The sequence below is a fragment of the Geodermatophilus sabuli genome (assembly GCF_010686765.1).
Taxonomy (GTDB): domain Bacteria; phylum Actinomycetota; class Actinomycetes; order Mycobacteriales; family Geodermatophilaceae; genus Geodermatophilus; species Geodermatophilus sabuli_A.
Window position 1 is genome coordinate 113,388 of record NZ_JAAGWF010000015.1, and the last position, 56,439, is coordinate 169,826.

Consider the following 56,439-nt stretch of genomic DNA (forward strand, 5'->3'; position numbering starts at 1 on the left):
GCCGACACCTGGTCGAGGTAGACGACACTCGCCGCCCCCTCCGTGCCGGTGCCGAGGACCGGGGCGGTGAAGAAGTCGAGGGTCTCCAGCGACAGGCCGCGCAGCGAGTAGGCCAGTGCGAGCATGTCGGCGTTCCCCAGCCCGTCGTCCACGGCGACCGCGCTCGTGACGGCGAGCAGGGCGGCGTCCATCCGGCCAGGGTTGGTGAAGGTGTCCGAACTCAGCATCTTGCCGAACATCGCCTGCAGGTACTGCTGCTGCCGGCGCACCCGGTCGAAGTCCCCGCCGGGGAGGCCGTAGCGCTGTCCGAGGTACCAGCGGGCCTGGTCGCCGTTGAGGTGGTTGACGCCGGCCGGAAAGGTGTACGGCCCGTTGCTGGTCGTGTCGGCGACGACGACGTCGACGCCGCCCAGGTCGTCGGTGACCTGGATGATCCCCTGGAAGTCGATGGCCACGTAGTGGTCGATGCGGACCTCGGTCAGCTGCTCGATGGTCTGGATGAGCAGCGTCGGACCGCCGAATGCGTACGCCGCATTGATCTTGTTCTTCCCGTGGCCGGGGATGTCCACCCACGAGTCGCGGGGGATCGAGATCAGCTGGGCGTGCCGCCGGTCGGCCGAGAACCGAGCGACCATGATCGCGTCGGAGCGTCCGCCCACGGCCACCCCCTCGTCAGCGGTCGCCCGGGTGTCCGAGCCCACGAGGAGGAACGTGAGCGGCTTCTCGCCGGCCTCCTCCGCCGGCGTCACTGCAGCAGGGCGCGCCTCCTCGTCCAGGTCGTCGAACACGGCGGAGACCCGCTCGACGTTGCCGGCGTACCGCTCGGAGAGGAACCACAGACCGCCGCCGACGAGCAGAGCGAGCACGACGCCCAGGACGCTCACGCTGATGAGCACGCGGCGTAGCACCCGCCGGTGACCGGCTGGTACCGGATCGGCTTCCTCGTCAGCGACGTGCCCAACCGGCGTGGCGGTCGTGTCGGCGCCCATCGGAACCCCCGTCTGCAGGCAAGCGGGACCGACGCTAGGGGCGTGTGCAGGCGAAGGGGATGCCCCACCACTCGTCAGGGTGAGTCGAGACGGGTCGGTCAGGGGGCAGGTCGGACCACTCCGCATCGGCAGGCGTCAGGGCGGCGCGAGGCTCACGACCGCTGACCTCCCCGGCGGGTTCACGCCGGTCGCGGCCCGGCGCGGACCCGCCGTCTCCACTCCGACGTGTGACCGCCGGTCATGAACGGCGGTGGACCTGCCGATGACTCCCGCGTGTGGTGGTGGATCGTCGGGGGACTGACCATGTGGGTGCTCGCCGCCCTCCTCGTGGCCATGGTCATCGGCCGCGGCGTGGCGCTGGCTGATCGGCGGTCGCCGGGTGCCGACGTGCAGCGCGGCGCCGTCCTCGCCCGCACCCCGCGCCGCCGCATCCCCCTCCCGCCGGTCGGTGTCGGTCTGGCCGCGACCGCCGTCCTCCTGGAGACGATCGGATACGTCGGCAGGCTCACCGGAGCCACCGGGCCGACGGCCCGAGCCCTCTCCATGGACGCCCCCTACTCGGCGCCGCGGCTGTTCGTCGCCGCGCTGTTCGCGGTCGCCGCCATCGCTGCGGTCGCCGGTGCCGCCCGCAACCCCGGTCGCCGGACGTGGTGGTCCGCCGTCGGTCTCGTCGCCGCGTTCATCGCATCGGTCAAGGCGGGCAGCACCGTGCACGCCGACGTCGTGGGCGGACTCGAGGACGCCCTCGGGTCGTCCGGCGCCTTCGTGGTCAGTGTCGCCATCGTCGCCGGCGTGCTCGCCGTCCTCGGTTTCATCAGCCGGGCCGAACGCCGCGACCGGCGGCGGGTCCTCAGCTCCCTCGCCGGCTACGCCGTCGCCGCGGTCGGGCTGTCGGCTCTCTCGGCGCTGGCCACGGGTCGCTGGGCGATCACGGCCACGTTCCTCGAGGAGTCCGGGGAGGCGCTGGCGGGGGTCGCCGTCCTCGTCGCCGTCCTCGTCGGGGTGGCGCCACGCCTGGTCCTGCCCGCCTCCTGGGTGCTGCGCCGGGACGACGACACAGCCGCGATGGAGCCGGCCGCGGAAGGCTTCCGTGGCAGCATGCCGTGACGCCCGCGGCACGCTCGGCCACGAGAGCGTGAGCTGAGTCACAACCGTCGGTGATGGCGTCTGCAACCTCCGTTGCCGCGCTATGGATCACGTGGCCGCACGATGCTCTCCATGGTCGACTTGTCACCGTCCGTGACAAAGCGCCGATGGCGGTCCAGGTCACAGTGCGTCGAGTTGACGCTCCGCAGCGGAGCGACGAAAAGTCGCCCGCGGTGCCCGCCGGTCCGATGACGGTCACCCGCCTCGTCGCCGCCCGAGCGGACGTGGCCACGGGAGTGCGTCGTGCAGAGCAGCGGCACAGCGGAGAGGGGAGCCGGACTCGCCGGCTCGCCCCGCTCCGTGGGTGCTGCCCGCCGTCGCTCGTGGCCGCGTCGCCTCCTGCTCGCGGTGCTCTTCCTGATCGGCATCTGGACCCTCATGGCCGCCGCAGCGGGGGACGCCGAAGCCGGCTCGTCCTCCTCCGGCGGTGCGGTCGCCGACCTCGTCGGCGGGGTCGTCAGCGGGTCGCCCGACGGCGATCCCGTCGGGCCGCCGCCCGCCGGCGCTCCCGAGCCGGACGGCGTCGACGAGCCCGAGTCGCCCCCAGGAGCCGAGGGGGACCACCCGGGCGGTGACCCGTCGTCCGAGCCTGTCCCGGACGACGCCGGCGACCTCCCCGGCGAGGCCGCCGACCAGGGGGAGGACGTCCCCGGCGATCCGGCCGACCAGCCGGCCGACCGGCCGGCGGGCCACGAACCCACCGGGACATCGGCCGACCCGGACCCGGCGGACGAGCTCCCGGACGTCGACGAGCCGTCGGCTCCTGCCCCGGTCGTGCCCGAGCCGGCTCCGGCTCCGGTGCCGGTGCCCGCCCCCACGTGCCCCGTCCCGCCCGTCGTGACCGGCGCCGGCGGAGCAGGCGCCGCGGCGACCGCCGCTCGCCCGGTCGCCGCGACGACGACCGTCGCGACGACGACGACCGTCGCGACCACGGCCCCGGCCGTCGTGCCGGTCGTCGACCCCTGCGCCCTCCCGGTTCCCGTCGACACGGCGGCCGCACCGAGCGCCCCCGCACCGACGAAGCCGGCGGTCGCGACGACCACGACCACGGCGGACGACGCGCTCCGGCCGTGGCTGCCCCAGCGACCGTGCCCGCCGACCCGGCGGCCGAGGTCCTCGCGGAGCAGCCCGCCGTCGCGGTGACCCCGCCGCTGTCCCTCGACGCCTCGGAGTGGCTCTCGCTGCGGGGGATGCACGCCACGGGCACCGCCGCCGTCGGCTCGTCGGTCGAGGCCGGCGCACCCCGCGGCGTCGTGCCCGCGACGGCCACCGACTCCGACGACCGCCCCGTGTCGCCGCCCCACCAGGCTCCCCCGCCGGTGCCCTCGGCACCGCCGGCCCCGGCCTCGCCGTCCGCACCCTCGGCCGGCAGTCACGCCAGTTCCTCGTCGTCCGGCTCCGGGAGCAACGGGGCGTACGGACTCCCGGCGGCAGTGCTGCCGGGCTCGTGGACGGCGCCCCCGCTGGGGTACGCCGTCCTCCTGCGGTCCGGCAGCGCCGGATCCGTCGTCGGTGGCCCCGACGACACGGGCTCCAGCCCCGGCTGACCAGCGAACGAACCGGCTGACCCGCCGCGTCCGAAGACCGGACGCGCGCTTCTGGGCAGCCCCCTGCGCCGCGCTCGCCTCCTCCGGCGCCGCACCTCGCCTGGGTCCCACCCATGCGGTGCTGTCCATCCGCCCGCACGCTCGCACGCAAGGACTCACCTCCATGAGCCGATCTCCGCGCTCTGGCCTGCCCACCGGCAGCCCGCCGACGACCCCCGTGTTCGCCAACCCCTCCGGACGGCGCTGGCGCTACCTGCGCGCCGTCCTGCTGACCCTGCTCGTCCTGGCTGTCGCCGGCGCGGTCGTCGCGGTGCCCAAGGTCCTGGCCTCACCCGCACTGGGCGGCGCCGCCACCCCCGACGGGCCGACGCCCGAGGAGGTCGGCGAGGACGCCCCCGTCATCGGTGAGGGCCCGCTCGTGCGCGTGGTCCGCCTCCTGCAGGTCGACGGCGCCACCTACGGCCAGGAGCCCTTCACCGGCCAGGTCGTCAGCGAGCTGCCCGACTTCGAGGTCGCCCGCATCGGCGACGCCGACTACGCCCTCCAGCGCTACGGCTACGGCCCGGACGTGCACCGGACCATCACGCTGACCTTCGACGACGGACCCGACCCGGTGTGGACGCCGCGGCTGCTCGACCTGCTCAGCGCGAACGGCGTCCCCGCCACCTTCTTCGTCACCGGCGCCCAGGTGACCAGGCACCCGGAGATCATGGACCGGATCGTCCGGGAGGGGCACGCGGTCGGTAACCACTCGCTGACCCACATCGACGTCAGTGAGACCACCGCCTTCCGGCAGCAGCTCGAGCTCTCGTTGTCCGACCGGATCATGCGAGCCGAGGTCGGGCACGCGGCCCCGTACTTCCGGCTGCCCTACGAGGGCGACGACGAGGACTCGACGCGGGCGGCCGCCACCGGCATCCTGCGCGCCCAGCAGCTGGGCTACGTGGTGGCCTCGCACGACTTCGACACCCTCGACTGGGCGCACGCCTCGGGCGAGATCGACGGGCCCATCGAGCTGCCCCCGCTCGGCGAGCAGGACAACATCACGATGCTGCTGCACGACAGCGGCGGTGACCGGTCGATGACGCTGGCCTACGTCGAGCGGCTGGTGACCGAGGCCCGCGATGCCGGCTACTCCTTCACCACGATGCCCCAGTCGCAGCCGGAGATCCGCGGCGACATCGGCGCGGTCCAGTCCACGATCTACGACCGGCTGGCGCTGTGGCTGGCCACCGGCCTGTTCGAGCTCCCGCCGGACCTGCTGTACGTGCTCTTCATCCTGGCGCTGGTCACCATGCTCGGCTACGGGCTGTTCAACGCGGTGCTGGCGGTCGCCCGGGCCCGGCGGCGGGTGCGGCCGATCAACACCGCCACCCCACCGGTCACCGTGCTCATCGCCGCGTACAACGAGGAACGGGTCATCGCCCGCACGCTCGAGTACCTGCTCGCCTCGCACTACCCGATCGGCGAGATCGTGGTCATCGACGACGGCAGCACCGACGGGACGGCGGCGGCGGTCACGGCGGTCGCCGAGCGCGACGACCGGGTGCGGCTGTTCCGGCAGAACAACGCCGGCAAGTGGGCCGCGCTCAACAACGGCTTCGCCCGCGCCCGCCACGACTTCGTGGTGACCTTGGACGCGGACACGCTGTTCACCCCCGACACCGTCGGCCGGCTCATGGAGCAGTTCCACTCGCCGCGGGTCGGGGCGGTGGCCGGGGTGATCAAGGTGGGCAACTTCTCCACCAACGTGATCACCCGGTGGCAGGCGCTGGAGTACATCACCCAGATCGGGCTGGAGCGGGCCGCAGCCGCGCTGCTCGACGCCGTCATGATCGTCCCGGGCGCCTGCGCGGCGTGGCGGAAGGCCGCCGTCCTCGAGGCCGGCGGCTACACCGACGCCACGCTCGCCGAGGACTGCGACCTGACCCTCGGCCTGCACCAGGCCGGCTGGCGGGTCGAGCAGGCCGACCGGGCGATCGCCTGGACCGAGGCACCGGAGACCCTCGACTCCCTGCTGCGTCAGCGGGTGCGGTGGATGTACGGCACCATCCAGGCGGTCTGGCGGCACCGCGGCATGCTGCTGCGCCCGCGGTTCGGCTGGCTGGGCATGCTGGTCATGCCCATGACGGTGCTCACCCTCGTCGTCCCGCTGGTGTTCACCCCGCTGATCATCCTGGGCATCGTCCAGACCCTGGCGAGTCAGGGCCCGCTCGCGCTGGTGCTGTACTTCGCGTTGTTCGCCGCGGTGTACGGCGTCCTGGCGGCCATCGCCGTCCGGCTGCTCCACGAGCGCGCCGAGCACCTGCTGATGGTCCCGGTGTACCGGCTGATCTACGAGCCGCTGCGGGTGTACCTGCTCTACGCGTCGCTGGGGACGGCGTTGCGCGGGGTGCGGCTGGGCTGGGGCAAGCTGACCCGGACCGCCCGCATGGACGACGTCGCCACCGCGACCCTCCCCGCGGTGGTGACCCCGTGACGCGGCACCGCCGGGACCCGCTGCTCTGGGCGGGCGTGGCCGTCGCCGTGGTGCTGCTGGTGGTCGGGGCGGTCGCGCTCCGGCCGCGACTGTTCCCCTCCGCCCAACCCCTGGTGGCCGCGGCCTGGCTCCCGGCGTGGGACGACCGCGCCGCGACGTCCCTGGACCGCGCGCTCACCGAGGGCGGGCTCACCGAGGTGAGCCCCACCTGGGCGACCGTCTCGCCCGACGGCACCTTCGCGGTCACCCCGCCGACGCCGGCGGTGCTCGACACCATCGAGGCCGCCGGCGCCGAGCTCATCCCGACCGTGCAGAACTTCGCCGACGGCGAGTGGCAGGGCGAGCTGATCGCGGACCTGCTCGCCGACCGGACCCGGGCGCAGGCCCACCGGGCGGCTCTGGTCGACCTGGCGCTGGCCAACGACTGGGACGGCGTCGACGTCGACTACGAGAGCCTGCCGCCGACCGCCGGCCCGCAGTTCACCGACTTCCTGCGCGCGCTGGCCGACGACCTGCACGGGCACGACATGGTGCTCACCGTCGCCGTGCCCGCCCGCGACAGCGACGAGGACCGGAACGGCCTGGCGTACAGCTACCAGGTCATCGGGCAGATCGCCGACCAGGTGCGGGTCATGACCTACGACCACTCGTGGGACTCCAGCGACGCCGGCCCGGTGGCCCCGGCCGACTGGGTCGAGGACGTCGTGGCACATGCCGTCGACGAGGTGCCGGCGGAGAAGTTGATGCTCGGCCTGGCCACCTACGGCTACGACTGGGTCGGCCAGGAGGGCCGCAACCTGGGCGCCGCCGATGCGGTGGCACTGGCCGAGCAGGTGGGTGCACGACCGCGGTGGGACGACGAGGCCGCCGCGTGGACCTTCGACTACGACCGGGACGGCGAGCAGCACACCGTCTGGTACGAGGACGCGCGCTCGCTGGAGCGCAAGCAGGAGATCGCCGTCGCGCACGACCTGCGGGGCGTGGCGATCTGGAGCCTCGGCGGAGAGGACCCGCAGGTGTGGCCGACAGTGGCAACCGCAACGAGCACGAGGGTGCAGTCATGAGACAGCGGGACCGGTACATCGACTTCCTCAGGGCCTTCGCGCTGATCCGCGTGATGACCTACCACACGTTCGGCTGGGCGTGGCTGCCCCTGGCGTTCCCGTCGATGGGCATCATGTTCGCCCTGGGTGGTGGCCTGGTCGCCGCGTCCCTCGACCGGGCCGGTTCCGCCCGTGCCTTCCTGCGCAAGCGGGTGCGGCGGCTGCTCCCACCGTTCTGGGTGTTCGGCGCGGTGATGGTGGCCGTCATGGTCGCGCTGGGCTGGCAGGTCGACAGCGACCTGGGTCAGCCGTTCAGCTGGAGCACGATCTGGCTGTGGCTGCTGCCGCTGTCGGACCCGCCCAGCTCGGCGCAGGGCTTCGAGTGGGTCGTCGCGGTCTGGTACATCCGCATCTACCTGTGGTTCCTGCTGCTCAGCCCGGCAATGCTCTGGCTGTTCCGCCGCTGGCCGCTGCGGATGATGGCGCTGCCGCCGGTCGTCCTGATCGTGACCGTGCTCGGCCTGGTCGAGCTCGGCGGCCGGACGTACGACAACGTCGTCCTGCTCGCGGCCTACGCCTGCTGCTGGATGCTCGGCTTCGCCCACCACGACGGCAAGCTGCGTGAGTTGCCGCTCAAGCGGACGCTGCTGGCCGGCGTCGCGCTGCTCGGCATCGGCCTCTGGTACGCCCTGACGCACCAGGAGCAGTACGGCACCTACAACATCGACGACATCCCGCTCGCGAACATGCCCTACTGCCTGGGCGCGGTGCTGATCCTGCTGCGGATCTACCCCCGCTTCACCTGGCTGGAGCGGCTGCCGACCCTGGGTGCGGTCATCTCGCTGTTCAACAGCCGGGCGATGACCATCTACCTGTGGGGCAACTTCGCCATCGCGATGTCGCCGATCGTGCTGGGCTACTCGCCCCTGGCCCAGTACGACACCGACGACGCCCGCGGCATGGTGGTGGAGTACGCCACCGCGTGGACGCTGGTCTTCGTCGCCGTCCTCGCCGTCGGCTGGGTCGAGGACGTCGGGGCCGGGCGCAGGCCGCGGCTGCTCCCGTGGGACCGGGTGCGGCCGGTGCCGGCCTCCCGCCCGGCTCCCGAGCTGGCGCCGGTCCGGCAGGTCGTCTTCCAGGACAACGTCGTCCAGGACCGGCCCGCCGTCGAGCAGCCGGTCGCCGAGCCGCAGCCGCAGCCGCTGCCGCGGCCGGCCGCCAAGGCGCAGCCGCAGCCGCAGCCGGCCGCCAAGCCGGCGCCGCAGCCGGTGCCGCAGGCCGTGGGGGAGGTGCCCCTGCCCAGCCTCGTCCGCGCCTTCGGGCGGCGTGTGGTGCTGTCGGAGGGGGTGCCCGGCCGGGGCCGCCCCGGAGGGTGAGTGCCCTGGCCGGCCGGTCGCAGAGCCGGCCGGCCGGGTGCCCACCACCTCGCACGGCGCGGACACCGGGTACCCGGCAGCTGACCCCCGTCAGGCGGTGAGCGACCGCTGGTCCCTCACCGCCTGCCGGCCGGCCGCGACGACCCGGCGTGCGCCGCGGCCGAGCCGCCACTGGGTCGCGCGGTGCAGGCCGTAGCGGAGCGACGGCGGTGGCGCGCCGGAGTGGTCGACCGCCGTGGGATCCCGACGCATCCGCAGCGCGTAGCCGAACTCCAGCGGTGGACGACGGATGTGGCGGTCCACCTCCTCGAACCACCGGGCGCTGCGGTCGGCGTCCGCCTGCAGATCGAGCACCGCCGGGCGCCGCTCGTCCTCGTAGCGTCGCAGGACGGCCGGCAGCTCGGCCGGGCCGCGTCCGGCGACGGCGCGGCTCAGGGCCGAGGCGTCCTCCACCGCCATGCGGGTGCCCGACCCGATCGAGAAGTGCGCGGTGTGGGCGCAGTCCCCGAGCAGGGTCACGTTGCCGGCGCTCCACCGCTCGTTGCCGACCGTGGTGAAGGTCGACCACTGGCTGGCGCCGCTGACGTCGGGCCGCAGCCGGAGGGGGTGGCCGGCCAACTGCCGGGCGAAGATGCGGCTGAGCTCGGCGACGCTCGCCGCGTCGCCCATGGCGTCGAAGCCCAGGCGCCGCCACGTCGGCTCCGTGCACTCGACGATCACCGTGCTCGCCTCGCCCGCGAAGCCGTACGCGTGGAACCAGATCCACCCGGCCGCGGTCTCCACGAACGCGAAGGTGAAGTCGGGGAACGGGCAGGACGACCCCAGCCAGATGTGCTTGTCCCCTCCGGCGCGCTCGGTCGTGCCGAACGCGTCCGCACGGCTGCGCCGCAGTCGGCTCCGGGCGCCGTCCGCCAGGACCACGAGGTCGGCACCGGCGAGCTCGCCCAGGTCGCGGACGTCGTGCTCGTACGCGATGCGCACGCCGAGTTCGCGCGCCCGGCGGGCGAGGACGTCGAGCAGGAGCTGTCGGCCCATCCCGAACCCGGTGCCGCCGAGGTGCACCGGACCGGCGTCCTCCACGAACAGGCGCTGCCCGCGCCACCGGACCGAGCCGGCCCTGATCGCCTGCGCGGTCGGGGGGTCGATCCGCCGGATCCCCTGGAGGAGGTCGTCCCAGTAGACGATCCCCCAGCCGTCGGTGCTGCCCGCCGTCCGGCGTTCCAGGACGGTGACCTCGTGCGCCGGGTCGAGCACCCGGGTCGCGATGGCCAGCCAGAGGCCGGCGGGGCCCGCCCCGACGCAGGTGACCTTCACCGTCGCCCCTCTCGTTCCTGGGGGCGGGCCGTCGGTCGCGGGGGTGGCGGCTGCCGGCGGCTGCGCAGCTGGACCTGGGCGCGGCGCAGTTGTGCGCGCCCCCATGCGCATCCGTTCGCCGCGTCGTAGACCTGACGCAGGAGGCGGGGCCGGATCAGCTCCACCGGGCCCGGATACCGGAAGGGGACGCCGCCGTACCGGAGCTTGGCCTGGTCGGGGCCGGGCCAGTCCTTGCTGCTGGTCACGCCGGCGTCGACCGCGTCGGCCAGCACCTGCTCGGAGAGGCCACCGAAGTCGAACCACCTGTAGCCGGTCCGCTTGGCCCACCGGATGATCTCCCACCGGGTCGCCGCGGGGACCAGCAGTTTCCCCCCGTCGCCGCTGCGGTCGAAACCGCAGAGCCGTCCCCGCACCGTCGTGCCGCACATGGTGACGAGGTCGGCGGTGGTGGGGACGCCGCGCACCTCGCCGATGAAGAGCGCCACGTTCCCCGTACGCGAGAGCTCGTCGTACAGGTGCCGGAGGTACTCCGGGCGTGGCGGCCGGGCGTAACCGCGCGCGTCCGCGGCCGCGGCCATCAGCTGCGCCAGCAGGTCGATGTCGCGCTCGTCCCCCTGGCGGACCGTGACTCCCTCGCGGGCCCACCGACGGGTCCACGCGCGCTGCCGGGCGGGCCAGCGGCTCAGGATGTCCTCCTCGGAGGCGGTCAGGTCCAGACGCACGGAGCCGGTCGGTGCGATACCGGCGGACGACGGTCGGAAGCCGTGCTCGAGGAGGGCCCGCCGTGCGTCGTGGCCACCCTCGGGTGGCTGGACGAACAACACCCGGACCCCCGTCAAGGTGGCGAGAGCCCTCGCCAGTGCCGGGGCGGCGGCCGTGTCGTCGCTGTCGACGATCGGCCCGTAGGCCACGTAACCGATTTCGCCGAGACCGCGGACGTGCCGGAGCAGCACCTGGGCTCCCCCGACGAGGTGGCACCCGCGGTGGGCGAACAGATACGTCGAGCGGAACCCCTCGAGCGCCCGGACGCGCGCCCAGACCGAGAGCTGGGTGACGTCGGTGCCGGTCGCGCTCGTCACGAGCCGGTCCCATCGGGCGAGCAGGTCCGGAGCCGGCTCGACGTGCAGCTGCACCTCCACGTGCGCCGGGTCCGTGGGCACCGGACGGGACGTCATCGGTCCGCTTCCCCGCCCCAGCGCTCCGCGGAGGGCGACGTGCGCCGGCCGGTTCATCGGACCGTCGTCCCACGGACGGCGGTCACGAGCACCCAGGGGCTGAGCGCCGGGAGCCGGCACAGACCCAGCCGTCGTTCGACGGCGACACAGAACGGGACCAGCCGCGAGTCGCTGGCCCGGCCGAACGGGAACCAGCAGAGTCCCCGCTCCGCCTCGATCCGGAAGCCGGCCTCCACCAGACGACGACGCCAGGGCCGGTACGACGTCTGGTAGTGCTCGTGCTGCCTGCCCTCCCGCAGGCGCCTGCGGGCGCCGGCGGCCCGTCCCCGCAACGACGAACGGTTCCAGGCGACGGTGACCAACCGTCCCCCCGGCACGAGGACGCGGGAGGCCTCCCGGCAGAACCAGTCGGAGTGCGTCACCGGCAGCACCTCGATGCAGACGACGACCGCCACCGAGTGGTCCGCGGCCGCCAAGGTCTCGTCGTGCGGGTCCACGAGCACGGGCTCGGCGGCCGGGTTCCGCCCCGCGCACGTGGCCAGGGCCTCCGGGTCGACGTCGACGGCCGTGACCGACCACCCGTGCTCCAGCAGCAGATCGGTCCAGCGGCCTCCGCCGCAGCCGACGTCGAGTGCGTGCTTCGGCGGCGGCGCAGCTGCCTGTGCCTCGGTGATGGCGTCGGTCTCCGCTGCGACGATGTACCTGCCCCAGGTGCGGTCGGCCACGTCCTCCCAGTACTGGACGGACCCCAGCGCCGCTGCGGTCACAGCCGGTCCACCGCCTCGGCCCGCACCCGGTTGCGGGTGTCCAGGACGTGGTCGGCGTGCCGCTCCAGCACGTCCCACGGCAGGTCGTCGTGGTCGGTGAGGACGATCACCAGGTCGGCCGCGGCGATCTGGTCGGCCGTCCCCTCGACCAGGTCCACGCCGGCCGGCACGAGGGCCGGGTCGACCAGCGGGTCGATGGCGGAGAGCCGGGCACCGAGCAGCTGCAGTCGCCGGGCGACGACCAGGGCGGGGGACTGCCGGGCGTCGCCGGAGTTGCGCTTGTACGCCAGGCCGGCGAGCAGCACCGCGCTGTCCTTGACCGCCTTGCTGCGGTTGTTCAGGTGCTCGGCCGCCCGGGCCACGACGTAGTCGGGCATGTGGTCGTTAATGTCGTTCGCGGTCTCGATGAACCGGAAGGCCTGGCCCAGCGACCGGCGGACCTGCCAGGACAGGTACGACGGGTCGATGGGGAGGCAGTGCCCTCCCACGCCTGGTCCGGGGGTGAACGGCATGAAGCCGAACGGCTTGGTGCTCGCGGCCTCGATGACCGACCACACGTCGACGCCGAGCCCGTGGCAGAAGATCGCCAGCTCGTTGACCAGCGCGATGTTCACGTGCCGGAACGTGTTCTCCAGCAGCTTCGCGAGCTCCGCCTCGCGGATGCCCTTCACCGGGACCACCCGGTCGACCAGCGTGCTGTAGAACTCGGCCACCGCCTTGGCCGACACGTCGTCCACACCCGCGACGATCTTGGGCGTGTTGCGGAAGTTCCACGTCGGGTTGGACGGATCGATCCGCTCCGGGCTGTACCCCACCTGGTAGTCCAGACCGGCACGCAGCGGTCCGCCGCGTTCCAGCAACGGGACGAACACGTCGTCCGTCGTGCCGGGATAGGTCGTCGACTCGAGGACCACCAGGCAGCCGGGGGAGACGTGGGGGGCCAGCGCGGTGGCCGCCGACTCCACGTAGGCGAGGTCCGGCGCGCCGTCCCGCAGGGGCGTCGGCACCGTCACGACGGCGACGTCGAAGCCGGCGAGGTCCCCCGCCTCCGTCGTGGGCCGGAACCGGCCGGTGGCCAGCGCCGCCGCCACGTCGCCGTCGGTGACGTCGTCGATGTAGGTACGGCCGGACGTCAGCCGGTCGACCCGGGACCGGTCGACGTCGAACCCGACGACGTCGAAGCCCACCTCGACGGCTCGCATGGAGAGGGGCAGGCCCACGTAGCCCTGCCCCACCACCGCCAGGCGGCGGCGCTCGGAGTTGGTCATGGGGACCTCCTTGTGGGGGACTGGATGAACGTTCACCGAGGTCACGGCTGTGATCGCCGCTACCATCGGTCGACGAACCGGTATCGGGAGGGGTGGCTGTCCTGGCACAGCAGCGGAGAGCACCGGTGTCGGTCGTCCTCGCGCTCGCCGCCCTGCTGGTCACCGGGTGCACGGCCGAGGCGGGAGGGCCGGGTCCGACCCCCTCGGCGCCGGCCACCGGCGGCTCCGCCGACTGCACGATGACCGTGGCGACGCCGGACCAGGCGCGCGGTGTCCTCGCCAGCGCCCGGCCCGGGTCCGTCGTCTGCGTCACGGCCGACCTGCCGGACACCGACCTGGTCCTGCGCCGGTCCGGCGAGGACGGGCAGCCGATCGTGCTCACCGCTGAGGGAGCCACCGTGCGGTCGGTCACGGTCGAGGGCCGCGACGTCGTCGTCCAGGGCCTCACCGTCGTGGGCGGGGAGGGCATCGACCTGCGTGGCGCGAGCCTCGTCGCCCGGGACAACCGGGTGGTCCGCGCCTCGCAGGACGGGATCTCCTGCGAGGAGGAGTGCGCCGACGTGCTGATCGAGCGCAACACCGTCGAGGAGACCGACGGTTCCGGCATCATCGTCGAGGGCCAGCGGATAGCGATCCGGGGCAACGACGTGAGCGGCTCCGTGCGCCGCGAGGCCGGGGACGCCGACGGCCTGCGGTTCTTCGGCAGCGACATCGAGATCAGCGGGAACACCGTCCACGACATCAAGGACGACGGGTACGTCGGCGAGCCGCCGCACACCGACTGCTTCCAGACCTTCGACAACAGCCGGATCCCCACCGTCCGCGCCGTCATCACCGACAACGTCTGTCGCAACGTCGATGCGCAGTGCCTCATCGCGACGGCCGAGGAGTCGGGGGACGACGGGGAGATCGGCCGTTCCAGCGACATCCGGTTCACCGGGAACCAGTGCCAGGTCGAGGGTTCCCAGGCGTTGCTGATCCAGTGGTTCCCGCAGGTCGTGGTCCGGGGCAACAGCTTCGACGGCCCCTTCCTCGACCGCGCCGCGATCTTCCTGGACGGGTCGACCGGCGGGGAGTTCACCGGCAACACCGTCGTGGACGGAGTGGAGCCCTACGAGGTGGACGCCTCGTCCCGGGAGGGTTTCCGGGCAGAGGGGCAGGACTGACCCCGGTCCGCTGACCCGCCGCTGCGCCGCCATCAGCAGAAGTACCGGTAGAGGGCCGCGCCGGCCCGTGCGGTGACGTCGTCCGGGACGGACGGGTCGGTCATGAGGTCGGTGACCACGCGGAGCGTGTGCTCCACGTCGGCCGACCGGCCGACCGGGGGACCGCCGGCGTTCAGGGTCCGGATCCGCCCCTCCGTGCTGGCCCACTTCCGCTTGTAGGCGACCAGTCCGGGCTGGTCCAGGTCGGACAGGCCCCAGTCCAGTGCGCGCAGCCCGCGCTCGGACGCCCACTGGATGAGCGCCCAGTGGATCGCGTCGTTGGGCCGCAGGGCGAGGTGCTCGGCGCGCGAGGCGCCGAACTTGTAGTAGACGGTGTCCTGCCAGACCAGGTAGAGGGCGCCGGCGACCGGCCGGCCGTCGACGAGGGCCAGGGCCGTCCGGACGCCGTCGGCGGGGGCGAACGCCTTCCAGATGCGCTCGAACAGCTCGGCGGGCTGGGCGAGCAGCCGGTACTTCCGCTTGCGCAGTTCCACGTGCAGGCGGTGCAGCTCCTGCACCGCCTCCGACCCGGCGCTGAGGACCACCTCCACGCCCGACCGCTCGGCGGTCGCGATGTTGCGTCGGGTCTGCGACCGGAACGACCGGTGCACCGCGTCGAGGGGCCGGTCCAGGCGTGTCTCGTGCCAGGCGGCCTCACCGACCACGGTGAACCGGGCGTCGCCGTCCGGTGCGGCACCGGCCAGGCTCCGGACGGTCACCGGCAGGTCGCCGGCGAGGAGGCGCCCGGAGACGGCCGACCAGGCCTGCGCGTCGGCGGCCACGGGCTCCGCCCGGTCGCAGAACGGCAGCACCGACCGCCGCTGGCCCCGGAGGTCGCGCACGTCGACCCACGCGACCCCCGCGACCGGACGTCCCGCCGGCGCCACGACGACGTCCGCCGTCGGCTCGAACCCGTAGGTGTCGCAGACCGCGCCGATCCAGGGCGGCGAGGTGAACAGGCTGCCGCCGGGCCCGCTGACCAGGGCCTCCCACCGGGGATCGGTCCGCGGGTCGACGCGCAGGGGGCCGGTCACGACGCCAGCCCGAACGCCGGTGGGCTGTCGGTGCGCAGCACCCCGCACCCCACGGCGTCGAGGAGGTCCTCGACCGTGAGCTGCGCCGGGTCGCGGTGGACGGCGAGGCCGCGGCGCTGCAGCTCGTCGGCCAGCTGGGGCTGGTGGTCGTCGCCCGCCTCGCCGAGCGCGGCCGAGCGGGCGGCGAGGACCGGACGACGGCCGGCCGCCAGGGCCGTCAGCGCCGAGCCGACACCCGCGTGGGCCACCACCAGGTCGGCGACCCGCATCGCCGCCGCCAGGTCACCGGAGTCCACGAACGGGACGGCGTCGATCGGCAGGTGGCCGGTCGGTGTGCAGCCGGTCTGCCAGAGGACCTCGACCGGCCGTCCGGTGGCGCCGGCCAGCGGCCCGTCCGGGGCCAGCAGGGGTGCCAGCCGGTCGATCAACCGGCCGAAGGGGAACTCCGCCGCCGTCCCGACGGTGACGACGACCCGGACGACGTCCCCCAGGGGGCGGCGCGCCGGGTCGGGCAGGTGACTGTCGAACACGCTCCCGCCGTGCTGCCAGCGGGGCCCGGTCCAGGCGGCGTACTGCGTGTAGCGCCGGATCGCGGGGACCCACTGCAGCACCCGGCCCGTCCGGGACGGCGCCGCGACCCGGGCGGCACTCTCGATGTAGTGGCAGTCCACCCCCCGCGCGGCGAGGTAGGGCAGGTAGCCCAGGGCGATGCCCGAGCCGGTGGAGACGACGCGGGTGAGCTCGCGCTCGCGCCACAGCCGGTGGGCGGTCGGCACGCACGCGGCGACGTCGCGGGCGTTGCCCACCCGCACGTACGGGACGTACTCCACGTCCCGGCCGCCGAGCAGGGAACGGCTCTGCTGGTTCTCGTGCGTGACCCACACGTCGTGGCCGTCGGGTGGGATGCGGCCGGCCAGGGAGACCAGCTGCTCGAGGTGGCCCCCGGTCGTGGCGAGGAAGAGCGTCGTCATCGTGCGCCTCCGCCCCGCAGCAGCGCGGGCACCGTGAGCAGCAGGATCTTCAGGTCCCGGGCCAGCCCGCGATCGCGCACGTAGGCCAGGTCGAGCGCCAGCATGTCGAGCGTGCCCACCGCACTGCGGGCCGTGACCTGCCACAGGCCGGTGAGCCCGGGCGGCACGGAGAAGCGGGCGTCGAACTCGGCGGGGAACAGCTCCGCCTCCCAGGGCAGGCACGGCCGCGGGCCGACCAGGGTCATGTCCCCGCGCACGACGTTGAACAGCTGCGGGAGCTCGTCGAGGCTGGTCCGGCGCAGGAAGTGCCCCGAGCGGGTGACCCGCGGGTCGGCGTCCAGCTTGGTGCTGCCGTTCCGCGCGGTGTCCTCGCCGCGGAGCTCGGCCGCGATCAGTGCGCGGTGCGCACCGTCGTCCCCGCCGACGACCATCGACCGGAACTTGTAGGCCGTGAACGGCCGTCGGGACAGGCCGACGCGCTCCTGCCGGAGCAGGGCCGGACCCGGGCTGTCCAGGCGCACCCACAGCGCGAGGACCACCAGCAGCGGCGAGAGCACCACCAGCCCCAGCAGGGCGAGGACGAGGTCGAGGACGCGGCGTACCCGTCCCTCCCACCGCGGCGGGTGCCCCACCGCCGTCGTCTCAACGATCATCGGACCTCCCACCGACCACGGCCAGGTACACGAACAGCAGGTCACCGGCTCCCCGGAGCACGAGGTGGATGTCGATCAGCGACAGCACCAGGACCATCCACCACGCCGCCCAGAGCGCCGAGCCGAAGGCGCCGGCGGCATCGGGCCGGGCGGCGACGCGGCGGGCGTGCCGGAACACGTGGACCGACAGCCAGACGAAGCCCAGCAGCAGGGGGATCCCACCGACCCAGAGGAACTGCAGGTAGCCGTACTCGAGGTAGATCAGCTCCCGCCAGGTCTCCGGTGCGGGCAGGACCGAGTTGGGTCCGACCCCCAGCACCCAGCGGGAGTCCCCGAGGCCCGGCAGGTAGAAGGTGGTCAGGTTGTCCCAGCGGCCGAGCCAGCTCCGTGGGACGCCGAAGCCGTCGCCGAACTGGGACAGCCGCGCGAGGAACGCCGGCATGCCCGCGAGCGCGGCCAGGACGAGGAGGGGGAGGAGCCGGAGGGCCAGTCGCCGCAGGTGCCGGTGCTGGTAGAGCATCGCGGCGCCCACCACGGCGGCCGAGGCCCAGGTGGAGAACTGGCCCGCGGCGAACGCGCCCGCGACCAGCGGCAGCCCCAGGACGATGAGCTCCCGGCGACCGACCAGCCCGCGCAGCCCCATGGCCACCAGCAGGGCCAGCGCCAGCACGACGTAGTCACCCGTGGCGATGGGCGAGGCCAGCGTGGTCGTCCCCCGCTCGAGCAGGTCGTCGGGGTTGCCGTCGCCCAGCCAGTACGTCTGGAGCAGCGCGACGACCGGGGAGACCCCCGCCGTCTGCAGCACGGCGATGACGCCGAGGACGGCGGCCGGCCACGTGATGGCACGGACCAGCCAGAGCCGGTGTGTGTCCGTCCGGACCGTGGCCCGCACCAGCACGAGCAGGGCGACCAGCTTGCAGATCGGCAGCACCGCGGTCAGGTCGTCGCCACCGGGCGTCAGCCCCCGCAGCAGCAGCCAGCTCACCGGCCACAGGGTGGACAGCAGCACGAAGACGGCGAGCGGGACGTCGAGCGGGCGCAGCCGGGGGGAGACCTCGTCGCCCCGGACGAACCGGAGGTAGCCGCCGGTCGCGGCGCCGGCCAGCAGCAGGGCCAGGAGCGCCTCGTTCGGGCGGGCGAACGGGATGAGCACGTCCCGGTCGATGCCGGCCAGGAAGGGCAGGGTGACGAGGTAGACGTAGACGGCGGCGACCGGGTGCAGCGCGACCACGACGACGAGCAGGAAGCCGGCCACGACCAGCGCACCGACGGCGCCCAGCAGGGCGGCGGCACCGCCGGCCAGCACGGCGGCGCCGGCACAGAGGACGACGGGGCCGGCGGACCGGCGCGTCCGCGGCGCCGGGGTCGGGTCGACGGGCTGGGCGACGGCGGTCCCCCGGCCGGTCTCGGTGACGGTCATGCGTCGCTCCTGCGGTGGGTGAGCGCGACGAGCGCCCCGGCGAAGACGGCGAGCGCCAGCGCCGCGGCGCCCGCCATCACCAGCACGTCGGTCGTCCGGCCGGCCTCGCCGGTCACCAGCCGGCCGGCGCCGAGCACGGGGAGCATCGCGACCGCGGCGGCGACGGCGGCGCCCAGCCAGCGGCGGTCCACGGTCCGCTCCGGGCGGATGGTGCGCCGCACCAGGTGGACCACGGTCGCGGCCGCGGCCGTGTCGGCGAGCAGCACGGTGACGCACAACCCGGCGATGCGGGGCAGGAGGCCGGGGAGCAGCAGCGAGCCGGTCCCGCCGACCACCGTCACCGCGAAGGCGACGATCCCGGCGAGCCGGGGGCCCCGGACGTCGAGGTGGGCGAACAGCGCCTGCCGGCCGATCTCGTGCACCCCGCTGGCGAGCTGGGCCACGCCGAGGACGGCGATGCAGGCTGCCAGGGCGTCGACCAGCGCGTCGTCCTGCAGCTCACCGGTGGCCAGGGCGGCGGCGATGCCGCCGGAGAAGGCGACGAGGACGCACAGCGGCGGCAGTCCGGCCGTCCACGCGTACGAGAGCGCCTGCCGCCAGGACGCCGCGTACCGGCCGGCGTCGCCGTCGCGGACCGCGGCCGACATCCCCGGCATGACGGCGGTCGAGACGGCGCGCGCCCCCAGCGCCGGCGGGACGATGTACACGGTGTAGGCCATCTGGAAGACGAGGACGCCGCCCGGCACGGTCGCGGCCACCGCCAGCAGCGTGAAGTGCCCGGACGCGGGCAGCACCGCCACCACGACCGACCGGCGCAACCGCCGGGCCACCGTCCGGACCTCCTCGTCGGCCCGCCAGCCGCGAGACGGTCGGATGGACAACCCCAGCCGTCGGGCTCCGATGACCTGCAGCGCGGCGTGCAGGGCGACCGACAGCGTGGCCCCGCACCCGAGCAGGACGACGACCTCGAACGGCACCTCCCCGATCGAGGCGCCGGGAGCGTGCACCACCGCGACGGCGCCCATCGTGAGCATCAGGCCCACGTTCTCCACGGCCGGTGCGGCGGTGGCCAGTGCGTAGCGCTCGCACGCCTGCTGCGCGGCTGCCCCGAGGGCGGCGACCGTGTACAGGACCACCTGCGCCGCCACGAGGACCAGCAGGAGTGCGGTGACGACCAGCGCCCGGCCCCGCGACGCGTCGGGGACCCCCAGCGTCAGCAGCCACGCCAGCCCCGGCGAGGCGACGACCAGCAGCAGCGCGACCGCGGCCGAGGTGCTGACCAGGAGGCCGCTCAGCCGCCTCAGGTACCGGGCCGTCTCGGCCGTCCCCCGCTCCGCCACGGACCGGACGACGGCGGGCACGACCACCAGCGCCAGCACGGGCCCGGCCACCACCGAGTAGGTGAGGTTGGGCACCGTGTTCGTGGCCAGGAAGCTGTTCGTCAGCGACGTCGGACCCAGCACCGCGCCGATGACGACCACCCGGAGGAGGCCCGTCACACGGCTCGTCAGCGTCCAGGCCGCCACGGTCGCGGAGCTGCGCGCGACCGTCCGGGTCGGGGCCTCGGCCAGGGGAGGTGGGGGACGGGTGCCCCCCGCGAGCGTCACGCCGCCGCCTACGGAGTCGTCCAGCGGCGGGCGATGACGGCGACCCCGAGCAGCGCGACGAGGAGCGCGGCGGCGGCTCCTGCCCCGACGGCCTGCACCCGGCTGGGACTGACCGGGTCGGACTCGGCGAAGGGAGGCGTCAGCACGGATGCGCCCGCACCGGCCAGCTCGGTGAACCGCACCTCGTCGAGCTGCTCGCGGATCACCTGCTCGCGCTGGGCCAGCGCGTCGATCTCACCCTGCCGCGCGGGATCGGCGCGCAGGGCCGCGATCTGGTCGACCACGCCCTGCAGCTGTCCCTCGAGGTAGGTGCGCAGCTCGGCCCGCTGGGTGTTGGCGGACGCGGCCAGGTACTGGTCGATGATCGACTGGAGCATCGGCTGCACGCTGTCCCGATCGCCGTCGGTGAGCCGTAGCGAGATCACCTCGCTCTCGCTCACGACGCCGGCCTCGAACGCGTCGGAGAGCTCCTCGACCGGCACGTCGTACTGCGCGGCCACCGGGTCGAGCACCGTCCGGCTCTCGAGCAGCACCAGCTGTGTGGAGAGGTTCCGGTCCTCCCGGAGGAATCCGGTCGGCTGCTCCTGGGTCAGGGAGTACAGCAGCTCGGCCTGCGCCGCGTAGCGCACGGGCAGCTGCCCCCAGACGTACCAGCCGGTGGCCCCGCCGATGCCGACCAGCACCATGGTCAGGAGGGCCAGGGCGGTCCACCTCCGCGGGGTCAACCGCCGGCGTCGCCGGGGCCCGACCAGCGGTGCCGCGCCGTCGGTGCGCGCGTCCTCGGCGGGGAGGGCGAGCGCCTCGGGAGCGATGAAGTTGGGGGCGGGCGGATCGGTGCTCGGGGCACGACCCTCGGCCGAGGCCGGCCTGCGGGGCCGGCCGGCGGTCTTCCGGCCGTTCGTGCTGGTGGTCACCGGGTCACCTGGCCCAGGACGGCGCAGACCGTGTCCACCTGGTCGGCGGTCATGGTCGGGGACATCGGGAGCGACAGGATGTGCCGTGCGGCGTGCTCGGCCACGGGCAGCGGCCCGTCGGCGAACCCGGCGAGGGCGGGCTGGAGGTGACAGGGCACCGGATAGTGGATGCCCCAGCCGATCCCGGCGGCGTCCAGTGCCCTCGTCGTGGCCTCGCGGTCGGGCACCTGGACGACCGCGAGGTGGTGCACCGACTCGGCCAGCCGGTGCTGGGCCAGCGGCCGGTGGTCCAGGGGGAGGTGGTGGAGGTACCGGTCCATCAGGGCACTCCTGTGTCGGTTGTGCCGATCGAGGTGGAGCAGCTTCGCGGAGAGCACGGCAGCCTGGAGGGTGTCCAGCCGGCTGTTCCGGCCGGGCACCTGGTGCAGGTGGTGTCCGCCGCCGCCGCGTCCGTGGTTGGCCAGCTGCCGGATGCGGGCGCTCAGGTCGGGATCGTCGGTGACCACCGCCCCGGCGTCCCCCAGCGCTCCCAGGTTCTTGCCCGGGTAGAAGCTGAAGGCGGCGGCGACGCCCACGCTGCCGGCCCGTCGTCCTCCGAAGCGGGCCCCGTGCGCCTGGGCGGCGTCCTCGACGAGCGCCAGACCGTGCCGCGCGGCCAGCGGCGCCAGCCGCCCGACGTCCGCCATCTGGCCGAACAGGTGCACGGCCATGACCGCGACGGTCCGGGGACCGATGGCCGCCGCGACGGCATCGGGGTCGACCTCCAGCGTGTCCGGCAGCACGTCCACGAAACGCGGTCGTGCCCCCGTGGCGCACACCGCCTCCGCCGTGGCGACGAACGTGTTGGCAGGGACGACGACCTCGTCCCCCGGCCCGACACCGAGCCCGGCCAGGATCAGCTCGAGCGCGTCCGTGCCGTTGGCGACACCGACGCAGTGCCGCGTGCCGCAGTAGTCGGCGAACTGCTCCTCGAACTCGCCCACCTCGGGGCCGCCGATGAACCCGCCGTGGGCCACCACGGACTTCCAGGCCAGGTCGAGCTCGTCCCGGAGTGACTCGGTCACGCCGGCGAGGTCGAGGAACGGGATCGGGTGCCGCGTCATGACGCGATCTGCGGGGGGTTGGGGAGCCGGCGACGCATGCCCAGCACGGGTCGGCCGGCCTCCGGCGCCAGGCCGCTCGGGTCGTGCAGCGCACCGGCGAGGTCGCGGGCCGCCCCCTGGAGTTCGTTCGTCGCCTCCAGCACCCGGACGATCTCCAGGCCGCGTTCTCCCGGGGTGTCGGGCCGCGCCCCGGTCCGGATGCAGTCCAGGAAGTGCTCGTCCTGGACGAGCAACGGCTCCTTGAACGCGATGTACGGGGACGTGATGTCACCGGTGCGGTAGGACACCGGCAACGCGTGCGCCGCCGTGGGGTCGTCGATCGCGTCGACGTCGACGCCGATGTCGTAGACCCGGATCCGTTCGTTGTCCGACAGGTCGTCGTAGACGGCCATCTTCCGCTCACCGACGACGGTGACCTGCCGGGTCTTGTTGGGGGTCAGCCAGCTCACGTGGACGTAGGCCGGGACCTTGGCGCGCTCGAAGTCCAGGCGCAGGTAGGCCACGTCGGCGTGCTGGCTGCTGATGTTGCAGTGCGCCCAGACCGCGGTCGAGGACGGCATCTCGTCGAGGATGTAGCTGACGATGGAGATGTCGTGCGGGGCGAGGTCCCAGATGACGTTGACGTCGCTCTGGTAGCGACCCAGGCTCAGCCGGGCGGTGTCCACGTACAGGACCCGGCCCAGGGCTCCCGACCGGACGAGCTCCCGCAGCTTCCAGACCGCGGCGTTGTACTCGAACGTGTGGCCCACCATGAGGTGGACGCGGCGCCGGGCGGCGGCCTCGACGAGCAGTTCGGCGTCCCAGACGGACGTCGTGAGGGGCTTCTCGACCAGCACGTGCTTGGCCGCCTCGAGCGCCTGCCGGGCGACGGCCGCGTGGGCACCCGGGGGCGTGGCGACGATGACGGCGTCGATGTCGTCCAGGACGTCGTCGAGGCAGGTGGCCAACGTCGCCATCGGGTGGTGGGCCGCTGCCTCGGCGAGCCGGTCGGGGTTCGCGTCGACGACGGTGACGGCCACCCCGGGCATGCTGCTGAGCACGCGCACGTGCTTGGAGCCCCAGTAGCCGTAGCCGACGACGGCGACCCGGTCCTGGTGTTGCTGACTTCTCACGATGTCCTCCTGCGCGGTTCTGCGCGGGTCACGGCGCCGCGGGTGGGGATGCGCGACGGTCTGCCTGCTGATCTGGTCACGTCCTCGACGGGCGTTGCGCGAGGTCGTGCACGGGGGACGCGGAGCCCCGGTGGGGTGACCGGCCAGAGCCGGACCCGAGCTGTACGGGACGTCGACGGCAGCACACCCGCGGCACGGCGGGTGGCGCGGACCGCAGCTCAGTCCGGTCGGACCCCAGGAGCAACGGCGTCCCCGGCGGTGGAGTCGGCAGCGCCGGCACGGACGGGCACCGAGGCCGCGGCCTCCGCTGCCGCGCGCCAGGCGTGCAGCACCGCGAGTGGCACCGCGGCAGCGCCGTCCTGGTTGGTCCCGGACACGGCGGTACCGCAGGAGCCGGTCGCCGTGGGCGCCGACGGCACGGGTACCGGTGGAGCGGGCGGCAGCTGCCGGTCGGGGGCGAGGGGGGCGACGGGCGCCGGGGCCTCGGCCGGGACGATCGGCGACACGGTCGCCAGGACGACCGCGGGTCGCACGACGGCGCGCACCTGACGGCTGGTGGCCGCGGAGGCCGGAGAGGCCGGGGAGGCCTCGGCCCGGCCGGTCGGACCGGTGGGAGCGGGACTGACCGCGCAGAGGGTGGGCGGCGTCTCGGGCGGGTGGGTGGCCGCGATGCCGAGCGTGGCGGGCAGCTCGGCCGGCACGGTGCCGTCCTCGGACCGGACCAGGTCGGGGAGGACCGGGGGCGTCGACGCGGCGTCCGCCGGCGTGGCCTCGCCGGCGGTGGCGGGGCCCGCAGGCGTCGCGGCCGGATCGGGGACCGCTGCCGGCGGGACCTCGTCCACCGGCGGGGCGTCGACCGGCGGGACCTCCAACGGCGGGTCCTCGTCCAGCGGCGGGGCGTCGACGGGCGGGGCGTCGACCGGGGGGACGTCGACGGGCGGGGCGTCGACCGGGGGGACGTCGACGGGCGGGACGTCGACCGGCGGGACGTCGACGGGCGGGACGTCGACCGGCGGGACGTCGACCGGCGGGACGTCGACCGGCGGGACGTCGACCGGCGGGACGTCAGCGGGCGGGACGTCGACCGGCGGGGGGACCGGGGCGCCGTCGGTCTGGTCACCGCGGTCCGGCTGCCCGATCCCTCCGGGAGCTCCGCTCCCGGCGTCCGCGGGCGGCACGTCGGCGTATCCGGGCCAACTCTCCGCGGCGGCGGCCCCTGCACCGCCCACTGGCTGTGCGGCGTCGCCCGCGGTGGCGGTCGTCCCCGCGTGGGCCCGGCCTGCGAGGACCAGCAGCAGCACCCACGTGCCGGCCACCAACAGCAGGCCGAGCACCGCCCGCCGGAGCCAGCGGTGACCGGCCGTGGGCAGGGGAGCGCCTGGCGTCGCTCCCGTCAGCGGCGCGCTGCGGGGCGACGACATCGCGGTGCCGCCTGCCAGGACCACACTGCCCCCATCCACGCGTGGGGACGAGGTGGGAAGACCGGATCGTCCCCGCCGGTCACGTGGGCGGGACCCTCCCGAGGGGGCCGATGGGGGTCAACCCCATCGCGCACGGGCTCGTGACGCGCCGTGTCCGACATCACATCGTGTGATCGGTCACTTGCTCCGAAGCGCATCTGTGCAGGTCGCTGTCACCGTGTGGCGGCTGGTCGAGCACGTAGCGTCACCGTCGGGCGTGTCGAGCGGGTCACTCCGTCCAGGCCAGCAGGCGGGCGGCCGGCCAGGTGTTGACCACCCGATCGACCGGGACGCCGACCTCCACGGCCCGTTCGCAGCCGTTGCCCTGCCAGTCCAGCTGGCCGGGGGCGTGGGCGTCGGTGTCGACGGCGAACTCGCAGCCCAGCTCCACCGCCAGGTGCAGCAGCCGCAGTGGCGGGTCCAGCCGCTCCGGCCGGGAGTTGATCTCGACCGCGGTGCCGTGCTCGACGCAGGCGGTGAAGACCGCCTCGGCGTCGAAGGTGCTCTCCGGTCGCGGCCGCTGACGGCGTCCCTCCCGCTGCTCGCGCGGGATGAGCAGCCGCCCGGTGCAGTGCCCCAGGACGTCGGTGTGCGGGTCGGCCACCGCCCGCAGCATCCGCTCGGTCATGGCGGCCGACTCCGCCCGCAGGTCCGAGTGGACGCTCGCGACGACGACGTCGAGCCGGCCGAGCAGCTCCTCGGTCTGGTCGAGGGAGCCGTCGAGGTTGATGTCGCACTCGATGCCGGTGAGGATCCGGAACGGCGCGAGCTCCTCGTTCAGCTGCGCGACGACGTCCAGCTGCCGTTCCAGCCGCTCGGGAGACAGGCCGTTGGCGACGGTCAGCCGGGGCGAGTGGTCGGTCAGCGCCATGTACTCGTGCCCCAGCCCGATGGCGGCCTCGGCCATCTCCCGGATCGGGCTGCCGCCGTCCGACCAGTCCGAGTGCACGTGCAGGTCACCGCGGAGCGCGGCGCGGAACTCGGCGACGTCGTCGGCCAGCGGCGTGAGCTCGCCGTGCGTCTCCTCCAGGCGGGCCAGGTACTCGGGCACCTCGCCGGCATGCGCCTGCACGATCGCCGCACCGGTCTTGGGGCCGATGCCCTTGAGGTCGGTGAGCGTCCGCGTGCGGATCCGCCGGTCGAGCTCCTCGGGGCCGAGGGTGTCGACGACGGCGGCGGCGGTGCGGAACGCCGACACCCGGTGCGTGGGCTCGCGGGCGCGCTCCAGGAGGAAGGCGATCCTCCGGAGCGCGGCCGCGGGCGGGAGTGGAGAGCTCAGCGGGCCGCCTTCTTCGCCCGCCGCTCGGCCTTCTTGTGGGCCTTGGCCGCGCGCTTCTGGGCCTTCTCGTAGCTGCGCTCGGTGCCCTCGGCCGCGCGCTTCGCCGCCCGGCGCGCCCGGTAGCCCACCGACGGCTTGCCCTCGGTGTCGACCGCGGCGATCAGCAGCCCACCGAGCAGGCCGAGGTTCTTGAGGAAGTGGGACAGCTGGCCGAAGCGCTCCTTGGGGTCCTCGTGCTCCCAGAAGCGGTGCCCGGCCAGCGTGGTCGGCACGATGCTGCCGGCGAGGGCGAGCGCGGACAGCCGGGGCAGCTTGCCGAGCGCGAACAGCGAGCCGGCGGCGACCTTCACGCCCGCGTCGATCCGGACCCACTGCTCGACGTCCCGCGGCACCTGCACCGGCAGCGTCTTGTCCGCCTGCTCGGTGATCTGGTCGACCACGGGCTGCGCACCGGGCACCCGCGTCTGCGGGTTGCGCAGGGTGTCGATGCCGCCGTAGACGAACGACGAGGCGAGCAACGGCCGGGCGATCCGGCGGACCAACATGGAGGAACCTCTTTCGTCGGGGATCTCGTGTGCTCCGGTGCCCGGCCCAGGCCGGGACACCCCTGCTCGGACCGTAGTGAGATCGCCGCGACTCCGCTCGGTCAGCGACGTCGTCCGGGCCGGTCAGTCCGTGCGGCAGCAGTAGACGGTGAGCCTCGCTCGCTTGCGGAACGAGAACTCGGTCGCCCGCTCGCCGGTCTCGCCGTCATAGGCCACCTGCAGCGGACCCGACCGGGAGACCACGCGCACCTGCGCCACCTGCGTGTCCGCGTAGCCGGAGCTGCGGTCGCTGATGGCCAGCAGCGAGCCGAGCACCGCGCGGGTCCGGCTGAGACGGACGTCGGCCCGCAGGTACTGGACGTCGAGCAGGCCGTCCTCGAGCCGGGGGCGCCAGGCCGGGGCCAGTCCGCGCGGGGTGTAGCGGCAGTTGCCGACGAACAGGATCCAGACCAGCACCGGGCGGTCGTCGAGCAGCAGCGACACCGGCGTCCCACGGTGGAGGGTCTGGGCGGCGGCCACGGTCATCGCCGCCCACTTGCCCAGCCGGCCCGACAGCGCGTCGCGGCGGCGGACCATCTCCGGGTAGCTGCCGATGCTCGCGGTGTTGAGGAACGGCGTCCCGTTGACCTCGGCGACGTCCACCTCGACGGTCGAGCCCACCGTCACCGCCTCGGCCGCGTGCTCGAGGGTGTGCACGCCCAGGTCGCGGGCGAAGTGGTTGAGGGTGCCGGCCGGCAGCACGGCGAGGGGCAGCCGGTGCTCGAGGGCCACCGCGGCGGCGGCCGCCACGCTGCCGTCGCCGCCGGCCACGCCGAGCGCGCGGGCCCGCCCCGAGCCCGCGGCCTCGCCGAGCAGCTCGGCCACCCCGCCCCCGGGCCCGATCTCGAGCACCTCGGCGCGGGGGAGCAGCCGCCGGATGTCCTCCGCCGGGTCGTAGTCCTCGTCCCCGGAGCGCGGGTTCACCGCGACCACCAGTCCCTCGCCGTCCGGCAGCGGGGCGCCCGTGGCGGCGGGCCGCACCCGCGCGGGCGTCGTCGGCCGCACCCGCCACCACAGCCGGCTGCCCGCGGCGACGGCGGCACCCACGGCCAGTCCGGCGACGACGTCCCCGGGGTAGTGCACGCCGACGTGCACCCGCGAGTAGCCCACCCCCAGGGCCAGCGGCGCGAGCCCGGCCCCGGCGAGCGGGGCCTCCAGCGCGACGCCGGTGACGAACGCGCCCGCCGACGCCGAGTGCCCGCTGGGGAAGGAGTGGGTGGTCAGCGAGCGGCGCAGCAACCGGTCGACCGGGTGCGCGCCCAGGTCCGGTCGCCGCCGTCCGAAGACCCGCTTGAGGAGGGCGTTGACCAGGGCGCTCGACACCGCCATGGAGCCCAGGCCGCGGACCGCTGCCCGGCGCCACTGCCCCCGGCGCAGGCCCAGCACCACGCCGACGACGATCCACAGCTTGCCGTGGTCGGCCGCGGTCGACAGCCGGCGCAGCCACGGATCAGCGCGGGAGGTGGGCAGGCCGCTGACGAGGGAGTGCAGGCGGGCATCCCAGTCGTGGGCGCTCCGCATGCCGCCGGACGCTAGCGGAGTCCGCGAGCCTCGGCTGCCCCGTCCCGGCCCCGCTCCAGCGTCCCGCCGGGAGCCTGCGAGCGGTGGGCGGCAGCGGGGTCCTCTTCCTTGCGGCGGGCGCGGTAGGCCGCGACGGTCGACCGGCTGGCGCAGGTGTTGGAGCAGTAGCGGCGGCTGGCGTTGCGCGAGGTGTCGACGTAGACGTCGTCGCAGCCCTCGGCCGAGCACACCCCCAGGCGCTGCCAGCCGTGCTGGACGACGACCTGCGACAGGCCCATCGCGACCGTCGTGGTCAGCTGCTCGAGCACGGGCACGTCCGGACGGGCGTAGTGCAGGTGCAGCTCGCCGTCGTGGTCGGTCGCGTAGGGCTGCGGCGAGGCGAGCGCGAGCAGGGCGTTGAGCCGGTCGATCACCTCGGCCTGCGAGCCCGCCACGGCGACGGCGCGGATGAGGTCGGCGGTGCGCTCGGCCTGCCGGCTGCCGTCGGCGGAGAGGTCGAAGGACGCCGCCGGCTCGAACCACTCGGCGTGGGCGCCGAGGAAGGCGGTGGCCCACTTCGGGTCGTCGCGCTCGGCGTTGGCCAGGTCGATGGCCAGCTCGACCGCGTTCGACCCGTAGGTGTCGTAGTTCATTTGACTCCCTACCGCCCCGTCCCTAGTGTGTAGGGGGTCAACACCGTTTGACTCCCTACTCTTCCCTCTGCTGGGCCTGTCGAAGTGAGCTCGTCGTGCGTGCGTACCTGACTGTCTGGCGGCTGCCGTCCGCCCCCGTGCTCCTGCTCGCGGGCTTCGCCGGCCGTCTCCCCTCCGCCATGGTGCCGCTGGCGCTGCTGCTCATGGTGCAGGAGCAGACCGGTTCGTACGCGGTCGCCGGACTCGCGGCGGCCACCTACGGGCTGGCCATGGCCGGCATGGCGCCGGTGCTCGGGCGGCTGGCCGACCGTCGGTCGCCGCGCCCGGTGCTGCTCGTCCAGGCCGCGGCCTACCCGGTGCTCCTGGCGCTGCTGGTGGCCGCCGTCCTCGGCGGCGCGCCGGTCGCGGCGGTCGTGGTCGCCTCGGCGGCCGCGGGAGCCGGCACGCCGCTGGTGTCGGGGACGGTCCGCGCGCTGTGGTCGCGGGTCGACCCGCGGGTACGCACCACCGCCTACGCGCTCGACGCCACCGCCACCGAGCTGGTCTTCGTCGCCGGCCCGACCGTGGTGGCGGTGCTCGCCGTGCTGGCCGCCCCCGCCTGGGCCCTCGGGGTCGCGGGCGTGCTGGCCACCGGTGGCGCCCTGGGCATCGCCACCTCGCGTGCCCTGGGCGACTGGGTGCCCGCTCCCGCGCTCGACCGCCGCGGACCCCTCGCGACCGTGCTCGCGCCCGGGATGCCGCGGGTGCTGGCCAGCGGGTCGGCGCTGATGCTCGGCTTCGGCGCCCTCGAGGTGGCCATCCCGGCCTTCGCCGACGAGGCGGGCTCCCCCGGGATGTCCGGCGTCCTGCTCGCCCTGTGGTCACTCGGCTCGGTCGCCGGCGGGCTCTGGTTCGGCGCCCGGGTGGTCAGCGTCGCGCTGCCCCGCCAGTACCGGTGGCTGCTGCTGGGCGTGACGATCGGGCTGGCGCCCCTGACCGCGGCGTCGAGCCCGTGGGTGCTCGGTGCCCTGCTGTTCCTCGGCGGGACGGCGATCGCCCCGACGCTGACCGTGCAGAACTCGCTGGTCGGCACGATCGCCCCCGCGCACGCCGCCACGGAGGCCTTCACCTGGCTGTCGACGATGGCCACCGGCTCCTCGGCGGTGGGCGCCGCGCTGGGCGGGGCGCTGATCGAGGGGCCGGCCGGGGTGAACGGCAGCCTGCTGCTCGCCGTCGGCGGGGCGGCGCTGGCGGTGGCGGCCACGCTGGTGCCCGGCCGGTGGGGCACCGCTGCCGGCGCGATGCGGACGTCTGTGCCCGCCTGATGGCGCCGAGGGTGGCGACGTGGTGGCCATCGTGGCTCGATCGCCACCACGTCGTCCCACTCGGGCGGGGCGGGGACGCGAGGCGGCCCGACCCGGGCTGCGGGCGTCGGTGGGGGCGCTGGTAGTCTCGTCTCTCGGTGGTTCCGGGGGGACTCGGACCCCGGGAGGCTTCGCCTAGTCCGGTCTATGGCGCCGCACTGCTAATGCGGTTTGGGTTAATCCCCATCCCGGGTTCAAATCCCGGAGCCTCCGCGCACGACAACTGAACACCGGCACCCGTAGCTCAACGGATAGAGCATCTGACTACGGATCAGAAGGTTAGGGGTTCGAATCCCTTCGGGTGCACGTCTGGTTGAGACAGCACCGCGGCCTCGTCTCCTCGGAGAGCGGGGCCGCGATGTTCTCCCAGGACGTCGTCAGCGCCGCCGCGTCGGCCCCCGCGGTCCCCCGTCCCAGCAGGCAGCCGCGGACGCCGCGCTGACCCGCGACTGAGCGCCGGGACGCGCCGGGAGGATGTGGGGCGGGGGGCCGGTCCTGACGGTCTGGCCGCGTTGGTCGGTCCACCCAGCAGTGGGTGGCCATTCATTGCCGGCTACCCCCGCCCTGCCTCCACTGTGACCCACGCCACACGGGACGGTCAACCCCGGCGCGGCGTGTCGGACCATTCCCTCACGCGGGTACGAGGACGACCGGAACGGGTGCGGACCGGACGATCTTCGTCGCCGTCGAGCCCAGGAACACCCGGGCGAGCGGGCCCAGCCGGGAGCTGCCCAGGACCAGCAGGTCGCCCGGCCGCCAGGGGACGGCGGCGACCGCCCCGGCCCACCCGCGGCCGCCGGCCACGAGCGTCTCCGGTGCCGCGCCGGGGCCGGTCCACGCGGCGGCGAGGGCGTCGAGCTCCTGCTGCGCCTGGCCGGCCCAGGTGCCGCTGACCAGCCGCTCCACGTGCAGGCCGGTCTCGGACGGCAGCATCGGCTCCCGCTCCGGGGCGAACGTGAGCAGCCGCACCGGCACGTCCCACGCCGCGGCCGCCCGCCGCGTCCAGTCCAGGGCGGCCCGTGAGCGGTCGGTCCCGGCCCAGGCGCAGGAGAGCCGGGTCAGCCGATCCGCCGGCGGGCACGGGGCAGGAGCCAGCGCCAGGGGCACCGGCGAGGAGTGCAGGAGGTGCTCGGTGACGCTGCCGGCCTGGAACCGCCCGGCCGGTGCGGTGGCAGCGGGGCCCAGCACGAGCAGCGAGCCCTGCGCCTCGCGCACCGCGCTGACCAGCCCTGCGGGCACCGACGTCGCCTCCACCGTGACCGTGCGGACGGCGTCCACCCCGGCGGCGACCAGGGTCGCGACGGCGGCGTCCTGGCCGGCGCGCACGACGCCGGCGACCCACTGGCGGTACTCCCGGTCGGCGCGGGGGTCGGGGAAGCCGCGGGCGGTCACGGTCGCGACGACGACGTCCTCCCCGGCGGTGCGCGCCAGCACCCCGGCCAGCTGGAGCGCGGCGTCGTCGGACCGGTCGACCGACGAGCCGACGACGAGGGTCACCGCGGCGTCCGGAGCGTGGAGTGGGTGCGGGCGTAGGTGACGTAGACGACCGCGGCGATGGCCAGCCAGATCCCGAACAGCGCCCACGTCGTCCCCGGCAGCCCGTAGACGAGGTAGAGGCAGAACGCGACCGACAGGACCGGGACCACCGGGTAGCCCGGCACGCGGAAGCCGCGGGGGAGGTCCGGCTGGGTGCGGCGGAGCACCACGACGCCGATCGAGACGACGGTGAACGCGACCAGCGTGCCCATGCTGGTCAGGTCGATGAGGAAGTCCAGCGGGACGAAGCCGGCCAGCACACCCACGAACAGGGCCACCGCGACGGTGCCGCGGACGGGGGTGAGCGTGCGCGGGTCCACGCGGCTGAACAGTGACGGGATCATCCCGTCCCGGCTCATCGCGAACAGGATCCGGGTCTGCCCGTACATGGTCACGAGCGTCACCGAGAAGATCGAGACGACCGCCCCCGCGGCCAGCACGATGGCCGGCCACCGGGAGCCGGTGACGTCCTCGAGGATGACCGCCAGGCCCGCCTCCTGACCCTCGAACTCCGCGGCCGGCTGGGCGCCCACCGCCGAGAACGCGACCAGCAGGTAGACCGTCGTCACGACGAGGAGAGCGCCGATGATGGCCACCGGCAGGGTCCGGCGCGGGTTGCGCACCTCCTCCCCGGCGGTGGAGACGGCGTCCAGGCCGATGAACGAGAAGAAGATCGACGAGGCGGCGGCGCTGATCCCGGCCACGCCCAGCGGTGCGAAGGGCGCGTAGTTGTCCGACGTGAACGCGGAGAAGGCGATCGCCGAGAAGAACAGCAGGACCAGGACCTTGATCACCACCATCACCGCGTTGGCGCGGGCGGACTCGCTCGCGCCCCGGATGAGCAGGAGCGCGCACAGGGTCACCAGCACGATGGCGGGCAGGTTGACCACGCCGCCGGCCCCCGGTGCGGCCGACAGCGCGTCGGGGATGCGGACGCCGATGGTGTCGTCGAGCAGCTCGTCGAGGTACTCGCTCCAGCCCACGGCGACCGCGGCCGAGCTGACCGCGTACTCCAGCACCAGGCACCAGCCCACGACGTAGGCGACGACCTCGCCGAGGGTCGCGTAGGCGTAGGAGTAGGACGAGCCGGCCACCGGGATGGTGGAGGCCAGCTCGGCGTAGCAGAGCGCGGTGAAGCCGGCCGTGACGGCGGCGAGGACGAAGGAGACCACGACCGCGGGACCGGCCTCGGGGACCGCGGAGCTCAGGACGAAGAAGATGCCGGTGCCGATGGTGGCGCCGATGCCGAAGCTCATCAGCTGCGCCGGGCCGATCCGGCGGGCCAGCGCCCCGCCGTCGGGCGCCTCGGCGCCGGTCTCGTCGACCATCGCGGCCACGGGCTTGCGCCGGAACAGCTCGGCGCGCAGGGACGGAGCACTCACGCGGGGCCTCCTCGGCAGCGGGTGCCGGCGTCCTCGACGGCGGAAGGTGCCGCCGTCGTGACCCGGAGCCCGGCTCCCCAAACCGCCCCGGCGGACTTTCGGCGCCGGGAGTCCGCGGGGGGTCAGCCGACGCGGCGCAGCACGTCCCGGGAGAGCTGCCCGACGGCGGTGTGCCCGGTCAGCCCGAGGGTGAGGTCGAACTCCGCCACGACGTCGGACACCACCTGCCGCACCCCCGCCTCGCCGGCCAGCCCGAGCCCCCAGACGAACGGCCGGCCGAGCAGCACGGCCCGGGCACCGAGCGCCACCGCGGTCAGGACGTCGGCACCGCTGCGCACCCCGCTGTCGAGCAGGACCGGAGCCCGGTCGGCGACGGCGTCGACGACGTCGGGCAGCGCGTCCAGCGCGGCGATCGAGCGGTCCACCTGGCGGCCGCCGTGGGTGCTCACCACGACCCCGTCCACCCCCTCGTCCAGCGCCCGCCGGGCGTCGTCGGGGTGCAGGACGCCCTTGAGCAGGATCGGCAGCCGGGTGCGGCTGCGCAGCCAGGCGAGGTCGGCCCAGGTGATCGAGGGCCGCGAGTAGATCGACAGGAAGGTCTCGACGGCGGCCCGTGGGAGGGGTGAGCGCAGGTTCTCCCGGAGCGGTCCGGGCCAGGCCCGCGCCATGCCCACGAGGGCCCGCACCGCGGCGAGCGTCGGCAGCGGCTGCCGGTCCCGCCGGGCCGCCGTCCCGGGCTGAGCCGGCGCGGGTGCCGCCGTCGCCGCCGCCCGCTCGGCCACCAGGCGGCGGAACACCGGGTCGGAGGTGTACTGCGCGATGCCCTTGCCGAGGGCGAACGGGAGGTGGCCGAGATCGAGATCGCGCGGGCGCCAGCCGAGCATCGTGGTGTCCAGGGTCACCACCAGCGCCTCGCACCCGCTGGCCTCGGCGCGGCCCAGCAGGCTCTCGACCAGCTCATCGGACGTCGACCAGTACAGCTGGAACCACCGCGGCGCGTCGCCCATCACGGCGGCGCAGTCCTCCATCGGCACCGACGCCTGGTTGGAGAAGACCATCGGCACGCCCAGAGCCGCCACGGCGCGGGCCACGGCGCGGTCGGCGTCGGCGTGCACCAGCTCCAGCGCGCCGACCGGGCCAACCAGCACCGGCGCGGGCAGCCGCCGGCCGAACAGCTCCACCGTGGTGTCCCGGACGCTGACGTCCCGCAGCACCCGGGGGACGACCGCCCACCGGTCGAACGCCGCCCGGTTGGCCCGCTGGGTCGCCTCGGACCCGGCGCCGCCAGCCACGTAGGAGTAGGCGCGGGCGGTCAGCCGCCGGCGCGCCCGCCGCTGCAGGGCGGCGGCCGCGACGGGCACCTGGGGGAGCCGGCCGTACACCCCGGCGCGGTAGACGTCGTCCTGCCGGCGGCGCCCCGGACCCGCTGCTCGATCCACCGGGACACCGTAGTGAGGCCCGGGTCACAGGACCCGGACGAGACCGGATCGGAAATATGTCGACACGCCGCACCGACACGCGCGACTGACCGGTAACTGGCGGTCAACGAGGCACCCCGGGCGTCATCATGGGAGCGCACCGCCGCATCGAGGATGCGCCGGCGAGCAAGAGCTCCAGGGGGAAGTACGTGCCGGTCGGATCCAGGCCTCGTCCACATGCCCGGCCGCATGCCCAGGTCCTCTCTCATCCCGATGCTCCCCCTCCGGCCGGGCGGGGCATCGTGCCCCACGTCGCCACCGTCATGGGCCTGTTCGGGGTCCTGCTGTGCGCCGGCGTCGCCGGCGCCGCACCCGCGCTCGCCGTGGACGACCCGGCCCGGCCGGACGCCCGCGTCACCCACGGGCCCAGCTGCCGCCCCGGCGGCGTGGTCGTCGAGGTGACCGGCGGCACCGTCGCCTACGCCGTCACCCTGTCCACCAGCCGCGCGCACGACGGCGAGGACGTCGGCGAGGTGCAGCCCGGCGCGGTCGTGGTGCTGGCCACGGGCGACGTCGACTGGGGCGAGACCATCGACCCGTACCTGGCGTACGCGGCGCTCGACGGCTCGGGCACCCGGTACGTCGACGAGCTCGACGGCTTCAGCTTCACCCGGCCCGCCCTCGAGGACTGCGCCGCGATCGCGCCGTCGACGGCCGGCGGTGAGGTCCCCACGGCCGCCGGTGAGGTGCCCCCGGCCGCCGGCGAGGTGCCGGCCTCCGGCGGTGAGGTGCCCACGGCTGGGGAGGTGCCGGCGGCCGGTGAGGTGCCCGCGGCCGGCACGCCGCCGGTCGAGGTCCCGGGTGACGTGGCGCCGATGCCCGTCCCGGTCTTCCCCGGCAGCGGCACGGCGGCCGGCACCCGACCCGCCGCCGTCCCGGCCGCCGCGGCGGCTCCGCTCACCGGTGGTGCGGACGGCGTCTCGTGGCCGCTGCTCGCCGCCGGGGCGGCGCTGCTGACGGCGGGCACGGGCCTGGCCGCCGTCACGGGGCGCCGCGGCCGACGCGCCGGTGCGCCGGCGTCTCCCGGGGGCGCCTGAGCCGGACGTCGGCGACGATGGAGGGGTGCCCCACCCCGAGGACGCCCTCGCGCAGGATCTCCGTCCCGCCCCCGACGTCCCGCCGGATGCCGCCGACCTCCCCGAGGTCCCCCTGGATGCCGCCGACCTGCCCGGCGTCACCCCGCGGCCGGCCGAGACGTGGTTGCGGATCGTCCAGGTGCACGACCGGATCACCCGTCGTGTCGACTCGGCACTGCACCGCCAGCACGGCATCTCCCTCACCGGCTTCGAGGCGTTGCGGCGGATCGGCGAGGCGCCCGGCGAGCGGGCCACCATGGGGGAGGTCGCCGAGGCGCTCGGACTGTCCCGGGCCGGTGTGACCAGCACGGTGACGCGGCTGGTGGCCGAGGGGCTGGTCGTCCGCGAACGGTCGGCCGGGGACAAGCGGCTGCTGCACGCCCGCCTCACTCCCGCCGGGCGGGCCACGGTGGACGCCGCGACCCCGACCCACGACGAGCTCGTCGCACACCTGCTCACCCTCCTGGGGAACGACGCGACGGTGGTCACCGACGCCCTGGCCCGGGTCTCCGCGGCCGCCAGGACCCGTCGCTGAAGCAGGCCCGGTCCCCGAGCCTGCGAGGGGCCGGGAGGACGGGGTCTTTCCTCCGTCCAGGGGACACTTCAAGCCCGTAGTGTTTCCCCGGTGCCGGGGCCGGGCAGGACGTGATCATGCAGGGAGGGATCGAGCGCTGCTCCGTGGTCGTGCCGACCCTCGGCCGACCCTCGCTCGACCTGCTCCTCGACGCGCTGGCGGAGGCTCAGGGCCCCCGCCCGGCCGAGCTGGTGCTGGTCGACGACCGCCCGTCCGGTGCCCCGCTCCGCCCTGGACGCGCCGGCCTCCCACCGGTGCGCGTGGTGCGGACCGGGGGCGGTGGCCCCGCGCGGGCCCGGAACCTCGGCTGGCGGACCGCCCGCACCGAGTGGATCGCCTTCCTCGACGACGACGTCGTCCCCGACCCCGACTGGTACGAGCGGCTGGCCACCGATCTCCGCGACCTCCCGCCGGACGTGGCCGGCAGTCAGGGCCGGGTCCGCGTGCCGCTGCCCGGGGACCGCCGTCCGACCGACTGGGAGCGTGGCACCGCCGGCCTGGCGACCAGCTCCTGGATCACCGCCGACCTGGCCTACCGCCGCGCCGCCCTCGCCGCGGTCGGGGGCTTCGACGAACGGTTCCGCCGCGCCTTCCGGGAGGACTCCGACCTGGCGCTGCGGGTGATGGACACCGGTGCGCGGCTCGTCCGCGGGCAGCGCTGGATCACCCACCCGGTGCGGCCGGTCGACCGCTGGGTGAGCGTGCGCGTGCAGGCCGGCAACGCCGACGACGTCCTCATGCGCCGACTGCACGGGCCCGACTGGCGGGCACGCGCCGACGCCCCGCTGGGCCGACGTCCCCAGCACACGGCCGTGACCGCTGCCGCCCTGGCCGCCCTCGGCTCAGCCGCTGCGCGCCGGCCCCGGGCCGCGGCCATCGCCGCCGGCTTCTGGCTCGCCGGGACGGCCGAGTTCGCCTGGGCGCGCATCGCATCCGGACCGCGCACCCGCGCCGAAGTGACCTCGATGAGCCTCACCAGCGCCGCCATCCCCCCGCTGGCGACGTGGCACTGGCTCCGGGGGGTCGTGCGGCACCGGCGGGTGCGGCCCTGGCGCGGGCTGCCCGACCTGGTGCTCTTCGACCGCGACGGCACCCTCGTGCGCGACTACCCGTACAACGGCGACCCGGAGTTCGTGAAGCCGGTACCGGGCGCCCGGGAGGCGGTCGACGCACTGCGCGCCCGCGGCGTCCGGATCGGCGTGGTGAGCAACCAGTCGGGGGTGGCCCGCGGACTGATCACCCGCGACCAGGTGGACGCCTGCATGGCCCGGCTGGCCGAACTCCTCGGCCCCTTCGACACCGTCCAGGTCTGCCCGCACGGGCCCGACGACGGCTGCAGCTGCCGCAAGCCCGCGCCCGGCATGGTGAAGGCGGCCTGCGCGGAGCTGGACGTCGACCCCGCCCGTTGCGTGGTCATCGGGGACATCGGCGCCGACGTCGAGGCAGCCGCGGCGGCCGGAGCCGTCGGGATCCTGGTGCCCACACCGGTGACCCGGAAGGCCGAGGTCGCCGCAGCTCCCCGCCGAGCGGCCACGCTGACCGAGGCGGTCGGCGACGTCCTGGCGGGGGAGTGGTGAACCGCCCGCGGACGGTGCTGGTCGCCCGACTCGACAACGCCGGCGACGTGCTCCTGCAGGGCCCCCTGGTCCGCGCGGTGGCGGCGGGCGCCGACCGGGTGGTGTTCCTGGCCGGTCCGGCCGGCGCCGAGGCCGCGGCGCTGCTGCCCGGGGTGGACGAGGTATGGCCCTGGTCGTGCCCCTGGATCCTCGGTGACCCGCCCCCGGTGGACGCCGCCGACCTCGCCGCCCTGACCGAGCGCGTGCGCGCCCTGGCCCCGGACGAGGCGGTCGTCTCCACGTCGTTCCACCAGTCCCCGCTGCCGCTGGCCCTGGTGCTGCGTGCCGCGGGTGTGCCGCGGATCTCGGCGATCAGCGTCGACTACCCCGGGTCCCTGCTCGACGTCCGCCACCGGGTGGAGGACGACCTGCCCGAGCCCGAGCGCGCACTCTCCCTCGCCCGCGCCGCCGGGTTCGACCTGCCGGCCGGCGACGACGGCCGGCTGGCGGTGCGCCGGCCGCTGCCCCCCGTGGCGCACCCGCCCGGTTACGTCGTGCTGCACCCCGGCGCCTCGGTCCCCGCGCGGGCCTGGCCGGCGCAGCGCTGCGCCGAGGCCGTCGAGGCGCTCGCCGACGCCGGGCACCGGGTGCTCGTGACGGGTGGGCCGGGCGAGCGCGAGCTCACCGCCGCCGTGGCCGGCGCCCGCGGGGTCGACCTCGGCGGTGCCACCACGCTGCCGGAGATGGCGGCCCTGCTCGACGGCGCCGCTGCGGTCGTCGTCGGCAACACCGGGCCGGCGCACCTGGCCGCCGCCGTCGGGACGCCGGTCGTGTCGCTGTTCTCGCCGGTCGTGCCGGCCGCGCGGTGGGCCCCGTACGGCGTGCCGACGGTGCTGCTCGGCGACCAGGACGCCGCGTGCCGGGGCAGCCGCGCCCGCGAGTGCCCGGTGCCGGGGCACCCCTGTCTGTCGTCGGTCACCGCGGCCGACGTCGTCGCCGCCGTCGAGAAGGTGGGAGCCGCGTGAACGTCCTGCTCTGGCACGTGCACGGCTCCTGGACGACGGCGTTCGTCCAGGGCCGGCACGAGTACCTGCTGCCGGTCACCCCCGATCGCGGTCCGGACGGGCTGGGGCGCGCCCGCACCTGGGACTGGCCCGCGTCGGCTCGTGAGGTGACCCCCGAGGTACTGCGGGACGAGGAGATCGACGTCGTCGTCCTGCAGCGCACCCGGGACCTCGAGCTGGTCCGGGAGTGGCTGGGCCGCGAGCCGGGCCGCGACCTGCCCGCCGTCTTCCTCGAGCACAACGCGCCCGGCCTCGAACCCGGCGACGGGCCGGTGCCGCACACCCGGCACCCGCTGGCCGACCGCGACGACATCCCGATCGCCCACGTCACCCACTTCAACCGGCTCTTCTACGACAACGGCCGGGCGCCGACGACGGTCATCGAGCACGGCATCGTCGACCCGGGAGAGCGCTACACCGGCGAGCTGGCCCGCGCCGCCGTCGTCACCAACGAGCCGGTCCGCCGCGGCCGCACCGTCGGCGCCGACCTGCTCCCCGGGCTGGCCGCGGTCGCACCGGTCGACGTCTTCGGCATGGGCCTGAGCGGGCTGCACGAGCGGTACGGCCTCGACCCCGACCGCGTCGCCCTCCACGACGACCCCCCGCAGGCCGCGATGCACGCCGAGCTGGCCCGCCGCCGGGTGTACGTGCACCCCGTGCGGTGGACGTCGCTGGGGCTCTCGCTGCTGGAGGCCATGCACCTCGGGCTGCCGGTCGTCGGGCTGGCCACCACCGAGGCGGTCGAGGCGGTGCCGGCCGACGCGGGCGTGCTCTCGACCGACCCGGAGCGTCTCTGGAGTGCGGTCGCCACCTTCCTGCACGACGAGGACGCCGCCCGGCTGGCCGGGAAGGCCGCCCGCGCGGCCGCCCTGGAGCGCTACGGCCTGACGCGCTTCCTGGCCGACTGGGACCGACTGCTCGAGGAGGTGGTCCGATGAGGACCGACCGGCTGGGCGAGGAGAGCCGATGAGGATCGACCTGGTCAGCGAGCACGCGAGCCCGCTCGCGGCGATCGGCGGGGTGGACGCCGGCGGGCAGAACGTGCACGTCGCCGCCCTGGCCGCGGGCCTCGCCCGGCGCGGGCACGAGGTCACCGTGCACACCCGTCGCGAGGACCCCGACCAGCCCGAGCGGGTGACGGTGGCCGACGGCTACGACGTCGCGCACGTGCCGGCCGGCCCGGCGCGGCTGCTGCCCAAGGACGACCTGCTGCAGCACATGCCCGAGTTCGCGTCGCAGCTGCGGCGCACCTGGTCCACCGGGTCCCCGGACCTCGTGCACGCGCACTTCTGGATGAGCGGGCTGGCCTCGGTCGCGGCGGCGGGTCCGGGGTCGGGGGCGGGGGGGATCCCGATCGTGCAGACCTTCCACGCCCTCGGCTCGGTCAAGCGGCGCCACCAGGGCGCGGCCGACCCCTCGCCGGCCCAGCGGGTGCAGCTGGAGCGGTCGCTGTGCCGGACCGTCACCCACGTGGTGGCCACCTGCACCGACGAGGTCTTCGAACTGCGCCGGCTGGGGCTGCCCAGCGAGCGGGTCTCGATCGTGCCGTGCGGCGTGGACACCGGCGTCTTCACGCCCCGGGGTGGGGTCGCGCCGCGTTCCGACCGCCGGCGACTGCTCGTGCTCGGCCGGCTGGTCGAGCGCAAGGGGCAGGACGACGCCGTCCGGGCGCTGGCCGCGGTGCCCGACACCGAGCTGGTCGTCGTCGGCGGACCCCCGGCCGAGCAGCTGGACGGCGACCCGGAGGTGCGCCGGCTCCGGGCGGTGGCCACCGAGGCCGGCGTCGCGGACCGGCTGGTGTTCACCGGCGCGGTGGCGCGGGCCGACGTCCCGGCCTGGATCCGCTCGGCCGACGTCGTCCTGGCCGTGCCCTGGTACGAGCCCTTCGGGATCACCCCGCTCGAGGCGATGGCCTGCGGCCGCCCGGTCGTCGCCACCGCCGTCGGTGGGCTGCAGGACTCCGTCGCCGACGGAGTCACCGGCGTCCTGGTCCCGCCCCGGGACCCCGCGGCGATCGGCGCCGCGGTGGCCGGGCTGCTGGCCGACGACGCCCGCCGCGCCGCCTACGGCGCTGCCGGGGTGCGCCGCGCCCGCTCCCGCTACCGGTGGGAGCGCGTGGTCGCCGACACCGAGACCGTCTACCGGCAGGTGCTCACCGGCCGCGTCGCCATGGAGGCTGCCCGATGACCGTCGCTCCCCACTCGGCCGGTGAGGTCGTCTCGCCGGACGCCTGCACGCACCTGACCGGCGCCGACCACGTCGCCTCCCTGACGTCGGCACTGGGCTCGCTGAACGCGCAGCTCGACGCCCTCGACAGGTGGGGGCAGCGGCTCGCCGACGTGCTGTGCGGCTCGGGGCGTGGACGGCTGCTGGCCGCCGGCAACGGCGGCAGCGCGGCCCAGGCGCAGCACCTGACCGCCGAGCTGGTCGGCCGGTACCGCGCCGACCGGCCGCCGTTCTCCGCGATCTGCCTGACCGCGGAGACGTCGTCGCTGACCGCGATCGCCAACGACTACCCGGCCGACGAGCTGTTCGCCCGCCAGGTGGAGGCGCACGGCCGGGCCGGTGACGTGCTGGTGCTGCTGTCGACGTCCGGCCGCAGCCCCAACGCCGTCGCGGCCGCCCGCCGTGCTCGGGAGTGCGGCATCACCGTGCTGGCGATGACCGGCCCGGCACCCAACCCCCTGGCCGCGGTCGCCGACGACGCGGTCTGCATCGACTCCCCGTGGACGGCGACCGTGCAGGAGTGCCACCTGGTCGCGCTGCACCTGGTGTGCGCGGCCTTCGACGCCGCGGTGCTCGCCGAGCCGGCCCGCGTCCCGCAGAGCCGGCTCGGGGTGGCGCAGTGAGCGCCGGCGGTCCGCTGGTCGTCGTCGGCGACGCGCTCCTCGACGTCGACCTGGTCGGGACGGCGTCCCGGCTGACCCCCGACGCGCCGGTGCCGGTGGTCGAGGACGTCGAGACGCGGGAGCGCCCCGGCGGTGCGGCGCTCGCCGCGGTGATCGCGGCCCGGTCCACCTCCCGCGAGGTCGTGCTGGTCACGCCCATGGCCGACGACGAGGGCGCCGACCGGCTGCGCGCGCTGCTGGCCGGCCGGGTGCGCCTGGTGGAGATCCCAGCGACGGGCGGCACGGCGGTCAAGCAGCGGGTGCGGGTGGGCGACCACTCCGTCGTCCGGATCGACCGGGGCGATCCGGTGGTCACCCTCGGCGCGCTCCCCGCGGAGGTCGGGGCGGTGCTCCGGCAGGCGGCGGCCGTGCTGGTGGCCGACTACGGCCGGGGGACGACGGCGGACCCGTCCGTACGGGCCGCACTGGCCGAGGCGGGCGGCCCCCTGGTCTGGGATCCGCACCCGCGCGGTGCCGATCCGGTGCCCAGCGCCCGGCTGGTGACGCCCAACGGGTCCGAGGCCGCACGGGTGGCCTCCGCGACCGGGGTCGCGGCCACCGGTGACGGGCTGGAAGCGGTCGGGGCCCGCGCGGAGGCACTCATCCGGCACTGGGGCGTGGGCGCGGTGTCGGTGACGCTGGGGGCCCGCGGCGCGCTGCTCTCCTACGGGGAGGGTGCGCCGATGGTCGTGCCCGCCGTGCCGGTGGTCGGCGGGGACGCCTGCGGTGCCGGGGACTCCTTCGCGGCGGCTGCGGCGGTGCTGCTGGCCGAGGGCGCCGTGACCGGCGAGGCGGTGGCCGGGGCGGTCGCGGCCGCGTCGGCGTTCGTCGGGCGCGGCGGGGCCTCGGCGTGGGACCGGCCTCGCCAGGACGCCGTTCCTGGTCCGGCGCCCGTCTCGGACGTCGACGCGCTGCTCGCGGGCGTGCGGGCCGCCGGGGGCACCGTGGTGGCGACCGGCGGGTGCTTCGACCTGCTGCACGCCGGCCACGTCGCCACCCTGCGCGCGGCTCGCGGCCTCGGCGACTGCCTGGTCGTCTGCATCAACTCCGACGCCTCGGTGCGCCGGCTCAAGGGCCCGACCCGGCCGCTGGTCACCGCTCCCGACCGGGCGCGGGTGCTGGAGGCGCTGGAGTTCGTCGACGCCGTGGTGGTCTTCGACGAGGACACCCCGGCCGAGGTGCTCGAGCGGCTGCGTCCCGACGTGTGGGCCAAGGGCGGGGACTACGCCGGCACCGACCTGCCCGAGGCCGCGGTCCTGCGGCGCTGGGGTGGCCAGGCCGTCGTCCTGCCCTACCTGGACGGGCACTCGACGACGGCCCTGGTCGAGCGCTCCCGGGTGTGGTGAAGGACCCCGCTGCCCCCCACGCTCGGCGCGGGTCCCTGCAGCGGGGCCGTTCCAGCAAGCCGACAGCGGTCGTCCTCCGGCCGTTGGGGCTGGGGGACCTGCTGACCGGGGTGCCGGCGATCCGGGCGGTGCGGGCCGCGGTGCCCGACCACCGGCTGGTGCTGGCGACGACGACGGCGCTGGCACCGCTGGCCCGGCTGGTCGACGCCGTCGACGAGGTGCTGCCCGCCCGTGAGCTGGAGCCGCTGGACTGGGCCGGCCCGCCGCCCGAGCTCGCCGTCGACCTGCACGGCAAGGGCCCGGCGTCGCACGTGGTCGTGGCCGACCTGCGGCCCGACCGGCTGCTCACCTTCGCCAGCCCCGGCTACCCCGGACCGGCCTGGTACCCCGACGAGCACGAGGTGCGCCGCTGGTGCCGGCTGGTCACCGAGGGGCTCGGGGTGCCGGCCGACCCGGACGCGCTGGACCTCGCGGTGCCCGACGTCGCCTCGCCCGCGCCGCCCGGGGTGGCCGTCGTCCACCCTGGCGCGGCCTTCCCCGGGCGCCGGTGGCCCGCCGACCGCTTCGCCGCCGTCGCCCGGCACCTGGCCGACGCGGGGCTCGACGTCCGGATCACCGGTGGCCCGGCCGAGGTGCCGCTGGCCCGCACCGTCGCCGACGCCGCGCGCCTGGGGGAGGAGGCCGTCCTCGCCGGCCGGACGACGACCCTCGAGCTGGCCGCCGTCGTCGCCGGTGCCCGGGTGGTCGTGAGCGGAGACACCGGGATGGCGCACCTCGCCACCGCCTACCGCCGTCCGTCGGTGGTGTTGTTCGGGCCGGTGTCACCGGCGCTGTGGGGTCCGCCGGCCCGGGCCGGGGAGCAGGGGGCACTGCACGTCGTCCTCTGGCACGGCGACGGCACCGGCGACCCCTGGGGCACCGAGCTGGACCCCGCACTGGCGCAGATCACCGTCGAGGAGGTCACGACCGCCCTCGACCACCTGCTCTGAGGCACGAGAGTCCCGCGGGTCTCCCGTGGGGAGTGCCGGGGCTCTCCGTGGACGGTCCCGCTTCAGTCGCGCTGGCGGAGGGCGTCGAACAGGACGGTCTGCAGGTCGGTCGGGTCGACGGCGGAGTAGGCCGCGCCCTCGGTCGTCTCGGCGATCTGCTCCAGGGCGTCGAGGTCGGCGTCGGGGCCCAGCGCCACGCCGATGACCTTGACCGGCCGCTCGGGGTCGGCCTCGGCCCGCAGCGCGTCCAGCAGCGCCTCGAGCTCGAGGCCGTCGTCGTCGTTCGTGCCGTCGGTGACCACCAGGACGCTGTTGACCGCTCGTGGGTCGTAGTCGGCCCGCGCCGCGCGGACCGCGTCCAGGGTCGTGTCGTACAGCCCCGTGCCGCCGGGGGTGAGCCGGTCGGGGATCGTGTCGAGCTGCTCGTCGAGGTCCTCGCGCTGGGTGCCGCCGTCGGTCTCGGTGCCCAGCGCCCGGGTGGGCACCAGCTCCACCCAGTCCTGGTCGCCGTCGAGCTCGTTGGCGAACACCCACAGCCCGATGGCGAACCCGTCGGGCACCAGCGACAGGGTGCTCTTCGCGGCGTCGCGGGCCAGGGTGGCGCGGGTGCCGCTGCCGGCCGGGGCCTCCATCGACGTCGACACGTCGAAGACCGACAGGATGCGCGACGGCGCGGCCAGCTCGGACAGCTGGTCGAGCAGGCCCTGCACCTGGGCGGGGTCCAGCAGCAGCGCCCCCGGGGCCGTCTCCTGCGTCCCGGTGGCCTCGCCGGCGTCCGGGGGCGCCGCGCCGTCCGCGTCGCGGAACCCGGCGCCGAGGACGGCGGTGCGTGCGGCGTCGGAGGTGAGCGCCCGCACGGCCGCGGTGACCGCGGGGGCATCGGCGCCGGACGCCGAGCCGACGCGGACGATCGGGTAGTCCAGCGACGGCGAGCCCTCGGCGGGGTAGACGGCGACCAGCGACGGGTCCGCGGCGTCGGCGTTGGCGGCGTACACCTCCTGCTCGCTGACCGGCACCAGCGGCGCATCCGCCGAGTCCTCGCCCGCCGCGGCCAGCGCGTCGGCGGGGGAGACCGAGGGGCCCCGCTCGGCGGCCAGCACCGCCTGGACGACGGCGTTGTCGGCGTCCGCACCGCCGCCCAGGGCGGTCCGGACGGCGCTCAGGGCGGCCAGGGCCTCGGCACTGGTGGCCAGGTCCGGGACGGCGATGCCCTGGTCGCTGACCAGCGCCGCACCCCAGCCGGGCGGCGAGCCGGCCCAGCCCAGCTCCTCGACGGCCGACCGGCTCGTCGCCAGGACCACCGGGGAGGTGGCCATCGACCCGGTCGCCTCGAGCGGTGCCGCACCGGCGCGCGCCGGCCACAGCGAGGAGTCGGGCACCCACACGTGCGGCAGGTCGCCCGCCTCGAGCGCGCCGAGGTCGCCGACGGTCTGCAGCGGCTCCTGAGCGCTCACCTGGGCGTCGGCGCAGTCCTCGGGCTGCAGGCCCTCGGCGCCGACGAGCACCTGGGTGGTGACCGCTTCGAGCTCGGGGGCGACGACCACGCGGACGACGTCGGTGCGATCGCAGTCCCCGGCCCCCGCGCCCACCGCCCACCAGGTGATGCCACCGGCGACCAGCACCACCGCGGCCACCGCCAGGGCGATGAGCACCTGGGGTGTCATCTGGAGGGACCGGCGTCGGGCACTGGTCTCGGCGTGGCGCCCCATGCGCGCAGTTCCCCCGTCGGTCGGTCGGTCCGGGTGTCCTCGGCGACCCCGCGACCGCCACCTCACAGATTAGATGCGTTCGCTGACCCGCCGTGGATCACCCGACCGCGGTGGCCGCGGCCTCCCGCCGGCCGGCGAGGGTGCGCCGGGAGGACGCTCCTACTGCAGGTATCCCTCGACCTGCTGCTCCGGTCGGGGCTGGGCCTCGTCGGGGTCCTCGCCGTACTGGCGCTTGGCGTCCCGCTGGCGGATCAGGTCCCAGAGCTGGTCGCGGTCCTCCTCGATCTGCCGGAGTCGGGCACGCTGCTCGTCGCTGTGCTCACCGCTGTCCCGGAGCTGGCGCTCCTCGTCGACCAGTGCCTCGATGCGGCTGCGGATCTCGCTGTCGTCCATGCCGGGACCCTGCCCGACGATCCCGGCGCGAAACAACGTCAGTCCGGCAGGTGGCCCTCGACGAACGCGGCCAGCCGCCGGGTGACGGCGCCACCGGCCCGGCCCAGTGCCAGCAGCGCGGCCCGTTCCAGCGGCACCCGGACCTCCCGCCGTCCCGCCGGCGCCCCGGCGCGGACGGCGTGACCCGCGGCGACCAGCTCCGGCCAGGGCCGGGCCAGCTGGGCCTGCACGCGGGCCAGCGCCGCGGCCGTCGGACCGGCGTTGCCCTCGACCATGGCGCTGACGAACGCGGGGTCGCTGCCGATGACCCGCGTGCCGTCCCGGAAGCTGCCTGCGGCCAGCGCGAGCGCGAGCGGGCCGGCCTCTCCGGCGGCGGCGGCCAGGGCCGCGGCGAGCAGGTGCGGCACGTGACTGACCGCGGCGACGGCGTCGTCGTGCTCCGCGGCGGTCGCGGGCACCACCTCGGCGCCGGCCGCCAGCGCCACCTCGGCGACCCGCAGCCAGCGCGGCAGCTCGGTGTCGGGCTCCAGGCACACCGCCCACCGGGCGCCGGTGAACAGGCCCGGGTCGGTCGCCGCGTGGCCCGAGCGCTCGGTGCCGCACATCGGGTGGCCGCCGACGTAGCGCCCGCCGTACGTCACCCGGAGCTGGTCCAGCACGGGGACCTTCACCGAGCCCAGGTCGGTGACGGTCGCGTCGGGCGGGACGGCGAGGTCCGCCAGCGCGTGCCCCATCGCCGGCAGCGGGACGGCGAGGACGACGACGCCGTCCAGCTCCCGGCCGATGCGCACCCCGCGGGCGGCGGCGGCGGCGCGCGCGTCCGGGTCGACGTCCCAGCCGGTGACGTCCCGGCCGGCGGCGACCAGTGCGGCCGCCAGCGACCCGCCGAGCTGGCCGAGGCCGACCACGCCGACCGGCGGTGCGGGCATCGTCGGCACCGGGAAGGCGGTCACGCCGTCCCCGCCCAGGGGCGGTCGGTGCGGAACACCCGCGCCAGCGCCGTGGCCACCAGCCGGCCGTCCTGGGCGCGGGCGTCGATGCGGTAGACGGCGGTGCGGCTGCTCCGGTGCAGCTCCGTGCCCTCGGCGACCAGCCGGTCCCCGGGCCGGCCGGCGGCGAGGAACTCGGTGTGCACGTCCTGGGCGACGGCGACCGTCCCGTGGCTGTTGCTCACCGCGGCGTGGACGACGTCGAGCAGGGCCATCGTGGCACCGCCGTGCGCGCTGCCCACCGCGTTGAGCAGCGCCGGGGTCACCGTCATCGCCGCGCGGGCGTACCCGGGACGCACCTGTTCGAGCTCGATGCCCAGGTGCCCCGCCAGCGGATCGGCCGCGAGCCGGGTGAACAGCTCGGCTGGGACGTCGTCCTGCGGGTCCGCCATGATCGGACCTTATGACGCCGCGCTCCTTCCTCCTGACGCCGCAGCTCGCGGAGTACGTGCGGGCATCCTCGGAGCCCTACGACGAGGTCGTCCTCGACCTGATGACCGAGACCGCCGAGCTCGCTGCGCGCGGGGAGGCGTCGCCCACCTTCCAGATCGCGCCCGAGCAGGGCTCGTTCATGCAGCTGCTCGCCGGAGCCCTCGGGGTGCGCCAGGCGATCGAGATCGGCACCTTCACCGGCTACTCGGCGCTCTGCGTCGCGCGCGCCCTCCCGGACGGCGGGCGGCTGGTCTGCCTGGACCGGAACGGCGAGTGGACGGCGATCGCCCGCAGGTACTGGGAGCGCGCCGGCGTCGGCGACCGGGTCGAGCTGCTGCTCGGTGACGCCCACGAGACGCTGCGCGGCCTGCCGGCCGACCCGACCTTCGACCTCGCCTTCGTGGACGCCGACAAGACCGGGTACGCCGACTACGTCGAGCAGCTGTACCCGCGCATGGCCGCCAACGGCGTGGTGCTGCTGGACAACACGCTGCGCAACGGGGAGGTCCTCGACCCCCGGGACGACGACGCCCGGTCCGTCGCGGAGCTGAACCGGGCGCTGGCCGCCGACCCCCGCTGGGAGACGGTCCTGCTGCCGCTGGCCGACGGCCTGACGGTGCTCCGCAAGCGATGAGCGCCGACGAGGTCCGGGCCAGCTGGGCGGTGCGGGTGAGCCGGACCGGAGACGGGTGGCAGGTGGACCTGCTGGCCGCCGACGCCGGCGACGAGCTGCCCGTCCTGGAGCGGGCGCTGGGTGATCCGGGCGCCGGCGGATGGCCGGGCCCCTTCGTCGTGGTCGTCGACTCGCGGCTGTACTTCGTCGTCCTCCGGCACGGACCCGGCGGCCTGGTCCGCGCGCTGATCTCCGACGCCACCATGCAGGAGTGGGTGCTCGCCGCCGAGGTGGTGGAGCGCTACGGCATCGCGGTGGACGCCGACGGCGCCTTCGACGACGACGAGACCGGCTGGCCCGGCGGCGACCTGGACGTGTTCGCCGACGACGGGCTGCCCGCCGAGCAGCTGCGGCCGATCGTGACCGCCGACGACCTGTGGGCCGACGAGATGGTGGCGGCGATCGCCACCCGGCTGGGGTTCGCCGACGAGCTGGCCGCCGCCGTGGCGCCGTGAGTCCTGTGGCGAGCGCCGTCGTCCTCGACCTGGGCGGGGTGCTCACCGAGAGCCCGATGCCGGCCTTCACCGCCTACGAGGCGGAGGCCGGACTGCCCGACGGGCTGATCCGCCGGCTCAACAGCACCGATCCCGACCGGAACGCCTGGGCCCGCTACGAGCGCAACGAGCTCGACGCCGCCGGGTTCGTCGACGCCTTCGAGGCCGAGGCCCTGGCCGCCGGGCACCGCCTCGACGCCCGCCGCGTCCTCGCCGCGCTGGCCGGCGAGCTGCGGCCGGCGATGGTCGCCGCGGTGCAGCGGCTGCGCGCGGCCGGGGTGCCGTTGGCGCTGCTGTCGAACAACGTCGCCCCGATGGAGCGCACCGGGCGGCTGGGGGACCTGCTCGGACTCTTCGACGCGGTGGTGGAGTCCTCGCTGGAGGGGGTCCGCAAGCCGGAGCCGGAGATCTACCGGCGGGCACTCACCCGGCTGTCGGACGCCGTCGGCCGGCCGGTGGCGGCGGTCGACTGCGCCTACCTCGACGACCTGGGCATCAACCTCAAGCCGGCCCGGGCGATGGGCATGCACACGATCAAGGTCGTCGATCCGGCCGCCGCCCTGGCCGACCTGTCCGAGCTGGTCGGCGTCCCGCTGGGCGGCGCGGCCCCGTGACCGGCCCCTGGGACGTCGACGCCGCGATGGCCCGGGCGCTGGAGCTCGCCGAGGCGGCCGTCGAGTGGGGGGACACGCCGATCGGCGCCGTCGTCCTGGCCGCCGACGGGAGCGTCCTCGCCGAGGCGGCCAACGAGCGGGAGCGACGCGGCGACCCCACCGCGCACGCCGAGGTGCTCGCGCTGCGCGCCGCGGCGCAGGTGCACGGCGACGGGTGGCGGCTGACCGGGACGACGCTGGTGGTGACCCTCGAGCCCTGCACCATGTGCGCCGGTGCCAGCGTCCTGGCCCGGGTCGAGCGGGTGGTCTACGGCGCCGACGACCCCAAGGCCGGAGCCGCCGGATCGCTGTGGGACGTCGTCCGCGACCGTCGGCTCAACCACCGTCCGCAGGTCACCGCGGGGGTTCGCGCCGAGGAGTCCGCCGCGCTGCTACGCGCGTTCTTCCGCCGTCAGCGGGGCCTGTAGTCTCTGCGGCGGTGGCGTGTCCGAGCGGCCGAAGGAGCACGCCTCGAAAGCGTGTGAGGTGCAAGCCTCCGTGGGTTCAAATCCCACCGCCACCGCCCTGCGCTACCGACGGGAGATTCCTGGAGTAGCGCCGACAGTGACGGCGAAGCCGTCCTCGGAGGACCTGACCGGCGGGTCGGGGACTCCGGGGGCGGCTTCGTCGCTCTCCGGGCGGGATCGGCCGGAACGTCGCGGGCACCGGTCCGCTCCTCGCTCGCTGGCGCTCGCTGCGATGCTCCCGGGGCTGTCAGCCGACGGTGCTCTCTGGTCGGCTTCCGTGCCCCGGTCCGCTCCTCGCTCGCTGGCGCTCGCTGCGATGCTCCCGGGGCTGTCAGCCGACGGTGCTCTCCGGTCGGCTTCCGTGCCCCGGTCCGCTCCTCGCTCGCTGGCGCTCGCTGCGATGCTCCCGGGGCTGTCAGCCGACGGTGGCCTCGAAGACGTCCAGGTCGACCAGCAGGCTGCCGTCGGCGGCCCGCGCGAACGTGACCGCGTGCTCCTCCACCATGCCGCTGCCGTCGGCCCGGCGGAACTCGACCTCCGTGGTGGCGGTGACCACGCCGTCGCCCTGGTCCACCACGTCGCGCAGCGAGACGAGCGAGACCTCCGCCCACTCGGACCAGAACCCGGCGTAGTTCTGCGGCCCGATCCGGGAGCGCAGCTGTGGTCCGGTGAGTGCGTAGGCGGCGGCCGGGTCGTCCGGGAGGTGGGCGTAGTACTGGTCCAGCGTCTGCTGGGCAGCGGCGGCCGGGTCCGCGGGCGGTGCGGGGTCTTCCTCGGTGGGCTCGGCCTCGGTCGGCTGCGCCTGCTCGGCCGGTTCCGCCGGTTCCGGCTCGCTCGGCTCGGCGGACGAGGACGGCGCGGGCTGCTCCTCCGTCGCGGACGGCGTCGTCGGGTCGGCGCTCGGCGTCCCGCCTCCGTCGCCGCCCCGGGTGGTGAGCCACAGGACGCCGGCGATGGCCAGCACCAGGACCAGCAGCGCGGCCACCAGCAGCGGCCGCCGCTTCCGCGGGCGGGCGGTGACCACCGAGGTCGGAGGCCGCGCCGTGGCCGGATCGTGGGCCGGCGTCGTCAGCGTCCGTGGGGCGGCGGGCGGCGGCTCCGGCGCCGTGCGCGGCGGTGCCTCCGGAACGGGCTGGTCCGGCGCCGGCTGCCGCACGGGGAGGTCCTCGACGGCGGTGTCGGGACTCCGGCGGCCGGCAGTCGCCGCGGCCGCCACGCCGGCCGCGGCGGCGCCACCCTGGCCGAGTTCGGCCGTGCGGTCCCGGTTGGTGGAGGACCGGAGGCTGGTCCGGGCCAGCAGCACGGTGGTCGGATCGCCGTCCCGGCCGGCGGCGAGGCGGGCCAACTCGTCGCGGACCTCGGTCATCGTCGGGCGTTGCCCCGGGTCGTCGGCGAGCATCCGGGTGAGCGGCCCGGTCATCGAGCCCGCTCGCTTCGGCGGGGTGGGGCCGCCGCCGGCGACGCGGTGCAGCAGCCGCAGCGCGTTGTCGTCCATGCCGAACGGGGGCTGGCCCTCCAGGCAGGTGTACAGCGTCGCGCCCAGGGAGAAGACGTCGCTGGCCGGAGACATCTCCGCGCCCTGCGCCACCTCGGGTGCCAGGAAGGCCGGCGTCCCGGTGATCTGGCCGGTCTGCGTGAGGGTGACGTCGCCGCGGGCGTGCGAGATGCCGAAGTCGGTGATCTTGACCAGGCCCTCGACGCGGGGGCCCTGGCCGATCAGCACGTTGGCCGGCTTGACGTCGCGGTGCACGATGCCGGCGGCGTGCGTGGCGGCCAGGGCGTCGGCCACTTGCGCACCGACCTGCGCCACCTGGTCCACCCGCAGGATGCCGTCCTCGTTCAGCACCTCGGCCAGGCTGCGCGAGGGCAGGTACTCCATCACCAGCCACGGTGCCCCGGCCTCCACCGCGACGTCGTAGACCGAGATCGCGTGCGGATGGCTCAACCGGGCGGCGATGCGGCCCTCGCGCAGCGCCCGCTGACGCTGCTGGTCGACCGTGGCCACGTCGGCGCCCGGCGGCGGCACGACCTGCTTCACCGCGACCTGCCGGCCCAGCAGCTCGTCCCGGGCCAGCCAGACCGTGCCCATCCCGCCGATCCCGATGCGCCAGTGCAGCCGGTAGCGCCCCGCGACCAGGTCGCCGGGTCCGGTCATCGCCGATCCGTCCTGTCCGCGTGCGCGCCCAGGGTGGCGGTCAGACGCCCGAGGGGACGCCGTAGCGCCGCGCGTACTCCTCCTGCGCCCCCGCGGGGAGTGCGTCGTAGAGCTCACCGAGCTCGGCGACGACGTCGGGGGACAGGTCGTCGAACAGCCGCTGCCAGGTCGGCGGCTCGTCGTAGCTGCGGGTGAGCAGCAACTCCCACGCCCGTGTCTGACGGTCCCGCTTGCTGCGCTCGGCGACGAACTCGGAGAGGTAGCGGTCCTTGGCCGCGTCCTTCTCCTCCTTGGTGGCCGACGGCGGCAGGCCGGAGGGGTCGGCGCCCTTGAGCACCGCGACGATGGCGTCCACGACCTCGGGCCGCAGCTGCTCGGTCTCGCTCATCGGGTTGCCTCTCGTCTCGCGTCGCGGGCGGGGTTGATCCCGTTCCGGACCAGCGTGCCCCATGCCCTCGACCCGTAACCACTCGCTCGGCGGCCCGGCCCGTCTCGGTGCCCTCGGGAGCGGTGGCAGACCGTGCCGACGGCGCCCGGTATCCTGGCGCCCGCACGTGGAGGATTCGCCTAGTGGCCTATGGCGCTCGCTTGGAAAGCGGGTTGGGGGCAACCCCTCGGGAGTTCGAATCTCCCATCCTCCGCAGTCGAGGCCGGGTCCCCGCACCAGCGGGCCCGGCCTCGCCCGCGCTCAGGCGTGCTCGGTGGCGAGCGCCGGACGCTCGCCGGACGAGCCGGCCCGGCGCAGGTAGAGGCCCGCGACGGCGGCGAGCACGAGCAGGCCACCGGCCAGCGCGCCCAGCGGCAGCCGCTCGCCCAGGAACCCGGTGGCCAGCGCCGTCGCCGTGACCGGTTCGAGCAGGGTGACGATCGCGGCCACCGGCCCGGGCACGCTGCGCAGTCCCCGGAAGAACAGGGCGTAGGCCACCGCGCTGGGCACCACCCCCAGGTAGAGCAGCGTCAGGAGCGCCACCGGCTCGGCCGTGACCCGCAGCCCGACGGCCAGCGCGACCGGCGTCAGCAGCGCCGCGCCGCCGACGAACCCCGCCAGCGTCACCGGCACCCCGTCGGGCACGCCCCCGCTGGCCAGCGTCACGACCGCGTAGCCCAGTGCCGACCCGACCGCGAGCAGCGCACCCAGCAGCACCGACGTCCCAGCCGAGGCGCCGGCGGTCAGGCCGACGAGCAGGCCCAGCCCGGTGAGCGCGGCGAGCAGCGCGAGCAGCGTGGCGCCGTCCGGCCGGTCGTGACCCAGCAGCGCGCCGCCGACCGCGATCAGCAGCGGGGCCAGCCCCAGTGCCACCAACGTCGCCACGCTGACCCCCGCCGTCGCGACGGCGGCGAAGTACGCCAGTTGGTAGGCCGCGAGGCCCGTCGCGACCAGGGCCAGCCGGGCGGCGACCGGACGGGTCAGCGGGACCCGGGCGCTGCGCCGCCGTGCGGTCAGCAGGTGCGCGGCCAGCAGGACGGCCGCGCCGATCGCCATGCGGTGCCAGGCGATGTCGAGTGGACCGAGGTCGGTGCGGTCGGCGACGACGCGGCCGCTCACACCGGACGTGCCCCAGCACAGGGCGGCGAGCACGACGAGGGGGAAGCCGCTCGGCGCGGCGGATGACGGGGACGCGGGGGTGGACATGACGCTCCTGGTCGCAGATCCGGATCGGGAGGCGGGTCCGGAGCACGGCGCAGCGTCCCGGCGCGGTGCCAGGAGGGTCAGGTCCGCGGTGCTCCGGGTCAGGAGCGGGGCGGGGGCAGGGGGAGGACTCCGCCCCCCTCACCCCACGAAGGCCCGGGGCGGGCCTCGGGACGGGCCGTGGGCGTCATGGCGTGAGAGGGTATCGGGCCACCGTCCCGGACGCGGAGCCGATTCCTCTACAGTGGAGGCCAGACCCCTCGTGCGGCGTCATCCTGTGAACCTCCCCAGGGCCGGAAGGCAGCAAGGATAAGCGGGCTCTGGCGGGTGCACGGGGGGTCCCTTGTCGTCCCGGGTGCACCGTTCGCCCTGGCCTCGTCCGGAGGGCCCGCCGCGAGCTCCGCGAGCGGTGAGGGCGACGCCGTCCGTTGAGTAACCTGCCTGCGTGGCTCTGGCGCTCTACCGCAAGTACCGCCCGGCGACCTTCGCCGAGGTGGTCGGCCAGGAGCACGTGACCACCCCGCTGGTCAACGCCGTCGACGGCGGGCGGATCAACCACGCCTATCTCTTCAGCGGCCCGCGCGGGTGCGGGAAGACGTCGTCGGCACGGATCCTCGCCCGGTCCCTGAACTGCGAGCAGGGGCCGACGTCCACGCCCTGCGGCGTCTGCGACTCCTGCGTCGCGCTGGCCCCCGACGGCCCCGGTTCGCTCGACGTGATCGAGATCGACGCGGCCAGCCACGGCGGTGTCGACGACGCCCGTGACCTCCGGGAACGTGCCTTCTTCGCGCCCGTCAGCAGCCGCTACAAGGTCTACATCATCGACGAGGCGCACATGGTGACCACGCAGGGCTTCAACGCCCTGCTCAAGGTGGTCGAGGAGCCGCCGGAGTTCCTGGTGTTCGTCTTCGCGACCACCGAGCCGGACAAGGTGCTGCCGACCATCCGCTCGCGCACACACCACTACCCGTTCCGCCTGGTGCCCCCGACGACGCTGCGCGGCCTGCTGGAGCGGACCTGCACCGCCGAGGGCGTCCAGGTCGAGCCGACGGTCTTCCCGCTGGTCGTCCGCGCCGGAGGTGGTTCGGTGCGGGACTCGCTGTCGATCCTCGACCAGCTGCTGGCCGGCGCCGGCTCCGAGGGCGTCACCTACAAGACCGCGGTCGGGCTGCTCGGGGTCACCGACGACGCGCTGCTCGACGAGGCGATCGACGCGCTCGCCGCCCGCGACGCCCCGGGCGTCTTCCGGGCCGTCGACCGCGTCGTCGAGGCCGGGCACGACCCCCGCCGGTTCGCCACCGACCTGCTCGACCGACTGCGCGACCTGATCGTGCTCGACGCCGTTCCCGAGGCCGGCGGCAACGGACTGCTCGACTGCCCTCCCGACCGGCTGGACCTGATGAGCTCCCAGGCCCAGGGCCTGGGCTCGGCCACGCTCTCCCGCATGGCCGACACCGTGCACGCGGGTCTGACCGAGATGCGGGGGACGACGGCGCCCCGGCTGCTGCTCGAACTCGTCTGCGCGCGCATGCTGCTGCCGGCCACGGACGACTCGTCGGCCGCCACGCTCCAGCGGGTGGAGCGTCTCGAGCGGCGGATGTCGATCGCCGGCGAGCACGCCGGTCGGCCGCTCACCGACGCGGACGCCGTCCCGGAGACCCCCGGCCGGCCGGTCCCCGTGCGGGAGACGCCGGCGCCCCGTCCGCCCGCCGTGGCCGCGCCGCCTGTCACACCTCCGGCCGCACCCCCGGCCGCGGCGCCGGCGGTGCCCGCCGCGGACGCCCAGCCGAGCGGCCCGAGACGGGAGTTCGTCCGGCGGTCGCAGGCGGCATCCCCGGCCGCCAGACCGGCGGCTGCTCCCGCGGCGGCTGCTCCCGCCGCGGCGGGGCCGGCCGCTGCGCCCGCCTCCTCCGACTGGCCCGAGACCACCCCGCCCGGTTCGGGCGCGGGTGCGGCGCCCTCCCGCCCGGCGGCGCCGGCGCCGGCCGCCGCGGCGGCACCGCCCGCGGGCGGTCGCCGCCCGCAGGCAGCAGCGGCGGAGCCCGACATCCCGCTGCCCCCGGAGCCCACCGACGACGAGGACTGGCCGCACGCCGCACAGCCCGCAGCGGTGGCCGCGGCGGCCGCCCGCACCGAGGCGCCCCGGCCCGCCGGTGAGCCCGCCGCGCCGCGGGCCGCCGCCGAGTCCTCCCCGGTCCCGCGCGGCGGCGAGCCGACCCCGGTGGTGTCGGCCGACCCGGGCCCGCCTCCCGGCGAGGGCGAGCTCACCACCAGCGACGTCCGGCGGGTGTGGCCGGAGCTGCTGACCGTGGTCCGCCGGCACAAGCGGACGACCGAGGCGCTGCTGAAGAACGCCCAGGTGCACGACCTCACCAACGGGGTGCTCACCCTCTCCACCGCGTCCCCGGCGCTGGCGCGGCGGCTGGCCGACGACCTCAACAAGGACGTCCTCCGGGAGGCGCTGAACGAGTTGCTGGGCGTGCGCTGGCGGATCGACGCCGTCGTCGAGGGCGCCGCCCGGCCCGGCGCGGAGCCGGTCGCGCCCGAGGCCGCCCGGGAGGCGGCCCGGGCGGCGGAGGCGGCCGAAGCCAGTGAGCTCATGGCCGAGCGGGCCGCGGAGGGCCCCGGCGGTGACCGGGAGGCCGAGCCGGCCGTCGACCCGGAGCAGGCGGCGCTGTCGCTGCTCCGGGCCCAGCTCGGCGCGCGTCCCATCGAGTGAGGTCCCGTCCCGGCACCGCCCACGCGGGCGAGGGACGGGGCTCCCCTCAGCTGCGGGACAGCAGCTCGTCGAGCTTCTCGTAGCCCTCGTTGACGCCGACGTCCATGCCGCTGGAGAGCATGGCGTCGCGGTCGGCGAAGGAGTCGCAGAGGGAGGTCGCGGTCAGGCGGGTGCGGCCGTTCCCGAGGTCCTCGAGGACCAGCTTCTCCAGCGCGACCCCGTCGGGCATGCCGTCGAAGGTGAACGTCTGCACGATCAGCTCGTCGGGCCGCACCTCGTGGAAGGAGCCGTGGA

51 protein-coding genes, 4 tRNA genes and 1 other RNA gene (2 of these 56 running past the window's edge) are annotated in these 56,439 nt (G+C 75.3%); 27 read left to right on the forward strand and 29 right to left on the reverse strand.

The genetic code is table 11. The features are described from left to right. Positions 1-896, reverse strand: partial view of an LCP family glycopolymer transferase gene (locus tag GCU56_RS14320; protein WP_163482407.1) — the 5' portion only. It extends 91 nt beyond the left edge of the window; 896 of the gene's 987 nt are visible here — the first part of the coding sequence; it begins with the start codon at positions 894-896; its stop codon lies beyond the left edge, outside the window. 366 nt (positions 897-1,262) lie between these two features. On the opposite strand from GCU56_RS14320, the gene GCU56_RS14325 reads away from it, so the two are divergent. From GCU56_RS14325 to GCU56_RS14350, 6 genes are all read left to right on the forward strand, one after another. Further along, positions 1,263-2,096: a hypothetical protein gene (locus GCU56_RS14325; RefSeq protein WP_163482408.1), complete on the forward strand. Its 834-nt coding sequence runs from the start codon at positions 1,263-1,265 to the stop codon at positions 2,094-2,096. 387 nt (positions 2,097-2,483) lie between these two features. Beyond that, positions 2,484-3,278 (forward strand): hypothetical protein, encoded by a 795-nt coding sequence (locus tag GCU56_RS14330; protein WP_163482409.1) that lies wholly within the window; start codon positions 2,484-2,486, stop codon positions 3,276-3,278. Further along, entirely contained in the window at positions 3,224-3,682 is a 459-nt protein-coding gene (locus GCU56_RS14335) for a hypothetical protein (protein WP_163482410.1), read from the forward strand. Before GCU56_RS14330 ends, GCU56_RS14335 begins: the two co-directional genes overlap by 55 nt. A 163-nt stretch (positions 3,683-3,845) precedes the next feature. Next, on the forward strand, positions 3,846-6,161 hold the full coding sequence (locus GCU56_RS14340) for a bifunctional polysaccharide deacetylase/glycosyltransferase family 2 protein (protein WP_163482411.1): 2,316 nt from the start codon (positions 3,846-3,848) through the stop codon (positions 6,159-6,161). Then, positions 6,158-7,225, forward strand: coding sequence for a glycosyl hydrolase family 18 protein (locus GCU56_RS24045; RefSeq protein WP_163482412.1), 1,068 nt, complete (start codon positions 6,158-6,160; stop codon positions 7,223-7,225). Before GCU56_RS14340 ends, GCU56_RS24045 begins: the two co-directional genes overlap by 4 nt. After that, positions 7,222-8,580: an acyltransferase family protein gene (locus GCU56_RS14350; protein WP_163482413.1), complete on the forward strand. Its 1,359-nt coding sequence runs from the start codon at positions 7,222-7,224 to the stop codon at positions 8,578-8,580. The genes GCU56_RS24045 and GCU56_RS14350 overlap by 4 nt, the downstream gene beginning before the upstream one ends. A 90-nt stretch (positions 8,581-8,670) precedes the next feature. On the opposite strand, the gene GCU56_RS14355 is transcribed toward GCU56_RS14350, so the two are convergent. From GCU56_RS14355 to GCU56_RS14370, 4 genes are read right to left on the reverse strand one after another with little or no spacing between them, the layout of a single operon-like run. After that, a complete protein-coding gene (locus GCU56_RS14355) occupies positions 8,671-9,894 on the reverse strand; it encodes an FAD-dependent monooxygenase (RefSeq protein ID WP_163482414.1) in 1,224 nt (407 codons plus the stop codon). Further along, a complete protein-coding gene (locus tag GCU56_RS14360; RefSeq protein ID WP_163482415.1) occupies positions 9,891-11,069 on the reverse strand; it encodes a lipid II:glycine glycyltransferase FemX in 1,179 nt (392 codons plus the stop codon). Before GCU56_RS14360 ends, GCU56_RS14355 begins: the two co-directional genes overlap by 4 nt. Positions 11,070-11,122: 53 nt before the next feature. Continuing rightward, complete coding sequence (locus GCU56_RS14365) at positions 11,123-11,836, reverse strand: methyltransferase domain-containing protein (RefSeq protein ID WP_163482416.1); 714 nt, start codon at positions 11,834-11,836, stop codon at positions 11,123-11,125. Beyond that, a complete protein-coding gene (locus GCU56_RS14370) occupies positions 11,833-13,104 on the reverse strand; it encodes a nucleotide sugar dehydrogenase (protein ID WP_163482417.1) in 1,272 nt (423 codons plus the stop codon). The genes GCU56_RS14365 and GCU56_RS14370 overlap by 4 nt, the downstream gene beginning before the upstream one ends. Positions 13,105-13,229: 125 nt before the next feature. Here GCU56_RS14370 and GCU56_RS14375 point away from each other — a divergent pair, with 125 nt between their 5' ends. After that, complete coding sequence (locus GCU56_RS14375) at positions 13,230-14,270, forward strand: right-handed parallel beta-helix repeat-containing protein (protein WP_163482418.1); 1,041 nt, start codon at positions 13,230-13,232, stop codon at positions 14,268-14,270. A 32-nt stretch (positions 14,271-14,302) separates the two neighbouring features. On the opposite strand, the gene GCU56_RS25230 is transcribed toward GCU56_RS14375, so the two are convergent. The 13 genes from GCU56_RS25230 to GCU56_RS14440 form a co-directional block, all read right to left on the reverse strand. Next, the gene (locus GCU56_RS25230) at positions 14,303-15,343 is read right to left on the reverse strand and encodes a GNAT family N-acetyltransferase (protein ID WP_163482419.1); all 1,041 of its coding nucleotides are present in this window, start codon (positions 15,341-15,343) and stop codon (positions 14,303-14,305) included. Further along, positions 15,340-16,314 (reverse strand): glycosyltransferase, encoded by a 975-nt coding sequence (locus tag GCU56_RS14385; RefSeq protein ID WP_163482420.1) that lies wholly within the window; start codon positions 16,312-16,314, stop codon positions 15,340-15,342. Before GCU56_RS14385 ends, GCU56_RS25230 begins: the two co-directional genes overlap by 4 nt. Continuing rightward, complete coding sequence (locus GCU56_RS14390; RefSeq protein ID WP_163482421.1) at positions 16,311-16,967, reverse strand: sugar transferase; 657 nt, start codon at positions 16,965-16,967, stop codon at positions 16,311-16,313. The genes GCU56_RS14385 and GCU56_RS14390 overlap by 4 nt, the downstream gene beginning before the upstream one ends. Further along, positions 16,957-18,387 carry a hypothetical protein gene (locus GCU56_RS14395; protein ID WP_163482422.1) on the reverse strand — a complete coding sequence of 477 codons (1,431 nt, stop codon included), beginning with the start codon at positions 18,385-18,387 and terminating at the stop codon, positions 16,957-16,959. Before GCU56_RS14395 ends, GCU56_RS14390 begins: the two co-directional genes overlap by 11 nt. After that, the gene (locus GCU56_RS14400) at positions 18,384-19,886 is read right to left on the reverse strand and encodes a lipid II flippase MurJ (protein WP_163482423.1); all 1,503 of its coding nucleotides are present in this window, start codon (positions 19,884-19,886) and stop codon (positions 18,384-18,386) included. The genes GCU56_RS14395 and GCU56_RS14400 overlap by 4 nt, the downstream gene beginning before the upstream one ends. Before the next feature lie 116 nt (positions 19,887-20,002). After that, complete coding sequence (locus GCU56_RS14405) at positions 20,003-20,908, reverse strand: hypothetical protein (RefSeq protein ID WP_163482424.1); 906 nt, start codon at positions 20,906-20,908, stop codon at positions 20,003-20,005. Next, positions 20,905-22,011, reverse strand: a complete 1,107-nt coding sequence (locus GCU56_RS14410; protein ID WP_163482425.1) for a DegT/DnrJ/EryC1/StrS family aminotransferase — start codon at positions 22,009-22,011, stop codon at positions 20,905-20,907. Before GCU56_RS14410 ends, GCU56_RS14405 begins: the two co-directional genes overlap by 4 nt. Beyond that, a complete protein-coding gene (locus tag GCU56_RS14415) occupies positions 22,008-23,123 on the reverse strand; it encodes a Gfo/Idh/MocA family oxidoreductase (RefSeq protein WP_163482426.1) in 1,116 nt (371 codons plus the stop codon). The genes GCU56_RS14410 and GCU56_RS14415 overlap by 4 nt, the downstream gene beginning before the upstream one ends. A 218-nt stretch (positions 23,124-23,341) precedes the next feature. Further along, positions 23,342-24,544 carry a hypothetical protein gene (locus tag GCU56_RS14420; RefSeq protein WP_163482427.1) on the reverse strand — a complete coding sequence of 401 codons (1,203 nt, stop codon included), beginning with the start codon at positions 24,542-24,544 and terminating at the stop codon, positions 23,342-23,344. Between the two features lie 268 nt (positions 24,545-24,812). Beyond that, positions 24,813-25,862, reverse strand: a complete 1,050-nt coding sequence (locus tag GCU56_RS14425; RefSeq protein ID WP_163482514.1) for a PHP domain-containing protein — start codon at positions 25,860-25,862, stop codon at positions 24,813-24,815. Beyond that, positions 25,859-26,407 (reverse strand): DoxX family protein, encoded by a 549-nt coding sequence (locus tag GCU56_RS14430; RefSeq protein ID WP_163482428.1) that lies wholly within the window; start codon positions 26,405-26,407, stop codon positions 25,859-25,861. The genes GCU56_RS14425 and GCU56_RS14430 overlap by 4 nt, the downstream gene beginning before the upstream one ends. Before the next feature lie 123 nt (positions 26,408-26,530). Next, a complete protein-coding gene (locus GCU56_RS14435) occupies positions 26,531-27,967 on the reverse strand; it encodes a bifunctional phosphatase PAP2/diacylglycerol kinase family protein (protein ID WP_163482429.1) in 1,437 nt (478 codons plus the stop codon). Positions 27,968-27,978: 11 nt separating this feature from the next. Further along, positions 27,979-28,599 carry a CGNR zinc finger domain-containing protein gene (locus tag GCU56_RS14440; protein ID WP_163482430.1) on the reverse strand — a complete coding sequence of 207 codons (621 nt, stop codon included), beginning with the start codon at positions 28,597-28,599 and terminating at the stop codon, positions 27,979-27,981. Positions 28,600-28,694: 95 nt separating this feature from the next. Here GCU56_RS14440 and GCU56_RS14445 point away from each other — a divergent pair, with 95 nt between their 5' ends. From GCU56_RS14445 to GCU56_RS14455, 3 genes are all read left to right on the forward strand, one after another. Next, positions 28,695-29,903, forward strand: coding sequence for an MFS transporter (locus GCU56_RS14445; protein ID WP_345771846.1), 1,209 nt, complete (start codon positions 28,695-28,697; stop codon positions 29,901-29,903). Between the two features lie 163 nt (positions 29,904-30,066). Continuing rightward, positions 30,067-30,155, forward strand: a tRNA-Ser gene (locus GCU56_RS14450). A gap of 20 nt (positions 30,156-30,175) precedes the next feature. Next, positions 30,176-30,248, forward strand: a tRNA-Arg gene (locus tag GCU56_RS14455). 324 nt (positions 30,249-30,572) lie between these two features. Here GCU56_RS14455 and GCU56_RS14460 read toward each other — a convergent pair. The 3 genes from GCU56_RS14460 to GCU56_RS14470 all read right to left on the reverse strand — a co-directional run bounded on the left by GCU56_RS14460 (position 30,573) and on the right by GCU56_RS14470 (position 34,299). Beyond that, positions 30,573-31,439: a universal stress protein gene (locus GCU56_RS14460; RefSeq protein ID WP_163482432.1), complete on the reverse strand. Its 867-nt coding sequence runs from the start codon at positions 31,437-31,439 to the stop codon at positions 30,573-30,575. Then, entirely contained in the window at positions 31,436-32,860 is a 1,425-nt protein-coding gene (locus GCU56_RS14465; protein ID WP_345771847.1) for an amino acid permease, read from the reverse strand. Before GCU56_RS14465 ends, GCU56_RS14460 begins: the two co-directional genes overlap by 4 nt. A gap of 122 nt (positions 32,861-32,982) precedes the next feature. Continuing rightward, a complete protein-coding gene (locus GCU56_RS14470; RefSeq protein ID WP_163482433.1) occupies positions 32,983-34,299 on the reverse strand; it encodes an alpha-hydroxy-acid oxidizing protein in 1,317 nt (438 codons plus the stop codon). Between the two features lie 281 nt (positions 34,300-34,580). Between GCU56_RS14470 and GCU56_RS14475 the strand changes: the two genes are divergently transcribed. The 9 genes from GCU56_RS14475 (at position 34,581) to GCU56_RS14515 (ending at position 43,831) form a co-directional block, all read left to right on the forward strand. After that, positions 34,581-35,375: a hypothetical protein gene (locus tag GCU56_RS14475; protein ID WP_163482434.1), complete on the forward strand. Its 795-nt coding sequence runs from the start codon at positions 34,581-34,583 to the stop codon at positions 35,373-35,375. 25 nt (positions 35,376-35,400) lie between these two features. Continuing rightward, positions 35,401-35,949, forward strand: coding sequence for a MarR family transcriptional regulator (locus GCU56_RS14480; RefSeq protein ID WP_163482435.1), 549 nt, complete (start codon positions 35,401-35,403; stop codon positions 35,947-35,949). 116 nt (positions 35,950-36,065) lie between these two features. After that, positions 36,066-37,565 carry an HAD-IIIA family hydrolase gene (locus tag GCU56_RS14485; protein WP_163482436.1) on the forward strand — a complete coding sequence of 500 codons (1,500 nt, stop codon included), beginning with the start codon at positions 36,066-36,068 and terminating at the stop codon, positions 37,563-37,565. Continuing rightward, positions 37,562-38,569, forward strand: coding sequence for a glycosyltransferase family 9 protein (locus tag GCU56_RS14490; RefSeq protein WP_345771848.1), 1,008 nt, complete (start codon positions 37,562-37,564; stop codon positions 38,567-38,569). The genes GCU56_RS14485 and GCU56_RS14490 overlap by 4 nt, the downstream gene beginning before the upstream one ends. Further along, on the forward strand, positions 38,566-39,546 hold the full coding sequence (locus GCU56_RS14495) for a glycosyltransferase (RefSeq protein ID WP_163482437.1): 981 nt from the start codon (positions 38,566-38,568) through the stop codon (positions 39,544-39,546). Before GCU56_RS14490 ends, GCU56_RS14495 begins: the two co-directional genes overlap by 4 nt. Before the next feature lie 28 nt (positions 39,547-39,574). Next, positions 39,575-40,795 carry a glycosyltransferase gene (locus GCU56_RS14500; protein WP_163482438.1) on the forward strand — a complete coding sequence of 407 codons (1,221 nt, stop codon included), beginning with the start codon at positions 39,575-39,577 and terminating at the stop codon, positions 40,793-40,795. Further along, positions 40,792-41,457: a D-sedoheptulose-7-phosphate isomerase gene (locus GCU56_RS14505; protein WP_163482439.1), complete on the forward strand. Its 666-nt coding sequence runs from the start codon at positions 40,792-40,794 to the stop codon at positions 41,455-41,457. The genes GCU56_RS14500 and GCU56_RS14505 overlap by 4 nt, the downstream gene beginning before the upstream one ends. Further along, positions 41,454-42,842, forward strand: coding sequence for a D-glycero-beta-D-manno-heptose 1-phosphate adenylyltransferase (rfaE2, locus tag GCU56_RS14510; protein ID WP_163482440.1), 1,389 nt, complete (start codon positions 41,454-41,456; stop codon positions 42,840-42,842). The genes GCU56_RS14505 and rfaE2 overlap by 4 nt, the downstream gene beginning before the upstream one ends. A gap of 83 nt (positions 42,843-42,925) precedes the next feature. Further along, positions 42,926-43,831, forward strand: coding sequence for a glycosyltransferase family 9 protein (locus tag GCU56_RS14515; protein ID WP_239522268.1), 906 nt, complete (start codon positions 42,926-42,928; stop codon positions 43,829-43,831). 62 nt (positions 43,832-43,893) lie between these two features. Here the strand turns inward: GCU56_RS14515 and GCU56_RS14520 are convergent, their stop codons facing one another. The 4 genes from GCU56_RS14520 to GCU56_RS14535 all read right to left on the reverse strand — a co-directional run bounded on the left by GCU56_RS14520 (position 43,894) and on the right by GCU56_RS14535 (position 47,314). Further along, positions 43,894-45,495 (reverse strand): VWA domain-containing protein, encoded by a 1,602-nt coding sequence (locus GCU56_RS14520; protein WP_239522269.1) that lies wholly within the window; start codon positions 45,493-45,495, stop codon positions 43,894-43,896. A gap of 204 nt (positions 45,496-45,699) precedes the next feature. Then, entirely contained in the window at positions 45,700-45,933 is a 234-nt protein-coding gene (locus tag GCU56_RS14525; protein WP_163482442.1) for a DUF2630 family protein, read from the reverse strand. Between the two features lie 38 nt (positions 45,934-45,971). Beyond that, on the reverse strand, positions 45,972-46,886 hold the full coding sequence (locus GCU56_RS14530; RefSeq protein WP_163482443.1) for a prephenate dehydrogenase/arogenate dehydrogenase family protein: 915 nt from the start codon (positions 46,884-46,886) through the stop codon (positions 45,972-45,974). Continuing rightward, positions 46,883-47,314, reverse strand: a complete 432-nt coding sequence (locus GCU56_RS14535; protein WP_163482444.1) for a PaaI family thioesterase — start codon at positions 47,312-47,314, stop codon at positions 46,883-46,885. The genes GCU56_RS14530 and GCU56_RS14535 overlap by 4 nt, the downstream gene beginning before the upstream one ends. Positions 47,315-47,325: 11 nt before the next feature. Here GCU56_RS14535 and GCU56_RS14540 point away from each other — a divergent pair, with 11 nt between their 5' ends. From GCU56_RS14540 to GCU56_RS14560, 5 genes are all read left to right on the forward strand, one after another. Then, the gene (locus tag GCU56_RS14540; RefSeq protein WP_163482445.1) at positions 47,326-47,988 is read left to right on the forward strand and encodes an O-methyltransferase; all 663 of its coding nucleotides are present in this window, start codon (positions 47,326-47,328) and stop codon (positions 47,986-47,988) included. Further along, positions 47,985-48,482, forward strand: coding sequence for a tRNA adenosine deaminase-associated protein (locus GCU56_RS14545; RefSeq protein WP_163482446.1), 498 nt, complete (start codon positions 47,985-47,987; stop codon positions 48,480-48,482). Before GCU56_RS14540 ends, GCU56_RS14545 begins: the two co-directional genes overlap by 4 nt. Continuing rightward, positions 48,479-49,135 (forward strand): HAD-IA family hydrolase, encoded by a 657-nt coding sequence (locus GCU56_RS14550; protein WP_163482447.1) that lies wholly within the window; start codon positions 48,479-48,481, stop codon positions 49,133-49,135. Before GCU56_RS14545 ends, GCU56_RS14550 begins: the two co-directional genes overlap by 4 nt. Continuing rightward, on the forward strand, positions 49,132-49,602 hold the full coding sequence (gene tadA / locus GCU56_RS14555) for a tRNA adenosine(34) deaminase TadA (protein WP_440588746.1): 471 nt from the start codon (positions 49,132-49,134) through the stop codon (positions 49,600-49,602). Before GCU56_RS14550 ends, tadA begins: the two co-directional genes overlap by 4 nt. 10 nt (positions 49,603-49,612) lie before the next feature. Continuing rightward, positions 49,613-49,697: transfer RNA gene (locus GCU56_RS14560), tRNA-Ser, on the forward strand. Positions 49,698-50,056: 359 nt separating this feature from the next. Here the strand turns inward: GCU56_RS14560 and GCU56_RS23480 are convergent. Together GCU56_RS23480 and GCU56_RS14570 are read right to left on the reverse strand one after the other, a co-directional pair. Then, positions 50,057-51,796 (reverse strand): serine/threonine-protein kinase, encoded by a 1,740-nt coding sequence (locus tag GCU56_RS23480; RefSeq protein ID WP_204332105.1) that lies wholly within the window; start codon positions 51,794-51,796, stop codon positions 50,057-50,059. 40 nt (positions 51,797-51,836) lie between these two features. Next, positions 51,837-52,184: a hypothetical protein gene (locus GCU56_RS14570; RefSeq protein ID WP_163482448.1), complete on the reverse strand. Its 348-nt coding sequence runs from the start codon at positions 52,182-52,184 to the stop codon at positions 51,837-51,839. Positions 52,185-52,352: 168 nt separating this feature from the next. On the opposite strand from GCU56_RS14570, the gene GCU56_RS14575 reads away from it, so the two are divergent. Then, positions 52,353-52,437: transfer RNA gene (locus tag GCU56_RS14575), tRNA-Ser, on the forward strand. Between the two features lie 47 nt (positions 52,438-52,484). Here GCU56_RS14575 and GCU56_RS14580 read toward each other — a convergent pair. Continuing rightward, complete coding sequence (locus GCU56_RS14580) at positions 52,485-53,429, reverse strand: DMT family transporter (RefSeq protein WP_163482449.1); 945 nt, start codon at positions 53,427-53,429, stop codon at positions 52,485-52,487. A 248-nt stretch (positions 53,430-53,677) separates the two neighbouring features. Between GCU56_RS14580 and ffs the strand changes: the two genes are divergently transcribed. Further along, positions 53,678-53,773: signal recognition particle sRNA small type (ffs, locus tag GCU56_RS14585), an RNA gene on the forward strand. Between the two features lie 98 nt (positions 53,774-53,871). Beyond that, on the forward strand, positions 53,872-56,145 hold the full coding sequence (locus GCU56_RS14590; RefSeq protein WP_163482450.1) for a DNA polymerase III subunit gamma and tau: 2,274 nt from the start codon (positions 53,872-53,874) through the stop codon (positions 56,143-56,145). A 46-nt stretch (positions 56,146-56,191) separates the two neighbouring features. Here the strand turns inward: GCU56_RS14590 and GCU56_RS14595 are convergent, their stop codons facing one another. After that, positions 56,192-56,439, reverse strand: the 3' portion of a protein-coding gene (locus tag GCU56_RS14595; protein WP_163482451.1) for an SRPBCC family protein. It continues 238 nt past the right edge of the window; the window shows 248 of its 486 coding nt (coding positions 239-486); its start codon lies beyond the right edge, outside the window; its stop codon occupies positions 56,192-56,194.

What these genes read in the sequence shown, in the direction of transcription:
- GCU56_RS14340 (WP_163482411.1), top strand. Translation starts at nt 3,846, where the DNA reads ATGAGCCGATCTCCGCGCTCTGGCCTGCCCACCGGCAGCCCGCCGACG.
- GCU56_RS14485 (WP_163482436.1), top strand. Translation starts at nt 36,066, where the DNA reads ATGCAGGGAGGGATCGAGCGCTGCTCCGTGGTCGTGCCGACCCTCGGC.
- GCU56_RS14350 (WP_163482413.1), top strand. Translation starts at nt 7,222, where the DNA reads ATGAGACAGCGGGACCGGTACATCGACTTCCTCAGGGCCTTCGCGCTG.
- GCU56_RS14370 (WP_163482417.1), bottom strand. Translation starts at nt 13,104, where the DNA reads ATGACCAACTCCGAGCGCCGCCGCCTGGCGGTGGTGGGGCAGGGCTAC.
- GCU56_RS14410 (WP_163482425.1), bottom strand. Translation starts at nt 22,011, where the DNA reads ATGACGCGGCACCCGATCCCGTTCCTCGACCTCGCCGGCGTGACCGAG.
- GCU56_RS14520 (WP_239522269.1), bottom strand. Translation starts at nt 45,495, where the DNA reads ATGACACCCCAGGTGCTCATCGCCCTGGCGGTGGCCGCGGTGGTGCTG.
- GCU56_RS14360 (WP_163482415.1), bottom strand. Translation starts at nt 11,069, where the DNA reads ATGACGTCCCGTCCGGTGCCCACGGACCCGGCGCACGTGGAGGTGCAG.
- GCU56_RS14500 (WP_163482438.1), top strand. Translation starts at nt 39,575, where the DNA reads ATGAGGATCGACCTGGTCAGCGAGCACGCGAGCCCGCTCGCGGCGATC.
- GCU56_RS14525 (WP_163482442.1), bottom strand. Translation starts at nt 45,933, where the DNA reads ATGGACGACAGCGAGATCCGCAGCCGCATCGAGGCACTGGTCGACGAG.
- GCU56_RS14390 (WP_163482421.1), bottom strand. Translation starts at nt 16,967, where the DNA reads ATGATCGTTGAGACGACGGCGGTGGGGCACCCGCCGCGGTGGGAGGGA.
- GCU56_RS14420 (WP_163482427.1), bottom strand. Translation starts at nt 24,544, where the DNA reads ATGTCGTCGCCCCGCAGCGCGCCGCTGACGGGAGCGACGCCAGGCGCT.
- GCU56_RS14535 (WP_163482444.1), bottom strand. Translation starts at nt 47,314, where the DNA reads ATGGCGGACCCGCAGGACGACGTCCCAGCCGAGCTGTTCACCCGGCTC.
- GCU56_RS23480 (WP_204332105.1), bottom strand. Translation starts at nt 51,796, where the DNA reads ATGACCGGACCCGGCGACCTGGTCGCGGGGCGCTACCGGCTGCACTGG.
- GCU56_RS14545 (WP_163482446.1), top strand. Translation starts at nt 47,985, where the DNA reads ATGAGCGCCGACGAGGTCCGGGCCAGCTGGGCGGTGCGGGTGAGCCGG.
- GCU56_RS14430 (WP_163482428.1), bottom strand. Translation starts at nt 26,407, where the DNA reads ATGTTGGTCCGCCGGATCGCCCGGCCGTTGCTCGCCTCGTCGTTCGTC.
- GCU56_RS14570 (WP_163482448.1), bottom strand. Translation starts at nt 52,184, where the DNA reads ATGAGCGAGACCGAGCAGCTGCGGCCCGAGGTCGTGGACGCCATCGTC.
- GCU56_RS14505 (WP_163482439.1), top strand. Translation starts at nt 40,792, where the DNA reads ATGACCGTCGCTCCCCACTCGGCCGGTGAGGTCGTCTCGCCGGACGCC.
- GCU56_RS14395 (WP_163482422.1), bottom strand. Translation starts at nt 18,387, where the DNA reads ATGACCGTCACCGAGACCGGCCGGGGGACCGCCGTCGCCCAGCCCGTC.
- GCU56_RS14580 (WP_163482449.1), bottom strand. Translation starts at nt 53,429, where the DNA reads ATGTCCACCCCCGCGTCCCCGTCATCCGCCGCGCCGAGCGGCTTCCCC.
- GCU56_RS14385 (WP_163482420.1), bottom strand. Translation starts at nt 16,314, where the DNA reads ATGACGACGCTCTTCCTCGCCACGACCGGGGGCCACCTCGAGCAGCTG.
- GCU56_RS14540 (WP_163482445.1), top strand. Translation starts at nt 47,326, where the DNA reads ATGACGCCGCGCTCCTTCCTCCTGACGCCGCAGCTCGCGGAGTACGTG.
- GCU56_RS14440 (WP_163482430.1), bottom strand. Translation starts at nt 28,599, where the DNA reads ATGAACTACGACACCTACGGGTCGAACGCGGTCGAGCTGGCCATCGAC.
- GCU56_RS14435 (WP_163482429.1), bottom strand. Translation starts at nt 27,967, where the DNA reads ATGCGGAGCGCCCACGACTGGGATGCCCGCCTGCACTCCCTCGTCAGC.